This window comes from Janibacter sp. CoH_79_TC_3 (assembly GCF_058197955.1).
This window is the reverse complement of the sequence record NZ_JBXWIV010000021.1, coordinates 1-44,164: the sequence shown is the minus strand read 5'-3', so window position 1 is coordinate 44,164 and position 44,164 is coordinate 1. Positions and strand designations below refer to the sequence as shown.

At 41.7% G+C, this 44,164-nt stretch carries 38 protein-coding genes; 19 read left to right on the top strand and 19 right to left on the bottom strand.

Features of this window, described 5'->3' with window-relative positions:
- Window positions 1–380 precede the first annotated feature (380 nt).
- The gene (locus AC2FA3_RS13220; RefSeq protein WP_490509979.1) at window positions 381–1,262 is read right to left on the bottom strand and encodes an IS982 family transposase; all 882 of its coding nucleotides are present in this window, start codon (window positions 1,260–1,262) and stop codon (window positions 381–383) included.
- A 104-nt stretch (window positions 1,263–1,366) separates the two neighbouring features.
- Window positions 1,367–2,296 (bottom strand): LysR substrate-binding domain-containing protein, encoded by a 930-nt coding sequence (locus AC2FA3_RS13215; RefSeq protein ID WP_490509978.1) that lies wholly within the window; start codon window positions 2,294–2,296, stop codon window positions 1,367–1,369.
- A gap of 477 nt (window positions 2,297–2,773) precedes the next feature.
- Here AC2FA3_RS13215 and AC2FA3_RS13210 point away from each other — a divergent pair, with 477 nt between their 5' ends.
- The 5 genes from AC2FA3_RS13210 to AC2FA3_RS13190 all read left to right on the top strand — a co-directional run bounded on the left by AC2FA3_RS13210 (window position 2,774) and on the right by AC2FA3_RS13190 (window position 9,370).
- Window positions 2,774–4,684 carry an AmpG family muropeptide MFS transporter gene (locus AC2FA3_RS13210; protein ID WP_490509977.1) on the top strand — a complete coding sequence of 637 codons (1,911 nt, stop codon included), beginning with the start codon at window positions 2,774–2,776 and terminating at the stop codon, window positions 4,682–4,684.
- Window positions 4,685–4,750: 66 nt separating this feature from the next.
- Entirely contained in the window at window positions 4,751–5,656 is a 906-nt protein-coding gene (gene prmC, locus AC2FA3_RS13205) for a peptide chain release factor N(5)-glutamine methyltransferase (RefSeq protein WP_490509976.1), read from the top strand.
- 66 nt (window positions 5,657–5,722) lie between these two features.
- The gene (locus AC2FA3_RS13200) at window positions 5,723–6,517 is read left to right on the top strand and encodes a HesA/MoeB/ThiF family protein (protein ID WP_490509975.1); all 795 of its coding nucleotides are present in this window, start codon (window positions 5,723–5,725) and stop codon (window positions 6,515–6,517) included.
- A 68-nt stretch (window positions 6,518–6,585) separates the two neighbouring features.
- Window positions 6,586–7,941, top strand: a complete 1,356-nt coding sequence (locus tag AC2FA3_RS13195; protein WP_490509974.1) for an ABC1 kinase family protein — start codon at window positions 6,586–6,588, stop codon at window positions 7,939–7,941.
- A 106-nt stretch (window positions 7,942–8,047) separates the two neighbouring features.
- Window positions 8,048–9,370, top strand: a complete 1,323-nt coding sequence (locus AC2FA3_RS13190; RefSeq protein ID WP_490509973.1) for a YbfB/YjiJ family MFS transporter — start codon at window positions 8,048–8,050, stop codon at window positions 9,368–9,370.
- Window positions 9,371–9,416: 46 nt separating this feature from the next.
- Here the strand turns inward: AC2FA3_RS13190 and AC2FA3_RS13185 are convergent, their stop codons facing one another.
- The gene (locus tag AC2FA3_RS13185) at window positions 9,417–9,905 is read right to left on the bottom strand and encodes an Lrp/AsnC family transcriptional regulator (protein ID WP_490509972.1); all 489 of its coding nucleotides are present in this window, start codon (window positions 9,903–9,905) and stop codon (window positions 9,417–9,419) included.
- A gap of 228 nt (window positions 9,906–10,133) precedes the next feature.
- Here AC2FA3_RS13185 and leuA point away from each other — a divergent pair, with 228 nt between their 5' ends.
- Window positions 10,134–11,918, top strand: coding sequence for a 2-isopropylmalate synthase (gene leuA / locus AC2FA3_RS13180; RefSeq protein WP_490509971.1), 1,785 nt, complete (start codon window positions 10,134–10,136; stop codon window positions 11,916–11,918).
- Window positions 11,919–12,206: 288 nt separating this feature from the next.
- Window positions 12,207–12,824 (top strand): hypothetical protein, encoded by a 618-nt coding sequence (locus AC2FA3_RS13175; RefSeq protein WP_490509970.1) that lies wholly within the window; start codon window positions 12,207–12,209, stop codon window positions 12,822–12,824.
- A 141-nt stretch (window positions 12,825–12,965) separates the two neighbouring features.
- On the opposite strand, the gene accC is transcribed toward AC2FA3_RS13175, so the two are convergent.
- From accC to AC2FA3_RS13155, 4 genes are all read right to left on the bottom strand, one after another.
- Complete coding sequence (gene accC / locus AC2FA3_RS13170; protein ID WP_490509969.1) at window positions 12,966–14,327, bottom strand: acetyl-CoA carboxylase biotin carboxylase subunit; 1,362 nt, start codon at window positions 14,325–14,327, stop codon at window positions 12,966–12,968.
- A 163-nt stretch (window positions 14,328–14,490) separates the two neighbouring features.
- Window positions 14,491–14,919 (bottom strand): acetyl-CoA carboxylase biotin carboxyl carrier protein, encoded by a 429-nt coding sequence (gene accB, locus AC2FA3_RS13165; protein WP_490509968.1) that lies wholly within the window; start codon window positions 14,917–14,919, stop codon window positions 14,491–14,493.
- 253 nt (window positions 14,920–15,172) lie between these two features.
- Entirely contained in the window at window positions 15,173–16,540 is a 1,368-nt protein-coding gene (locus tag AC2FA3_RS13160) for an MATE family efflux transporter (RefSeq protein WP_490509967.1), read from the bottom strand.
- Between the two features lie 348 nt (window positions 16,541–16,888).
- Window positions 16,889–17,380, bottom strand: coding sequence for an EVE domain-containing protein (locus tag AC2FA3_RS13155; RefSeq protein WP_490509966.1), 492 nt, complete (start codon window positions 17,378–17,380; stop codon window positions 16,889–16,891).
- Window positions 17,381–17,641: 261 nt separating this feature from the next.
- Between AC2FA3_RS13155 and hemW the strand changes: the two genes are divergently transcribed.
- On the top strand, window positions 17,642–19,039 hold the full coding sequence (gene hemW / locus AC2FA3_RS13150) for a radical SAM family heme chaperone HemW (protein ID WP_490509965.1): 1,398 nt from the start codon (window positions 17,642–17,644) through the stop codon (window positions 19,037–19,039).
- 68 nt (window positions 19,040–19,107) lie between these two features.
- Here the strand turns inward: hemW and AC2FA3_RS13145 are convergent, their stop codons facing one another.
- Window positions 19,108–19,248 (bottom strand): entericidin A/B family lipoprotein, encoded by a 141-nt coding sequence (locus AC2FA3_RS13145; RefSeq protein WP_011280495.1) that lies wholly within the window; start codon window positions 19,246–19,248, stop codon window positions 19,108–19,110.
- Between the two features lie 254 nt (window positions 19,249–19,502).
- Between AC2FA3_RS13145 and AC2FA3_RS13140 the strand changes: the two genes are divergently transcribed.
- Complete coding sequence (locus AC2FA3_RS13140; RefSeq protein ID WP_490509964.1) at window positions 19,503–20,075, top strand: tRNA (cytidine(34)-2'-O)-methyltransferase; 573 nt, start codon at window positions 19,503–19,505, stop codon at window positions 20,073–20,075.
- Between the two features lie 94 nt (window positions 20,076–20,169).
- Here the strand turns inward: AC2FA3_RS13140 and AC2FA3_RS13135 are convergent, their stop codons facing one another.
- The 4 genes from AC2FA3_RS13135 to tusD form a co-directional block, all read right to left on the bottom strand.
- Window positions 20,170–20,523 (bottom strand): TusE/DsrC/DsvC family sulfur relay protein, encoded by a 354-nt coding sequence (locus AC2FA3_RS13135; protein ID WP_490509963.1) that lies wholly within the window; start codon window positions 20,521–20,523, stop codon window positions 20,170–20,172.
- Window positions 20,520–20,873 carry a hypothetical protein gene (locus tag AC2FA3_RS13130; protein ID WP_490509962.1) on the bottom strand — a complete coding sequence of 118 codons (354 nt, stop codon included), beginning with the start codon at window positions 20,871–20,873 and terminating at the stop codon, window positions 20,520–20,522. The genes AC2FA3_RS13135 and AC2FA3_RS13130 overlap by 4 nt, the downstream gene beginning before the upstream one ends.
- Window positions 20,874–20,958: 85 nt before the next feature.
- Complete coding sequence (locus AC2FA3_RS13125; protein WP_490509961.1) at window positions 20,959–21,282, bottom strand: hypothetical protein; 324 nt, start codon at window positions 21,280–21,282, stop codon at window positions 20,959–20,961.
- Window positions 21,283–21,379: 97 nt separating this feature from the next.
- On the bottom strand, window positions 21,380–21,823 hold the full coding sequence (gene tusD / locus AC2FA3_RS13120) for a sulfurtransferase complex subunit TusD (RefSeq protein ID WP_490509960.1): 444 nt from the start codon (window positions 21,821–21,823) through the stop codon (window positions 21,380–21,382).
- A gap of 311 nt (window positions 21,824–22,134) precedes the next feature.
- Here tusD and glnE point away from each other — a divergent pair, with 311 nt between their 5' ends.
- Complete coding sequence (glnE, locus tag AC2FA3_RS13115) at window positions 22,135–24,984, top strand: bifunctional [glutamate--ammonia ligase]-adenylyl-L-tyrosine phosphorylase/[glutamate--ammonia-ligase] adenylyltransferase (protein WP_490509958.1); 2,850 nt, start codon at window positions 22,135–22,137, stop codon at window positions 24,982–24,984.
- 282 nt (window positions 24,985–25,266) lie between these two features.
- Window positions 25,267–26,196 carry a branched-chain amino acid transaminase gene (locus AC2FA3_RS13110; protein ID WP_149490023.1) on the top strand — a complete coding sequence of 310 codons (930 nt, stop codon included), beginning with the start codon at window positions 25,267–25,269 and terminating at the stop codon, window positions 26,194–26,196.
- Between the two features lie 114 nt (window positions 26,197–26,310).
- Here AC2FA3_RS13110 and AC2FA3_RS13105 read toward each other — a convergent pair whose 3' ends face one another.
- The 4 genes from AC2FA3_RS13105 to AC2FA3_RS13090 all read right to left on the bottom strand — a co-directional run bounded on the left by AC2FA3_RS13105 (window position 26,311) and on the right by AC2FA3_RS13090 (window position 30,437).
- The gene (locus AC2FA3_RS13105) at window positions 26,311–27,243 is read right to left on the bottom strand and encodes a ChbG/HpnK family deacetylase (protein ID WP_490509957.1); all 933 of its coding nucleotides are present in this window, start codon (window positions 27,241–27,243) and stop codon (window positions 26,311–26,313) included.
- A complete protein-coding gene (locus AC2FA3_RS13100; RefSeq protein WP_490509956.1) occupies window positions 27,240–27,737 on the bottom strand; it encodes a GtrA family protein in 498 nt (165 codons plus the stop codon). Before AC2FA3_RS13100 ends, AC2FA3_RS13105 begins: the two co-directional genes overlap by 4 nt.
- Window positions 27,727–28,821: a glycosyltransferase family 2 protein gene (locus AC2FA3_RS13095; RefSeq protein ID WP_490509955.1), complete on the bottom strand. Its 1,095-nt coding sequence runs from the start codon at window positions 28,819–28,821 to the stop codon at window positions 27,727–27,729. Before AC2FA3_RS13095 ends, AC2FA3_RS13100 begins: the two co-directional genes overlap by 11 nt.
- A gap of 62 nt (window positions 28,822–28,883) precedes the next feature.
- A complete protein-coding gene (locus tag AC2FA3_RS13090; protein ID WP_490509954.1) occupies window positions 28,884–30,437 on the bottom strand; it encodes a glycosyltransferase family 39 protein in 1,554 nt (517 codons plus the stop codon).
- 343 nt (window positions 30,438–30,780) lie between these two features.
- Here AC2FA3_RS13090 and AC2FA3_RS13085 point away from each other — a divergent pair, with 343 nt between their 5' ends.
- From AC2FA3_RS13085 to AC2FA3_RS13075, 3 genes are read left to right on the top strand one after another with little or no spacing between them, the layout of a single operon-like run.
- Entirely contained in the window at window positions 30,781–31,869 is a 1,089-nt protein-coding gene (locus AC2FA3_RS13085) for a glycosyltransferase family 4 protein (protein ID WP_490509953.1), read from the top strand.
- A gap of 30 nt (window positions 31,870–31,899) precedes the next feature.
- The gene (locus tag AC2FA3_RS13080) at window positions 31,900–32,868 is read left to right on the top strand and encodes a glycosyltransferase family 2 protein (RefSeq protein ID WP_490509952.1); all 969 of its coding nucleotides are present in this window, start codon (window positions 31,900–31,902) and stop codon (window positions 32,866–32,868) included.
- Window positions 32,869–32,871: 3 nt separating this feature from the next.
- Window positions 32,872–33,849 carry a capsular polysaccharide synthesis protein gene (locus AC2FA3_RS13075; protein WP_490509951.1) on the top strand — a complete coding sequence of 326 codons (978 nt, stop codon included), beginning with the start codon at window positions 32,872–32,874 and terminating at the stop codon, window positions 33,847–33,849.
- A 13-nt stretch (window positions 33,850–33,862) separates the two neighbouring features.
- Here the strand turns inward: AC2FA3_RS13075 and AC2FA3_RS13070 are convergent, their stop codons facing one another.
- The 3 genes from AC2FA3_RS13070 to aspS form a co-directional block, all read right to left on the bottom strand.
- Window positions 33,863–34,663, bottom strand: a complete 801-nt coding sequence (locus tag AC2FA3_RS13070; protein ID WP_490509950.1) for a hypothetical protein — start codon at window positions 34,661–34,663, stop codon at window positions 33,863–33,865.
- Between the two features lie 173 nt (window positions 34,664–34,836).
- On the bottom strand, window positions 34,837–35,763 hold the full coding sequence (locus AC2FA3_RS13065) for a lysophospholipid acyltransferase family protein (protein ID WP_490509948.1): 927 nt from the start codon (window positions 35,761–35,763) through the stop codon (window positions 34,837–34,839).
- A gap of 67 nt (window positions 35,764–35,830) precedes the next feature.
- The gene (gene aspS / locus AC2FA3_RS13060; protein ID WP_490509947.1) at window positions 35,831–37,672 is read right to left on the bottom strand and encodes an aspartate--tRNA ligase; all 1,842 of its coding nucleotides are present in this window, start codon (window positions 37,670–37,672) and stop codon (window positions 35,831–35,833) included.
- A 295-nt stretch (window positions 37,673–37,967) separates the two neighbouring features.
- Between aspS and sohB the strand changes: the two genes are divergently transcribed.
- From sohB to AC2FA3_RS13035, 5 genes are all read left to right on the top strand, one after another.
- Window positions 37,968–39,074, top strand: a complete 1,107-nt coding sequence (gene sohB, locus AC2FA3_RS13055) for a protease SohB (protein WP_490509946.1) — start codon at window positions 37,968–37,970, stop codon at window positions 39,072–39,074.
- 275 nt (window positions 39,075–39,349) lie between these two features.
- Window positions 39,350–40,618, top strand: a complete 1,269-nt coding sequence (locus AC2FA3_RS13050) for an acyl-CoA dehydrogenase family protein (protein ID WP_490509945.1) — start codon at window positions 39,350–39,352, stop codon at window positions 40,616–40,618.
- A gap of 145 nt (window positions 40,619–40,763) precedes the next feature.
- The gene (locus AC2FA3_RS13045) at window positions 40,764–42,047 is read left to right on the top strand and encodes a phosphotransferase family protein (RefSeq protein WP_490509944.1); all 1,284 of its coding nucleotides are present in this window, start codon (window positions 40,764–40,766) and stop codon (window positions 42,045–42,047) included.
- Between the two features lie 90 nt (window positions 42,048–42,137).
- Window positions 42,138–42,896, top strand: coding sequence for a histidine phosphatase family protein (locus AC2FA3_RS13040; protein WP_490509943.1), 759 nt, complete (start codon window positions 42,138–42,140; stop codon window positions 42,894–42,896).
- 257 nt (window positions 42,897–43,153) lie between these two features.
- Complete coding sequence (locus tag AC2FA3_RS13035) at window positions 43,154–44,023, top strand: SDR family oxidoreductase (protein WP_490509942.1); 870 nt, start codon at window positions 43,154–43,156, stop codon at window positions 44,021–44,023.
- The last annotated feature ends 141 nt before the right edge of the window (window positions 44,024–44,164 follow it).

Genomic DNA, 44,164 nt, shown 5'->3' with positions numbered 1-44,164 from the left:
TTGTATTCTTGGTCGAAAACAATAGATTAGTGAGATGCTCTTCTTTTTTCAATCACTTTTGATGTTGAGAGTGGGGTTTAATTATTAGTTGAGTGGGATTGAATGAGTATTTGCTGCTTGCGTAACAGCTAATATAATGGGGCGGTTAAATCAAATATAAAGGTCTAAGGACACGTCAATAACAAATCTTAATAATGCTATTAGTATTTGAATGGCATAAAAGACGTTGTTCCTGTGCATTAATAGATAAGTCAACATAAATACAAACGGCACCGCTATCTATTGATAACGGTGCCGTTTGTATTTACTAGAAAGACGATTGTTAAACCATGATGCTTGAAGTCGCTGTTCTTTAAAAATTTACTAAGTAAACCCCACTCTCAACTTGAAATAAGCAAATCAAACTGAAGAGGCGGGTTACCAAGTTTTTTGTTGAGTACAAAGCACAGATTGTGTGACAGAATCTTACGAATCAATCGATGAGACAAATGCCATAAATCTCTTGCTCGTACCCTTTGTATACTAAATCGTTCTGATAGCTGACCAATGACTGTTTCAACGATACGGCGGGCTTTCATTAGCCGTCTTACCACAGGTTTGGGTCTATCCTCCTTCATGTTAGCTCTGAGTGGCGTTTGTAAATCTACTCCTTGAGCGCCGTAGTACTGAGTAAGACTCGGGCTGATATACCCTTTATCAGCGCCGAGCAAACCATGGATATTGTCAGTAATATCAGGCGCAACCGCTCTTTCATCAACATTGGCAGGAGCAAAGGTAAAGCCTTTAATCATGCCCGATAAGTTAACAAGCAAATGGCCTTCAAAACCATAGTACTTCTCTTGCTTAGCCGCACAGTAGCTAAAAGCCGCTAAGTCTTGATAGTTTTTATGCCGATAAGCGCGTCCATAATGACAGACGGGTATCGGAAAACCATCCATAAAATGGATGTTGTCACGGCCCTCAAGTTCACTGACGTTATCTTGTATCCGCTGTTTGACTTGCCACAGATTCGCGCAATGCTTTGCGAAGTTAGGATATGAGCCGATGGTTGGAAACCAGGCATGCCAATGCTGGGTAAAGTATTGCCAAATCTGTTTGTCTTGATCAAGGTTTAAAAACTCACCGACCATCTCCATGCAAATGACCTCAGGATCACTCAGCTTTGGTGCGTAACCTGCACTTCGCAAGGGTTTGGTGACGACTATTTTGTAATATTGCTCTACCATTAAATAGATATTGATGATAAATTCGTCTATGGGCATCTCATGACTCCATTGTGTTCTTGGTCGAAAACAATAGATTAGTGAGATGCTCTTCTTTTTTCAATCACTTTCGAAGTTGAGAGTGGGGTTAAGTAAATTAAAAGTTACTGACTAAATTGCTGTTGGCAGAGTTCCATAAAAGCGCGTCCATATTGACGAATTTCTGCATCATCACGTACGGCCATCCAACTGGTAAAACGTCCGAAATGATCAACGGGAATCGCTGTTAGATTTTGATAATGACTTGGCTCAAATGCCATTTCGGCAATAATACCAATGCCCAATCCCAATCCCACGTAAGTGCTAATCACATCGGCATCAAGCGCTGCGAGTACGATATCAGGCTCAAGTCCTGCATCGCTAAAGGTTTTATCAATGGCGCCGCGCCCTGTAAATCCGCCGTGATAAGTCACAATCGGATAACTGGCAAGGGTTGGTAAATCAATCGATTCCAGTCCTGCCAGCTCATGGTCGCTTGGTACAATGACGCGATGCGTCCAGTCATAATAGCGGTAGCAACGTAGATAGTTATTGTGTAGTAATGACTCAGTAGCAATACCAATATCTGCCTGCCCGCGAATGACCATCTGCGCGATGGTTTCAGGGTCTGCCTGTTGCAGGATTAAATTAACCTTGGGGAAACGTTCTTTAAATGCTTTGACCACTTCTGGTAATACATAACGCGCCTGCGTATGCGTGGTGGCAATCGTTAGCGTGCCAATATTGGGGTTATTAAAATCCAGACTGAGATTTTCAATGGTACGAATTTCCGCAAAGATAGACTCGATGTGCGGCATAAGCGCTGTGCCCATGGTCGTCAGCCCCGTTAGACGTTTGCCTTGGCGTACGAACACTTCGGTTTTGAGCTGGTTTTCAAGTGCTGCAATATGTTTTGATAGACTCGATTGGCTGGTATGCAGCACAGTCGCTGCTTGACTTAAATTATAGCCATTAATTACCGTATGCCACACTGTTTCCAACTGCTTGAGTTGGATTTGTAGATGCCGCTGATTGACCACTACGTCGATTGCCATCATTTAACCCTATGGTATAAATATACAAACCCTGTCTGTATATAAAAAATAAAAACGTACAAATACTCAATAAGTGGTTAGTGTAAAACAAAGCTATTATTCTTGTATATAATAAATGGCTATGAATTTATATTAATTTGGAATATAGAATAGTTTGTTTTTCTTAAATTGACAATATAATTTTAAAACAATATGCAATTGAAGAAAGACGTTTTTAATATTTAAGTGAGCTTTTGATACACAGCGTTACTATAATGAAATAAATGGCGTGGCTAGAGACTGTGGTTATTAAGTTAATGCAAAAACATCTAGTCAAGGTTAGCGTTCTCAAGTACCATAATTCAATTTTGTGCTAACGATGGTTTTTGTGCAACGCTGAGCAATTTTTATCGATCCTTTTTGTCTATATTGCATAAGAAATGATTGATAAAAATTGTGCGCAGTTGTGTTATTTATCTCAATTTTTGGTGAGTGATTATGTCTGCTGTCCAACCTGTAACGCCTGAACAACCGATTGCCAAAAAATCATGGGGAGAAGCCGCCAAAGCTTATTTAGACCCACGTGTGATTATCATGCTGTTTTTAGGGTTTTCAGCCGGTATTCCCATTCTGCTTATTTTCTCCAGTCTATCATTATGGCTAAGAGAAGCAGGCATCGACCGTGGTGTTGTCACCATGTTCAGTTGGGCGGCATTGGGATATTCATTTAAGTTTATTTGGGCGCCATTAATCGACGCGCTGCCGGTGCCTTTTTTGACCAAATGGTTGGGTCGTCGCCGTAGTTGGATGGTGGTATCACAGCTGCTCATTGTATTGGCTATCTTTTTGATGGCGACGGTTAACCCTGTTAGCGAAGACGTATTGGTTTATATGGCTGGCGCGGCGGTTTTGCTTGGGTTCTCTTCTGCCACCCAAGATATCGTCATTGATGCGTACCGTATTGAGCTGGCACCGCCATCGATGCAGTCTATTTTGTCCTCTATCTATGTGTCAGGTTACCGCGTTGGTATGATTGTCGCTGGGGCAGGCGCGCTATATTTAGCAGATTATTTTGGCTCGACGGAAACTTCTTATAGCTATGAAGCGTGGCGTAATACCTATTATATTATGGCTGGGGTTATGACTTTAGGTATATTGACCACCTTTGCCAGTTATGAGCCAACCGCTGAGATTCTGCAAAGTAATAAGCAAAAAAGTAATCTCAAAGTTTTCTTAATATACTCAGCGTTACTATTAATACCAGCCTTGTTGTTTGGTGTCGTATATCTTATCAATATCCTTATTAATAAGGTTTTTGATAGTACCATTGCGCTGATACCGCTGATGGCAATGCCAAGTATTAAGTTCTACTTTATAGCGTTGGTTGTGTGTGCACCTCTGCTGCTGTTGTACTTTATGATCAATCAACCTAAGATTATTAATAAAGCGCCTCTGGTAGCGGAAACCCGCGAAGACTACGTTAGGTTGGTTTTACTGTTTGTGTTTGCCGTCGTGGCATTTGTAGCGGCCTATGTCTTGATAGGGCAAGTACTGCCAGAGTTTGAAGGCGTGTTTGTCAGCTTCATTAGTGAGACATTGCATTTACTAGTAAGCTTAGCAGCAGCACTGGCAGCAGGTTATGCATTGGTAAAAGTCGGTTTAGTGAAAAAAGAAATTGCAATGGCGACGTGGATTGAGCCTATCTTAGATTTCTTTAGACGCTATGGAAAAAAGGCGTTTTTACTATTAGCGCTAATTGGTTTGTACCGCATATCAGACATTGTGGCAGGGGTGATATCAAACGTCTTTTATCAAGACATGGGCTTTAGTAAAACCGATATTGCCAATGCGGTAAAACTGGTTGGCGTGATTATGGCCATCGCTGGTGGTTTCTTAGGTGGTCTATTGGCGCAGCGTTTTCGTATCATGCATGCCATGATGATTGGTGCCATTCTCGCTTGTGCGACCAATTTATTATTTGTGGTGCTGACCTATAATCCGGGCAGTTTACCCATCATGTATATGGCGGTGATATTTGATAACTTAGCTGCAGGTCTTGCCAGCGCGGTATTTATTGCTTTCTTATCAGCATTGACTTCAATACGTTTTACCGCGGTACAGTATGCTATCTTCTCTTCATTGATGACCTTAATACCAAAAGTAATGGGTGGTTATTCAGGTTCTATCGTTGATAGTATGGGCTATCCGTTCTTCTTTATTTTTACCTTTGCGATTGGTATTCCAATTCTTGTGCTGATTTACTTTGTCGATAAACATATCATCATTGGCGATAACGACGATATTTATGGCGACAGTGATGGTGAAGGCGGCAAAGGTATTAATGATAAGTTAACCAAAGCCAATCCGAATCTAACGGATACCAAAGAGCCACCACGTGCCTCAGAATAGCTAAGACAATAAAATATAACCAGTTCGACAGCTTTATTCAGTAAACAGTGATTTTATGAGTTATCTATGACAGCATTTACCATTGGTCAAATAAAACAGCAGATTCAGCAATTGACTAATGAGTCTGCGCGCAGCAGTTTGCCCTCATTTTGGCTCACTGATTGGTTGTTGTTTGTCATTGATAAGCCAAGCTCGTTTTTAATCACTGATGAGGGTTATGAGCTGCGCGAAAGGGAGCTTGAGCAATTTCATGTGGGTGTGACCAAGATGCAGCAGGGCACACCGTTGGCGTATTTAACTGGACAACAAGAATTTTGGTCGCTGAACTTTAAAGTCAATGAGCATACGTTAATACCAAGACCTGATACTGAGATATTGATTGAACAAGTATTAGCTTGGATAAACTCTGGACCGAAAAGTGTCGATAACGAAAATAAACCGAAACGTCTATTAGATTTAGGTACTGGCTCAGGTTGTATTGCTATTAGCTTAGCACATGAGTTAAAACAAAATCATGTCAGTAGTTCAGCAGAAAACTGGCAAGTGATTGCCGTTGATTTATCTGCAGAGGCGCTAAAAGTCGCTAAGCACAATGCAATGGTAAACGAGGTTGCTGATATTAAGTTTATTAAAAGTAGTTGGTATGATGCGCTGTCTATTCAGGATGAGCCATTATTCGATATGATTGTTTCTAACCCGCCTTATATCGATGAAGAAGATGAGCATTTATCACGGCTAGTCGCCGAACCGATTAGCGCGTTAAGTGCGCCCAATCAGGGACTTGCAGATATCGAGTATATTGTTAAACATGCGCCGCAATATTTGAATGTAGGTGGGCTTTTAGCAATTGAGCATGGTTTTGATCAAGGTGATGCTGTACGGCAGCTACTTTTGAATAGGGGTTTTGAGTCAGTATATACCGTACAAGATTATGGTGGTAACGATCGTGTGACGCTCGGCCAGTTACTATAAAAATACGCAGTTGCTGTCAAAATAAGTTTCAGTGCTAATCCTTGGTAATGACTATGAGTGGCATTTATGAGTGATATTAGAGAGACGGAAATGTTAGGAGATGCGGAGCTGCTGCGTTATGCGCGCCAGATATTGCTTGATGGTTGGGATATTGATGCTCAATTACGCTTAAAAGCATCGCGAGTGGTTATGATAGGCGCAGGCGGTTTAGGTTGCCCCGCTTCTGAGACACTCGTGCGGGCAGGCTTGGGACAAGTGCACCTAATAGATGATGATATAATTGAAGCCAGTAATTTACAGCGCCAAACGCTATTTTTACCTGAGGATATCGGTAAACCTAAAGCGCTTACAGCGGCGCAGATGCTCAGCAAAATTAATCCTCTTATCAGTGCTCATGGTACAGTGGCAAGGTTGAGCGAAGATAATGCTTATGAGCTACTGGATATGGCATCTGGCAAACCTAATTTACTCCTAGATTGCACTGATAACTTTGCTACCCGAGATATCATCAATCGCGTTAGTGTTCGTTATCAGATTCCGTTGTTATCTGCTTCAGCGATAGCCATGCAAGGACAGTTGGCATTATATGAGCCTCAATTAAATACCGGCTGCTATCATTGTGTGTTTGGCTCAGTGATACCCGATGCGGAGGCTGATGAACGTACTTGTGCCAATTCAGGGGTACTTGCTAGCACAACTTCTATTATGGGTAACTTGCAAGCCAATGCCGCCTTACAATATCTAGGATTAACCAAAAATCCACTGACAAATAAGCTGTTAATATGGGATGGTAGCCAGATGCAGCAACGGCTGATGGGCTATCGTAAAGATGTGCATTGTCCGATTTGCGCCAAACATTAGCAAATTGCTCAACCTTTTTAAATCTCTACATCCTCATAACCTCCTTTTTATTACCATAGTTGTTTTTTATGAAAATTCATCGTCCGCATTTATTAAAGCATACCTTTAATGTCGTTAATCGCATTCGCCAAACCGCGAGTGTGGCTGGTTTGTCTGCACTTAGAGTGGCAAAAGGTGAAAAGCCTGATGCGATGCTGCTAAAAGAAACCTTTGAGCAATTAGGCACAACTTACATTAAAATCGGGCAGTTTATTGCCAGTACACCGTCATTATTCCCGCGCGAATATGTAGAAGCGTTTCAGAGCTGTTTGGATCAAACGACGCCCTTATCCTATGCCTATATTGAACAGGTATTAAAAGAGGAGCTGGCCGTTGATGGGCTAACACTTGAGGATAAGTTTGCTCACATCGATGCAAAGCCGTTAGCATCAGCCTCTATTGCCCAAGTTCATGCGGCGCGTTTGCATAATGGCGATGAGGTGGTGCTAAAGGTACAAAAGCCGGGTGTTGAAACTATTATGCAAACCGATTTGGGTGTTTTACATGGTGTGACCAAGTTGGTTGAGCTACTAATGCCTTCGATGCGCTTTGCCAGTATTGCGCCAATTATCGATGAGATTCGTTTGCGTATGCTTGCCGAAACGGACTTTATCGCTGAGGCGCAAAATATCCGTGATTTTCAGCAATTTTTAGCGATATCAGGAAATACACGCGTCGTTGCGCCAACCGTCTATGAAGAGCTGACCACCAAGCGTGTACTGACCATGAGCCGCTTATATGGCGTCTCTATGGTAGATGAATCAGTCATGCGTCAGTATTGTAATGACCCGGCACAAGTGATGGCCGATACTTTGAATACCTGGTTTGCCAGTTTGATGCTCTGCAATAGCTTCCATGCGGATTTGCACGCGGGCAATTTGATGCTATTAACCGATGGGCGTATTGGATTCTTAGACTTCGGTATCGTTGGTAAATTGAAAGCTGAGAGCTGGCGCGCCTGTATGGGTATGATGCAAGCAATGCAAGACAGTGATTATCAAGCAATGGCGCGCCATATGATTGATATGGAAATGACCCACGGCAGCAACCAAGTTGACGTCGCTGCATTGGGCAATGATTTGCAGCGCATGATGAAAACCATTATGGCTGAGGACAAGGCTTTTACCAGTGGTGTGCCCTTTAATACTAAAGAGCAAGCTGATGAGTTAAATACAATGATGTTGGAGATTGTTGAGGTCGGCAAGCGTCATGGTATTCATTTCCCACGTGACTTTGCCTTATTGACCAAGCAGATGCTCTATTTTGATCGTTTTATGCGTACGCTTGCCCCTGATATGGATATGTTTAGTGATCAACGGGTACAGATGCTTGGGCAATCAGAAACCGCCGAGCAAGCCAGTCGTCCAATCCAAAATATTTCTTAGCAGTAATCGTTATAATTAGAACTCTTTTATTTTATCTTTGCTTGGTTATATATCACTGCTTTTAACACAAAGGATTGTGTGCTTTTTGCCACAAAATGGCTCTGTCATGATGACTGTACTTAAAAGCCGTGCTACTATTATTATCACCAATCAAACGGCGATTGCTTGCATAGGGCTATACTGCTTGGCGGTGGTCATGGGATTTGGGCGGTTTTTATTTACCGCCACCTTACCTGATATCATGACGCAATTATCGTTATCGACCGTCATTGCAGGTTGGCTGGCCTCGGTCAATTACAGTGGTTATTTTATTGGCGCGCTGATTGCGATGTTTGTGCCCCAACGTTTGACATGGCAAATGCTTATAGTATGGACAGCAGTCAGCATCGTTACCACCATGCTATTGGTGGTGCCAAATCTGTCATTGAGTATCTGGTATGTCATTCGGCTATTATCAGGTATCGCAAGCGGCGTGGCGATGATTTTGAGCTCATCACTGGTGATTCAAAGCTTTAGTCATGAGCGCCGCTCGGTACTCTCAGCACTGCATTATGCGGGTATTGGCGTCGGTATCAGCGCTTCCGCCGTACTGACGTGGTGGTTGTTAACGCTCGGCTATCATTTCGATATCATTTGGCTGGTAGCAGGGATTATCAGTCTACCGTTATTATGGCTGCTTTATGCCATCAGACCAGAAAACTCAACCCCATTTAAATCAAAAGCAAATAACTCGCAGACATCCCAATTACAAACCTCTAAGCAACAAGCCGCTGAATTAAAATACGGTAGTCAGCGGCTGTCCGTACAGCAAACTTATCTCAATTTTAAACATTCTTTATATGAAGCGGCCGCTGGTCATACCAAGGCGATTGCATTACTGTCGGCAAGTTATGTGCTGGCGGGGTTTGGCTATATTACTTCGGCGACTTTTTTGCCAGTGATGGCAACGCAGCGGCTTACAACACAGAGCTATGCAGGATTACTGATTTGGCTAGTGGTCGGTATCTTTGCGATGCTATCAAACCCTATTTGGGGTGCGCTTGCTAAACGAATTGGCGAGACCAAAACCTTGATGGGGTTAACGTTATTGCAAGCATTTGGCATGTGTTTACCGATATGGTCTGATGGCGCTATTGGCTTGTACGGTAATGCAGTGATTTTAGGTTTAACCTTTGTTGGTATGGTGTCAATGACACTTAATTTAATTAAAAATATCAATCCTGCTTACTCAAATTTATTGATTGGTCTGGCAACTTTGGCCTATGCAATAGGCCAGTTTATGGGGCCGCTAGTTACTGTAGCGTTGGCAGGGAAACATGACAATTTTAATGCCGGTTTATTGGTCGCGGCTAGCGGCTTATTAATAGGATTGGTTTTAGTCTTCTTTTTTCAGCGTCAAACTCAGCGCCAATCCTTGTTTAATCAATAACTACAATTAAAACAAAGATAAAAGCCACAGCCTTATTAACTTCAAACTAAACCACGCTACGGCTAAACACTTCCCGTAGCTCAAAGCTGGTATGCACTTGGGCAACACCTTCGATGCGGTTGAGCCTATGCAATAAAAACTCCTCATAATGTGCCATATCGCGTACGCGCACTTTGATTAAGTAGTCTTCGGTGCGACCGGTGACAATACTACAGCTAACCACCTCATCAAAGCTTTGGATTTTCTCTTCAAAATGCTCGAAGCGGTCTGCAGTATGGCGATCCATACTAATCGCAATAAATACGGCCAAAGGATAGCCGATTTTTTGTGCATCGGTTTGGGTATGGTAGCCGGTGATAATACCTGCCTCTTCTAAGCGTTTGATACGGCGGGCGCAAGGGGTAGCGGACAAGTTAACCCGCTCAGCAAGCTCGGTAATACTCATACGTGCTTGAGTTTGTAATAAGCGTAATAATTGTTTGTCGGTATCATCAATATCGATAGATAAAGAATTATCCGTATGATTATTTAACATCGAATATCATCTATTTAGTGAAATAACCTAATTATAACTTTAATAATGGTTTTTATCACTAAATTAGCATGTATTTAGGTAAAATAAAGCTGATTTCTAACGCATAAACTTTGTTATTATAATGGCATAAACTTTTATTATCTCGTATGATAAAGAGTGCTTGGTCATTAGTTGCCCAGTTAAAACCTATACTTCAACTCAGCTCTTTATGTTATCTAAGGATTGATTATGCCTAATCAAGCAACACGCAATGCAGACCGCGCGCCTGCAAAAGTCACCCCAAAAAATGCCGCTTTTGATTTCCGTAAATATCGTCCATTTGCGTTTGCCCCTGTACTAAAAGATCGCACTTGGCCGAGCAAAACGATTGAGAAATCACCAATTTGGGCAAGTGTGGACCTGCGTGATGGTAATCAGGCGCTGATTGATCCAATGACGATTGAACAAAAAATGCGCTTTTTTAAAACCTTGGTCGATGTTGGTTTTAAAGAGATTGAAATTGGTTTCCCCTCAGCGGCACAAGTTGAGTTTGATTTTGCGCGTAAACTCATTGAAGAAAATCATGTCCCTGCTGATGTGACATTACAAGTGTTGGTGCAAGCTCGCGAGCATTTGATTGCCCGTACCTTTGAGTCATTGATAGGGGCGAAGCGTGCTATCGTCCACGTCTATAACTCAACGTGCCGTATCCAACGTGAAAAAGTATACGGTAAAAATAAAGCAGAAATTAAAGAAATTGCTATTGCTGGTGCTAATTTATTGGTCGAATACGCGGCCAAATATCCAGAAACAGAATGGGTATTCCAGTATTCACCAGAGAGCTTCAGCCAAACCGAAACCGAATATGCGGTCGAAGTTTGCGACGCAGTTTGTGATGTTTGGCAGCCTGAAAATGGTCAAGAAGTGATTTTAAACTTGCCCGCGACGGTTGAAGCATCAACGCCAAACGTATTTGCTGACCAAGTTGAGTATTTCTGTCGTCATCTTGCCAAACGTGAGCATGTGACTATCAGTTTGCATACCCACAATGACCGTGGCTGTGCCGTGGCTGCTGCTGAGCTTGGCGTGCTTGCTGGCGCAGATCGTATTGAAGGAACCTTGCTTGGTAATGGTGAGCGTACCGGCAATATGGATATTATGGTCATGGCGATGAACTTGTTTAGTCAAGGCGTCGATCCAGAGCTTGATTTTAGTAATATGAGTGAGATTGTACAAGTCGTGAGCGAATGTAATAATTTGCCACTTCATCCTCGTCATCCGTACGTTGGGGAGCTTGTCTTTACCGCCTTTAGTGGCTCGCATCAAGATGCCATCAAAAAATGCCTTGATTATAATGAACAGCATGCCGAGCAGACCGAAAATGTTTGGGATGTCGCGTATTTACCGATTGATCCGGCGCATATCGGTCGCAGCTATCAAGACGTAGTTCGTATCAATAGCCAGTCTGGTAAAGGCGGCGTTGCTTATATCTTGCAACGCAACTATGGCTTTAATTTACCGCGCTGGATGCAGATTGACTTTAGTGGCGTAGTACAAAAACAAGCGGAAAGCGCTGCTCGTGAACTGCAGAATGATGAAATATTACAGACCTTTGAAGATACTTATTTGCAGCAAGGCAGCTTTGAGCTTCTAGATTATAGTGTCAATAACAAAGGCGGCGAGGCGTACTTTAACGGTCAAGTACAGATGAATGGCGATGCTATTACTATTGATGGTACAGGTAACGGTCCTTTGTCGTCGTTTATTGATGGACTTGCGCAGCATACTGGCAAATCTATTCATGTCATTAACTACGCTGAACACGCGATTAATCCGCAGCATAATAGCGGTGATGGCATCGATGATGATACCAATAATGACAACAAAACCAACGCTAATGCTGCCGCTTATATTCAGCTAAATGTCGATGGTGAAGTTTATTCAGGCATTGGTACTTGTAGCAGTACCGTATCGGCCATGCTTAAAGGCGCGTTATCTGCCTTTGCTCAAGCAATAAATACTGTCGCTGCTTGATAAGATTCTTATTATTAGTATTAAGACAGTTCACTTAATGCGTTAATCTATAACGTCATGGCTTTTGCAATTCGCACATCAGTCATGACGTTATTTTTTTATGGAAGAAACTATCCTAGCAGCATGCTGTTTTAAAGGTACTCTTTTTATATTTAAATAATTATAACTGAGTGCTTAGCTACATCTTTACCGACTAATAGCATAATGTTACTTGTGTTTTTGGTGTCTAAGACTTACGCTAATGTATACATCATTCATTATTATAATAGTAGAAAAACAAGGTTAATTATGGAACCTATATCATTTGCTTCATTTACATTGGCATCTATTTTAGCGTCGCTGCCAGCGAATGGTGAAGTCGACAGTAAGCCCACGATTACCACGCATATCAGTCCCGCAATCGCCGGACAGTGGGAGATAGATTTAGATAGCAGCATCACTATGACCAAAGAAGCGAAAGCCAGACAAGCGGCATCAGAGCAGCAAAAAGGAAAAAGTAATGAGCCAAAAGTAAGCGCTGATACAGAGGGTGGCGTATTGACTCAAAATGAAAAACGTATCGTTAATATTCAACCAAGCAGTAGTAAGAAATTAATGGCTTCAACGGCAAAATCCAATCAATGCCGTGAGTTATATAACTTTGCTGCCGATAATGAAATGTGGGCGGTCAGTGGTAAAGAATGGACCTATGGTCGTTACCTAGTCACCCACCGGGAAGAAGGATTACCGATTATCGCCATCAAGACGGTTTATGACAATAATGAGGTAGATTGTTCAGGTAATCAGATAGATCAAACCGATGAGGCTTTAATAGCGTTTTTAAACCATGACGGTAATCAAATGCAATGGTGTGCCGACCCTGATGGTAAAGAATGCTTTATGAATTTCACTAGAGTGTTGCCATAGCATTTTATTGTTATCTATAAATTGTCATCTGTAAAATTCAAAACTCTGATTTATAAAAACTAGACGCAATAAAAAACCGCTATCCATTTGGATAGCGGTTTTTTTATTAACTTTCTTGTAAAACAACAGAGTTTAGAAAGATTATGAATCAGCCTTGTCTTTATTGGCCGTTAATAACTCTCTTTCAAGATAATGAATATTTTGCGCTTCATGGACAAATTTATCATCAGCTAAAATTACATCACGATGCATCGGTATATTGGTTTTAATACCTTCAATCACCAATTCATCAAGTGCATGTAAGGTTTTAGAGATTGCTTGCTGACGCGTTTGACCGTGGCAGATAAGCTTGCCAATCAATGAATCATAGTAGCTTGGGATCTCATAGCCTGGATAAAGATGTGAATCAAAGCGAACGCCAGCGCCACTAGGTGAGTATAGCTGAGTGACGGTACCGGGTGATGGCATAAAGGTCACTGGATCTTCAGCATTGATACGACATTCAATCGCATGACCTTGAACTTCAATCTCACTTTGACGATAAGATAGACCGTAGCCCGCCGCGACTTTAAGCTGCTCAACTACTATATCAATCCCTGTAATCATCTCAGTGATGGTATGCTCAACTTGTACACGGGTATTCATTTCGATAAAAAAGAATTCATTGTTTTCAAATAAAAACTCAAATGTCCCAGCACCGCGATACTTGACCAGTTTACAAGCTTTGACACAAGCATCGAGGATAGGCTGACGTACATCATCAGGGATATCAGGGGCAGGAGCCTCTTCTAATACTTTTTGATGGCGACGCTGTAAAGAGCAATCACGGTCATACAGATGAATCGCATTACCATTGCCGTCACCAAGTACCTGTACTTCTACGTGGCGCGGATTTTGTAGATAACGCTCCATATAGACGGTATCGTCGCCAAACCACAATTCAGCTTCTTGCTTTGCTGCTTGCACTTGACCAATAATTTCCTCAAATCGCTCAACGACGCGCATACCACGACCACCACCGCCTGCCGCTGCTTTAATGATGAGCGGAAAGCCAATATTACGTGCTTGCTCTTCTGCATTGTGCATGGTCACCGCACCCACTGAACCGGGTACCGTTGGTACACCTGCTTTTTTCATAGCATTAATAGCAGAGACTTTATTGCCCATTAAGCGGATATGGTCAGCACTAGGGCCAACGAAGGTCAATCCGGCTTCTTCGATACGCTCAGCAAACTCAGCATTTTCAGCCAAAAAGCCGTAACCGGGATGAATGGCATCAGCGCCAGTAATCTCAGCGGCGGTCAAAATCGTATTGATATCAAGATAGCTTTGGTTAGCATTGGGTTTGCCAATACAGATTGCTTCATCAACAAAGCGTAAGTGCATCAAGTTTGCATCAGCGGTAGAATAGACGCCGACAGTCTCTATGCCAAGCGCCTTACAAGCTCGAACGATACGTAGGGCAATCTCACCTCTATTGGCGATGAGCAGTTTTTTTATCATGGGTTCATCCTTGTTGAAGCGGCAGTCATTGATAAAGTCGCTATTTTAGACATCACAAAAATAAATGACGATACAACTCATTTAGGTAAATTGAGCGCTGATGCCGTATCAATAATAACGAGGTCTCAATCATTACAAAGTAAAGGTTGGCGAATATCTATCTTTACGCTTTGTAGCGTACGATTGGTTGGCCAAACTGCACAACATCAGAGTTGTCTACCAAGATTTCATCCACGATACCACTTTGAGTGGCTTCAAGAGGGTTCATAATTTTCATGGCTTCAATAATACCAAGCGTGTCACCTGCCTGTACTTTTTGTCCGACTTTTACAAATGGTGGATCGTTAGGACTTGGTGCGGAATAAAAAACACCAACCATCGGCGATGTCTCAACGCTACCAGCTTTGACGGCAGCTTTGGCTTCAGCAGCGATTGGTGCAGCACCAACAGCAGGAGCGGCCATCATCGTCGGTGCTGGCGCATCATAATGACGAGTTAAACTAATGTGTTCGTCGTCTGAGCTGATTTCTAAATTAACCAGTTCACTTTCTTCCATGAGTGCGATCAGGGTGCGTATTTTGTCAATATCCATAATTTTAATTTTGCCTTGTACTAAATTCGAGAAAATAATGTAACTAAATAATGTGTTGGTAGTTGCTAATGATACCTATATTCACGCCAATGAGCAATCGATGTACAGTTGTTAACTGAGTTTTTTTACATATTATGACGTAAGCTATCTTAAGCGTAAGAAACGCTCAATGATTAATCATAGTCTATGTGACAAGGTAGCGCTAGTAATGGTTACTAGACGCTACGATTGTTGGATAAAGGTAATGACGGTATTAAGCCCACAGCATCGTTAAGCGTTTTTGCTGATAGCGCAAACGCAAAGTCAGTAAGATAGAGGATAAGAATAATCCGGTGATGAGTGCCATCCAAAAACCTTGCGCGCCAACGTCGGTAAAGCGCACCAGATAAACACCAAGTGGTAATGCCACGACCCAATAGCAAAATAGCGTTACCCACATGGGCACAGTAGTATCTTGCATACCGCGCAATATACCAGCGACATTGACCTGCCAACCATCAAATAACTGATAAGCGAGGGCAAAGATAAGTAAATGCATGGCTTGTGCTGTGACGTCGGGGTTATCGGTAAATGCCGCCGCCAATTGTGGTCTAAATAACCAAATACCAAGCATACAGGTGAGGGCAATCATTACCGTCCATATCAACCCTGTGGCTTGTACCTGACGTAATGCCATGAGGTTTTTTTCACCAAAGCGGTTGGACACCATAATAGTGAGCGCCATCGCAACTGAGATGGGAATCATAAACAGTTGCGAGGTCACCGATAGCGCCACCTGATGTGAAGCGGTTGCAAGCTCGCCTAAAGGGCTAATTACCAACGCTCCCAAGCTAAATAAACTGGCTTCAAAAAAGATAGAAATGCCAATCGGAATGCCAAGTTTTAACAGCTTTTTTATCTGCGCGCGATTGGGACTAGTGAAAGCATAAAAGAAGCGCGTACTGGCAAACTGCTGACGCTTAGTAAAACTGGTATATGTCGCTAATAGCAAGACATTAATCCAAAGGACTATGGCGGTTGCAACCCCGCAACCAGCGCCGCCCATCTCAGGCATGCCAAATAGACCATGGATAAAAATATAGTTAAGCGGGATATCGGCAAGCAGCCCGATGATACTGATAACCGTGACAGGCTCGGGTCGACCAAGCGCCTCACAATAACTGCGCAGTACCGCATAGACCGCAATCGCAGGGAAACCGAACGATATCCCACGTAGATATTGCGAAGCGATGGGTTGAATGTTTTCAGGCACACCCATCACCCCTAGTACATTGGGTGCCAGATTGACAACAATAAAGCCAATGATACCAATGACACCAGCCGCCCATAAAGACTGCTGGGTAATGTGTGGTACTTGGCTGTGTTTGTTTTGACCTATTGCTTCGCCAATGAGCGGCGTCGTGGCAATTAAAATGCCAGTCGCTAATAAAAACAGTGGCAGCCAAATACCAGAACCGACGGCTACTGCTGCCAAATCAAGAGCGGAAACTTGGCCTGCCATAATGGCATCGACAACCCCAAGCGCTGCTTGACAAAATTGGGTAATCAAAATAGGGAGTGCAAGTACGCCTAGGCGTAAGCTATAACTTTTAAAATCTCTAAAGGATAATGGGAAAACCATAATGAGCAACTTTTTATTCTTGGCAGTAATTATTGTAGATGAGCAAATGCTGCCATCAACAAGGTAATAGCGATACAGTAAAATAGAATTGGTGCGACGATAATACTCCGATAAATAATATGAGCAAGTGCATTCTGAGTAACAATAGATGGACAAGAGTATAAAAATAAAATGGGCGACCCTAAAATAAAAAATGACCCGTCAATTCGTGAGCAGAATTGACAGGTCATCATAAGAAAAAATAGTAAATAAGCTAAAGCCTGAGGTCATTGATTTATATGTGTCTGTTAAAACTAAAGCATAGCTTATTTCTTGAATTTAAAGGCGTCGTAAGCCATGCAGTAAGCGTCAAATACTATCATCTGCTGATAACAGGTTAAGATCTTCTGCCATATCCATAATCGTGCTCCAATGTTTGGGTTCAAGCGGAAGGATAGTCAGCTGCTCACAGCCTTTTCTCAGTAATAAGGAATCCTCAAGCGCAGGTAAAAATTTGAGTTGGGCTAATGGCAATATATCCGTAAAAGCTTGCTCGAAAGTCACATCGACCATATACCAGCGTGGCTCATCCTCAGTTGCTTTGGGGTCATAATGCCGATGTTCGGGATGAAATTGAGTGGTATCAGGGTACCCAGCTTTGCTAATAGTCACGATGCCAGCAATGCCAGAAGGCTTAGCGCTTGAATGGTAGAAAAATGCTTGATCGCCGACTTTCATACCGTCACGCATAAAATTGCGAGCGCGGTAATTACGGACGCCATCCCACATTTCGGTACCTGCACGTTGTAAGTCTTCTATATTAAAACAGCGGGGGTTGGATTTGATAAGCCAATAGGCCATGGTCTTTATCCTTGTAAAATTATTAATGTAGTAATAACGGTTTAATAGTGATGAGCTCAAAAGCTGCTAATCATAGATTCTCATCCTATATGTCATTGAGCTTTTTTTAGATTCTAACTATTAGCTTAAACGCCAGTTTATGTCACTGTTTTTATGTTTAATTTATGCTGATTAGGCTTTTCTTTAGCTCGTACAGCCGTTATCCTAGCGCTACTTTCTGCTCATGACTGTGCAGCTACCACTTTATAGATAAGTCCGCTTATGTCAAATATCAAACCGTCTCATTTTTCCAATAATCTTGGTGCTGTTAATCGTGATAATTCAATTCATGACAATACAAGTTCTAACAATATAGATGCGCTCAATGTAAGAGAGATTCCGTTGGCACTATATATTCATATCCCGTGGTGCGTCAAAAAATGCCCTTATTGTGATTTTAATTCGCATGAGCTGCCGGTTGACAGTCAGCTGTCTATGTATGATGAGTATGTGGATGCGCTATTACTCGATGCAGCAGCGCAGCAGCCGTTAACCCAAGGGCGAGAAATCAGCTCAATATTTATCGGTGGCGGTACACCCTCGCTACTGCCCATTGACCAGTACCAGCGCTTATTTAACGGTTTGCGTAAGGTTTTTAGATTCTCAGATGACATTGAAGTCACGATGGAGGCTAACCCAGGCACCCTTGAGCATGCACCATTTGCTGAATATTTAAAGGTAGGCATCAATCGTTTGTCTATTGGGGTACAAAGTTTTGCTGCGGAGCAGCTAAAAACACTGGGGCGTATTCATAACCCAGCCCAAGCGCTCTCTGCTATTAAAGCAGCTCGTAGCGCTGGATTTGCGCGTGTTAATGTAGATTTGATGCATGGATTGCCGCAGCAAATGATGAGTGAAGCGTTGGACGATATCCAAATCGCGCATGACGCAGGTGCTACGCATATCTCATGGTATCAACTAACCATTGAGCCAAATACTGTGTTTTATCGCAGTCAGCCGATTTTGCCCGATGAGGATAGCTTGGCAGATATCGAGCAGGCCGGTCAGGCACTGCTTGAGCGTTTAGGCTATAACAATTACGAAGTGTCGGCATGGGCAGGCGCTTCCGATAAACCTTGTCGTCACAACGTCAATTATTGGCAGTTTGGTGACTATTTGGCGATTGGTGCAGGTGCTCACGGTAAAGTTACCATTGATGACGCCGCGATTAAAGAGTGGAATGCGGAGAAGGTGTCAAATGAGGCGTTGAAAGAGGCATTAAAAGAGACAGTAGGCGAGTCAGGTATTTATCGCTTTAGCAAATCACGTATGCCCAAAGACTATATGGAATACCGAGACCAGGCTCAGCAGAATGCAACAAGTGAGCAAAATCAAATAATAAATATGATGCTAAAAACGCCAATGCCGCCAAAAATGGTAGGCTGGCAGGCAATTGCGAGTGATGAGCTGGTCAGTGAGTTTATGCTTAATGCTTTACGCTTACATGATGGTGTGACGTGGTCATTGTTTGAAGCTCGTACGGGACTGAGCTATGACAGTATTGCCATAGAAGTTAATAAACTCATTAAACAAGGTCTTTTAATAGATGACAATGAACATTTACAGCCAACCGCATTGGGTAGCAGGTATCTTAATCAAATACTAAGAGAGTTTTTATAAAGATGAGGCAAAAAAAGAGGCTTACCAAATGATAAGCCTCTTTAAAATAAGTCTAACAAGATTAGAGCTTAGATTTTGTTTTGTACTTCTTGTGCAGTACCACTTACAGCACTACCAGCGCTTGATACGTCTTGGCCTAGACCTTTAAAAGTATTACAACCAGTTAATACAAACATAGCAGCCAAAGATGCGATAACTAATTTTTTCATAATTTTTTCCTCAAAAAAGACAGGGTGTTATAAGTAATAACAGTAAAACCTAGCATTTTGCTTAAGTTTTACTGAAGGGTTGCAGGATACGATGATAATGTTTTTGAATCATCTCGTTTTCCGTTACAGCCATCATAATCAAAGTTAAAATCAGAGCACAGTATCAAAATGTAATTATTGGCAGTAAACTGTAACTTTTGATTACGCCTGCTATATACGCCCAATATAAAGTCCAAACCATTGACGGAGTTCGTATGACCATTCATATCGTGTTGGTAGCGCCAAAAATGCCTAGTAATACGGGTAATATCATTCGTCTGTGTGCCAATAGTGGGGCGCAGCTACATTTGGTCAGGCCGTTAGGGTTTGAGCTCGATGATAAAAAGCTACGCCGTGCAGGCCTCGATTATCATGAATATGCACATCTGCAAGTACATGATGACTGGGCAATGACCAAGCAAGCGCTGCAAGCTGCGGGTTGCGATACTATTACGGCGCTGACGACCAAGCTGAGTAAACCATTTTATGAGTATGATTTTAGCGTGCAGAAGACTGACCATACAGGTAATCAGTCGACTACTAGCCCATCATCAAATCATGTTGCTCTAGTTTTCGGTTCAGAAACGGCAGGGCTACCAGATGATATCCGTGCAGATATCGGTGCTGATAACTGGCTACGATTGTCAATGCTTGCTGATTCGCGCAGTCTAAATCTGTCTAATAGCGTGGCAATATGCTTGTATGAAGTCTGGCGACAGCAAGGGTTTGACGGCGATGAAGGGCGCAGTATCGGTTATGACACACTGACGGTTTATGATCCGAAATAGAGAAGGTAGTTAAGTTAAAAAGAGGTTAAAGAAAATTAAACCAATAATTTTCTTTAACCTCTTTTTTACTGCTTTTTTTTATAAACCACGTGTTTTATAAACAATTAGGCGGTTTTGGTAAGCCAGCAAGACGATTAACATGACGGGCGACCAAGCCAGTATTAAATAGCTGCTGTAGCTTTTGATTACTGATGTCATGATCGGGTAAGGTTTGCTGTAGCCATTTAATCAGCGGACGGGTAGCAGGCGCGTGATTAAATTTGACATAAAATGCGCGTACCTGCTGCAAGATGTCCAAATGCTCAGCATTGATAGTCACATCAATAGTGTTAGCTAGCTGCTGCGCGATAGCAGGGGTCCAAATCGTATGGTCGCATAAATGCCCGTCTTGATCCAATTCAACGTTGAGCGCTGCTTTGATAGGAGTGGTGGCATTGTCATTATTCATAGAGCAATCGTCACCACTTTATCAAACTTAGCACCATTAGCATGAGTATTTTGAGTCATGGCAACCCATTCACTATCGCTTAAAATAGCGGTTAATTTGCTAGTAAGATTGAGCTTGGCAGTTGTATCATCACTAAGCTGCGCTACATCCTCGCTCAGGGCGTAAATGGCAGCGATATCTTCTCTCTCAATGTTCTCAAGGTCACCCAAGTAAGCATTAAACCAGTCAATAAAAGCGACCGTTGCACCTAATAATATGATGCTGTCACCCGCACGCCACGTTGATGCCATTTGTTCTGTGCTGCGTCTGAGCGTATCCATAGTGCAATGTAATTGGTATAAAGTTGCCATAATTGTATCCGCTTGCTTACTGTATTTTTTGTCATGTTAAAGTAAATATTAAAATGAAGATTGTCACTAGTACTAAAAGCTACTACTAAAAAACCAAAATCTGGTCGAAATCTTGCGAATTTACCACCTCTGGTATCAAGGTCAGTTGCTTCGCCAAATCCGTCGGTAGCATCCCCGTAATCCAACCGCTAAACACATCGTCAGGTAACCAAGCGGCTGGCATATCATATAATTCAAGCGACTGAATCATGCCGTGCAGACGTGAATCAGGCTGCATCAAAAAACCAAATACAGGCGCATCCAAATACAGCTGTACCTCATGGCCAAAAGTAGCTAAAGTCAAAGCCAGCGCGCAGCCTTCATAGCTTGCCATCTCAGTAGGGGTGTGCAAGCGAATGAGTAATTTCATGATGTCTTCCTAATCTTATGTATCGCTAGCCGCTATTGCTAAGCCACTTATCAATAAGCTGGCTGTTTTTAGAGCGAGCTATGATTGAAAATACTAATTAAAACTGTAGCAAACGACAGTCGCCTTGCATCATCATGGCAAGCTCACTCAGTCCAACCAATTTAAAACCAGCTGCTAGATTTTCGCTATCTAATTGATGACGGGTACTATTTTCACTATCTGAAATACCACGGCTGAGGGCCGTACTAACACAAACGGGTAGCGCCAACTGATATTGTTTGGCAAGCTTTTGCCATTCTTGAGTGATATTCATCTGGTCTGCTGATTGCCAGCGTAATCGATTGGCCGTATTGGCAGCATCGGCATAGAAAAAAATATTTAACGGCGCGTGCGGGTTTGCAGGGCGGTCGCTATCATCCGTTTTATCATGGTTATTTATTTCAGTGGCTTGTAAGTAAGTACGAGCATAGCGTAGCGCAATATGCGCCAACGGATGGCTGGGATCAGCTGTAATCAATAATAGCGGAGTCGTGGTCGTCATAATCGCGGTGTCACTTATGATTAATGAGTATGAAGAAAAAAGCGCAGCGCCTTAAGTTTTTTAAGACTCAAGGTTTTTAAAAATCAAGTTTTGAAGCCTTTTAAGCATTGGCTATTGTAGCATTATTCACGAATTTTTCGTGCGTTCGTCAGTTCTTAGTTAGTATAGGGCTGTCAGTAGCATGGTCGATGATTTATGCTACTATAAAAATCCTAAAATAAGATTGTTTATAACCACTTTAATATTATAAAAATAATTTTTCCGATTGATGTGGTTTTTATAGCTTTATGCTGCAAGGAGTTGTCGTCGTTATGCTATCTACCGTGCTTAGTAGTACAGGCTTCCAGCCCACACCAGAGCAGCTACAAGTGCTACAGACTGCAAGCGAGTTTGCTTATCAGGTCTGGCAAAGTCGAACAGGCGCTTGCCAGACATTTTTGCGCAGTTATCCATTACAGAACACTTTAACGCGCCAGCAAATTGATGATTTAATTCAAGATTATACTTTGGATGAGAATTACCAGCTCGCCAATGAAGACAAAGTGATGAGCGGCTTGCGGCATTTGCGTATGCTGCTGATGATGCGCTGGATTTGGCAAGATGCCTTGGCTATTATTGAGCTTGAACAATTGACCGATGAGCTGTCTGAGTTTGCGGATGGCTGTATTTTATTTGCCAGAGACTATACCTACCAGCAGCTGATTGCACAATATGGGCAACCGACCTTTATTAATGCAAAGGGCAATGTGCAAGTTGATGATATGGCGATTATGGCGATGGGCAAGCTTGGCGCCCATGAGCTGAATTTATCCAGTGATATCGATCTTATCTTTGTCCATCAGGCGCGCGGTGAGACAGACGGTGACAAAGCAAAAGGTACGCGCAGCATTGATAATAAGCGTTTTATGACGCGGCTTGGACAAGGCATTATTAGACTGCTTGATAATAATACCGCTGATGGTTTTGTGTTTCGAGTCGATATGCGTTTGCGTCCTTGGGGTGATGGCAGTGATTTGGCGATTCATTTATCAGCACTACAGAAGTACTTTGCTCAGCATGGGCGGGCGTGGGAGCGTTTTGCTTGGCTCAAGGCACGGGTGGTTGGGCACATAGAACAGCCGTTTTACGACGATATTCAAGCGCTGATTAAACCTTTTGTGTTTCGTTATTATGTTGACTATAGTGCTTTTTCGGCCTTGCGAGAGATGAAGTCCCTCATTCAAAATCAAGTCGCTCAACGTGAGGATTTGGACAATATAAAGCTTGGCGCGGGTGGTATTCGAGATATTGAGTTTATTGTCCAAGCCTTTCAATTGATCTATGGTGGGAGGCATCCGCAGCTACAGGTTAAGTCTTGTTTGGCGGCGATGCAGGCGCTGTGTCAGCTTGAGTATTTAGAGCAGACCACTTATCAAGAGCTACAAGCCGCTTATCGTTTTTTACGTCGTCTTGAACACGGTATTCAAGCAATTAATGATCAGCAAACGCAGCGCTTGCCGCATGATAGACAATGGCAACATAATTTGGCATTCACACTTGGCTTTGATAATTGGGCAGGGTTATTAGCGACACTCAATCATCATCGCTATCATGTTAATGTGCCGTTTGAGCGTATGGTCACCGAACGGCAAATACCGGATCAAGACGATGACGAGCTTGAACCGGAACGTTTGAATGAGCAGATTGCACGCTTAAATGAGGTGTTAACTGAAGAAAATCGCGCGCGCTTACAAGGCTTTTGGCAGTCAAAAATGGTCGCTAATTTAAGCGATGAAGCGCGTGAGCGTTTGGATGACGCTTATCCTGTAATCGTCCATGCGTTACTTGCTCATCAAGAACAGCAGCAACTGGCCAATATTGCTTTGCCCCGTTTAATTACCTTGCTAGAAGCTATTTGCCGCCGTTCTATCTACTTAGTCATGATTGCAGAAAATCCCAATGCTACCGTTGAGCTGATTCCAATGTTATCAGCCAGCCCTTGGATTGCAAAAGAATTGGCGCAGTATCCCGTACTTTTAGATACCTTCTTACAGCAGCGCTATCGTCACTTACCGGACAAGCCGGAGCTACGTGATATTTTACGTCAACAGTTATTACGGGTTGAACCTAACGATGAAGAGGAGCTACTAAGCGTACTGCGATTATTTAAAAAGAACCAAGTATTGGCAGTGGCTGCCAGTGATGTGTTGGCAGAACGCCCAATTATGAAAGTGTCAGACTCACTGACTTATATTGCTGCTGTGGTACTCGAGGCGGCGCTTGAGCGTGCCTTTGCCGAAATCGTCAAGCGCTATGGCTATCCGATTGCTCAAGATGGTGATCCGGTCACTGAAGCGGACTGCGGCTTTGCCATTATCGGCTATGGTAAGCTTGGCGGATTGGAGCTGTCATACTCTTCAGATTTAGACTTGGTTTTTTTGCATAAAATAAAAGAGCAGGGCATGACCACGGGTGAAAAATCTGTCAGCGGCATGAAGTTTGCGGCACGGTTGGCGCAAAAGCTGATGACCTATCTCAATACCCAAACCCGTGACGGCCGCGCTTATGAAGTCGATATGCGTCTGCGTCCGTCAGGTAATGCTGGCATGATGGTGGTTTCTTGTCATGCGTTTGAGACTTATCAGCTTGAGAAAGCTTGGTCTTGGGAGCATCAAGCGCTGGTGCGGGCGCGGGCCATCTGCGGTGATAAACGCGTGACCGCCCGTTTTTGTGATATTCGCCGAACTGTTTTGGCATTACCGCGTACGATTGAGCAAGTCCGCATTGAAGTCACCAGCATGCGTATTAAAATGCAAAAACATCTAGGTACCAGTCAATGGCAACAGCAAGCTGGCAAGTTCCATCTTAAGCAAGATGCTGGCGGCATTGTAGACATCGAGTTTCTCGCGCAGTTTGCGGTACTGGCTTATTCGCATGAGCATCCAACCCTGACCAAATGGAGTGACAATGTGCGCATTTTTGAAGAGATGGCGACTTTGGGTATTTGGGAGGCGAAGGTTTGTCAGGATTTGACCGATGCTTATTTACGCATACGCGCAGCGACGCATCAATTGGCATTGTCAGAGCAGTCGTTATTGGTTGATGAGGCACTTTGGACAGAAACACGAGCATTGGTACAAGCGCAGTGGCAACATCTGATGGGCGTAGACCCAGCAGAATAGCGCTGCTGTCATATAATAATGCGACCAAATGATACGACAAGAAGCACAGCGCTTCGATAGCGATTCTACCCAAGGGTATATGAATAAAAGCCATGCAGTGATAAACTAAAATATTGTATTCGCTTCGCTTGCCGGTGATATAATCGCTGGCACATTAAATGTGTATATAAAAAATTGCACCTGAAAATAGACACTCAGTGTCAGCATACTATTTTAATTAAAATATCTACTTAACACTCAACAAAAAAAGTTAGACGTCAGTGCTAGCATAAGGACTATTAAATGAATATGGCAACACAAGAAGGTAAGCTTTGGATGAATGGCACAATGATTGAACAGCCAGATGCCAAGGTTCATGTGCTTACACATAGCCTGCATTATGGAATGGCTGTGTTTGAAGGTGTACGTGCTTATCAGACTGCTGACAACCGTACGGCGATTTTTCGCTTAAAAGACCATACCGATCGTCTATTGGGTTCTGCAAAAATCTTTCAAATGAATGTGCCTTTTGATGCAGCGGCACTTGAGCAAGCACAAAAAGATGTGGTCAAACAAAATAACTTGGCAGAAGCCTATATTCGTCCGCTTATTTGGGTTGGTGCAGAAAAATTGGGTCTGTCATCGCGTGACAATAGTATCAATGCGATGGTTGCTGCTTGGCATTGGGGCGCCTACCTGGGTGAAGACGGTATCAAAAACGGCATTCGTGTAAAAACTTCTTCATTTACCCATCACATGACCAATGTGACCATGTGTAAAGCAAAAGCCTCAAGCAATTATCCAGTCTCTATCATGGCCAACCAAGAAGTGACTCGTAATGGCTATGATGAAGCAATTTTGATGGACCCACAAGGCTACGTCTGCCAAGGTGCTGGCGAGAACTTGTTCTTAGTCAAAGATGGTGTGCTGCATACACCAGATTTGGGCGGCGGTGCGCTTGACGGCATTACCCGTCGTACCATCATTCAATTCGCTGATGATTTAGGGATTAAAGTCGTTGAACGCCGTATCACTCGTGATGAGTTCTACTTGGCAGATGAAATATTTATGACTGGTACCGCGGCTGAAGTCACGCCTATTCGTGAGTATGATGATCGTACTATCGGTAATGGTGGTCGTGGTCCGTTGACTGAAAAACTGCAAACCTTGTACTTTGACGTAGTCCATGGTCGCAATGAGCAGTATATGGATTGGTTAAGCTTTATTGATTAATCTTTAAAACTGCGTTGTATGAAGTAAAAAAGCTAAGACTGTTTTGAGTCTTAGCTTTTTTTATTTCTGTTACTTAGCCATTCTTATTAGAAGCTTGGCTAAATGATCAAAAGCTTAGTAAGCCGAGGCAATATCTGACCAGCTTAGTAATCTCACATTATACTTATGCAATAAATCTTCAAACTCATGGCTTATTAGCCAATCATACTCCATCTCTCTAGCCGCTTTGATTTCGTCTTCCCAATTATTGCTACCATTTTCAGGCACAGCAGGATGACACATAATCAAAGTAGGTGATAGGTGAACAGGTGTTGTTGATAGCGTGGAATTTAACGTAAGTGGCTCTGAAGATAAGCCAGCATTACGCGGTGAACTTTGCAGCCACTGCTCCCACAGCAGCGCTAGCTTTTGATTATCAGCATTAAAACCATAGACCCCACCGAATTTATCATTGGTTTTAATATGGTTATGCTCACAGGATTGACGCCATCCATAGCCGCCCAAGGCGTAGATTATCCAAGATTTTAAATCTTTAATAAGCGGCGTGGTAACGCGTGCGCTCAGTGCACCTTTTGATATCTCGTTACTATAACGATTGGTCAACTCTTTAATTAAACAGTGACGAATAATCGGGAACTGGTGGATATGTTGATGTCCGTCAATAAACAAGGGTGCATGATTAAAGCGATCTTCAAATCTATCCAACTGTTGTTTAATAATGTCAGTTACCTGCATAGGATTAAAACGACGCAAGTAACTGGCGACGATGATTGATTTTAATGAACCACGTAGTGCAGAGGGGAATATCCCAGTTAAATCTAAATGTAAGCCGACATCTACATTGAAATTTTTAAGTTGATTGATATGGTTGGCTGTAATCGTACCGCCAACCATATAGCTACTGGCACCAATACGACCAAGCTCGGCAAGATGGATAACCGCATCATTAACCGCAGTAGATAGCCCTAAATCATCAACATTGATAATAATAGGGCGTGAATAATCGGTTGGCGATGATGCTTGTTTTTGATAGTTAGGATGGCTCATGATTTAAACGCCCAAAACTTGCCCAACGCAAAGGTCATCACCGTAATAATGCCAGTAACTAATAACCATATCATCATATAATACTGCTCGCTAAACCAATGTAGACCTAAAACAAATAAGCTCTGATTGGCAATAAAACCTGCTGTGGAACTGCTAAACCATTTGATTAGTGCAGATAGCTGCTTACTTTTATAATTTTTACTATCGCTTTTAGTGTTGCCGTTTTTAATAGTATTGCTTTTGAAAGTAGGGCTATTCTGACTGGTCTCATGTGAGGTATTTGACTGCTTAAAGGTGAGATAAAAATGCCCAGAAAAACTCACTATAAAAGCGATTAAAAAAGCACCTACGTTTGCCCATGCTGGAGTGATTGTAGTGATGTTGACAATACTCACCAGTACCAAAAAGTGCACCAAAGCTGCACTGGCACCGACCGCCAAAAACCAAAGTGCCTGCATGGAGTTTGACTTTGTTTCTGCTGCTTTATTCATCATGTTTATCTATCGTAGTATCGATAGTAGCTTGTGAGTAATCATCAGTATATTGATGGTGAGTATTGGACGATTTGCTATTGATGACCTCATCAATTAAATATAGTGGGCGTTGTTTGACCTCTTCATATAGCCTACCCACATATTCACCAATCACACCAATACACACCAATTGAATACCAGTGGAAAACATAATCCCTGCTGCGACAGTTGCCCAACCTGCGACATCACTACCAAATATCAACGTATCTATTACAATATATAAGCCGTATAAAAAAGCCAATGCAGAGACGACAAAACCCATACGTGATATTAGTCTTAATGGTCGTTGAGAAAATGAGGTAATACCTACGAGTGCCAATTCAAATAAGCTGCCATAATTAAATTTACTTTCACCAGTATCACGATTGGCAGCGGTAAAGGGCAGGTAGACCGTATTAAAACCAACCCAAGCATACAAACCTTTCATAAAGCGTTGGCGCTCTGGGAGTGAGCGTAAGGCATTTAATACCTTGCGGTTCATCACTCGAAAATCGCCAGCATTGGGAAGAATCTCGTAGCGTTGACTGTCTTGGATAAAATGATAGAAACTGCTCTTTAAAGTTTTTGCCAACCTGCTCTCATGCGGACGATTGGCCTGAATGCCTGCAACCATATCAATATCTGATTGCTCAATCATCGCTAGCATTTGCGCAAGTATTGGTAAAGGGTGCTGTCCATCAGCATCAATCATAGCAACCATATCACCTCTCGCTGCCGCTAGCCCTGCACTGAGTGCAGGCTCTTTACCAAAATTACGTGATAAACGTATGATTTCTAACTCTGTATTTGATGGGCGAGTAGTCATCAAATCTGTCACAACATCAACGGAATTATCGCGGCTACCATCATCAACAATAATAATCTCACAAGTTGCTATCGTCGTTTCACTGTTTTGTGCTGTCGATGAGCTATCTGTTACAGGAGCGCGTAGTGTCTGTGTAAACGCAAAGACCTCTGGTAAAAAGCCCTTTAAGGCATCAGCATCATTATACGCGGGTATGATAATAGATAAATAAGGACGAGATTGCGACGGATGATGTGACATAAAAAACTCAATTAGTTTATTCAATATAAATGATCGTTAAGTAGGCATTTATAGACAATACATTATTTAGAATGCTGGAAGCAGCGGCTCGGAACATAGGCGACCCAGTTTATTAATAACGGCTTCTTTACCTTGTCATCACGCCAGTCAATTTGCCATTGCCCTTGTTGTTTGACCAAAGCGTTTTTATTAACACTATTGTTAGTTAGTTCAGTGGCTGTAATGACACTGACATCACCAAGCAAAGGCAGTGCAATATTTTCTTCACCTTTTTGCCACATCACTAATGTACCATGCTCTTGAAGACGCTGGGTATTCATCCAAGGCGAGTGGCTTGCAGGTCCTGATATCATTTGTGATGGAAAGCCGATATTCATAGCAACTAACGATCCAAGCCAAGGCTCGCCCGACACACTATCGAGATTACAGCTACTCAATGACTGCCAAGTAGTTTGTGCTTGAATTGCCAATGCCTGCTCCGGCCACTGCATACGAGAAGGCTTATGACGAATCTTGTCACCGAAACCCACATATACTATCATTAGTACAGTCGCAACAGATAACCAGATAATAATCGCTTTACGTAGCTTAGTTGCGGTCAATAATTCATTAGTAGGTGCTATAAATGAAGCGGCGAGCAACCCCGATAACGCCCACATTGGCATACCCCACATATCACGCAAGCCAATTCCAAATACTAAGCTTAAAACAATCAATACCGCTATTGGTGATAACCACATATACCATAGCAACAATGCATCATGCGGTACGCTCTTTTTATACTCATGAATGCTGACCAAGCGTTTGCGATTTAAAGCCAGTATGATCAATAGTGGAATATGTGCGACAAGCTGAGCAGTGATAAATCCTATCCAGCTAAAATGCCGCTTGATGTTATATGCACCAGCATCAACTTCTTGTGAGCGTCCACTTGCATAACTAAGCGGTAACCAATCATGAGTTATCAGCCAATACAAATGCGGTGCAAAAACTGCTAGCATCACAAAAACCGCTATCCACGGTTTTGGCTGTCTTAAGAGAGGCCACTGTTTCGGTAACACTAAATATAGTGCCATTGGCATCAGTAAAAATATTACAGTGTACTTGGTCAGCATACCAAGTCCACCAAGCACACCCAGTAATATCCAATCTCTGAGACGGTTTTGGGTCAAAGATTGATAGAACGCTAAATATAATCCAGCCCAAATGGGAAACTGGGCGACATTGTGATTAAACTCAAGGCTAGGATAGGTGTAATAAAGAACCGCTAAAGTTAATGCGCTACCGATTAGAGTAGTGGTAGGTGACCAAATTTTTTTGCCTAACTGGTAAATTAGGACTAAGGTTAGTAAGACGTATAATTGGCTGAGTAAATAAGGGCCAATATGACCAAACAATTTATAAAAACTGTATAATATCCATGACGATAGTGGGGGATGTTTATAATAACCCCATTGCCATTCGTGCCCCCAATTAACTCCTTCACTTACGTCTAAAGGTACACTGCTCGAGATAAATACAGGTAAGATACTCCAAGCTATAAAATATAAGCATATAAATACAAAAAATGGTCGCCATTTGTATAAAATATTTTGCGGTTCAGTATGAGCTGTCATGAATAAACTCGTAAATATATAGTCTTATAGGAATACTTATATTTTGGTTATTACTAACCAAGAGATTGCTAGAGGGATGTATTGTAATCATTTATTATTGTGATTGCTAATCAATAAGATTCCAACTTAATAGTTATATTTCTTTAAGCAAAGGAATAAAGTCTGCATATATATCAAAACTATGAGCAATTAGTTGAACGTTGGAGACATCTAGCCAATCTTAAATAGTGGTTTTATAAAGTCTTAATTTAGGGCAAATTTTGCTATGCAAGGGTTAAAGAGGCAGGGTTAGTATCTATCTAGAAAATAGTTTTTAATTAAAATAAAATTAATGGTGAAGTAATTGAAAGTATTGCATTTTGTGACAGGGGGCTTCTCGGGAGCCACCAGAGTAGCTATAGATTTAATAGACGCTCATAATAAATTAGCGGGAATTGATAGTCTGCTAGTATTACGACAGAAAAAGACCACAGTTCCAGAAAAGTTAATGGAGCTAGACAAAAAAAATATCGATTATCGCGTTATTACTGGTGTGGCTCATATCGTTACAATATATGAGCTAAAGAAGCTATGTGAAAAGTGGCAACCTGATATTTTAGTTGCGCATGGGCTTCCTGAGCATTTACTGGGAAGAAGGGCAGGGCTATTGGCAGAAGTACATTGCTTGGTACAAGTGGAGCACAATTCTAAAGAGCGCTATACACCTTGGAAGCTATACCAAACGCGTAAACTAAGTAAATCAACTGCTAGAATTGTGGCTGTCTCTGAAGGCGTAGCCCAAGTCTTATCTGATCAGGGGCTTAAAGCGCCTATTCAAGCCATCCCAAATGGCATTGATACTACTAGATTTGGTGGTAAAGGACTTTTGCCAGTAAAAGAACGGCCACAAGATATTATAATGGTGGGTAGGTATGCTAAAAGTAAAGATCACGTTACTTTGATTGAAGCCTTAAATAGGCTAAAACATAAAGGTATCCTGCCGAATTTAACTTTAGTAGGCAGTGGGCGTAAAAGTTATAAGAAAGAAGTACACGAACTAGTAAAGCGTTATGACTTACAGAGCCAAGTTAATTTTATTGAATACAGTAGCGAAGTGGATAAATTATTATCGCAGCATAAGGTGTTTGTGATGTCCAGTAGGTTCGAAGGATTGAATCTTGCAGTATTAGAAGCAATGGCAAGTGCTTGTGTGGTGATTGGTAGTCGAGCTGTGGGTGTAGAGGAATTAATTGAAGATAAAAACGATGGTTTTCTGTTTCCAGTCGGTAATGCTAATGCACTAGCAGATATTATTGAGTTTGTTTTATCCAATCCTGCCTTTTATCAATCATTAGCAGTTGCAGCTAGAGAAAAAGTTTTAGATCAGTATGATAAAAAACAAGTCACTCAAGCGTATTATCAATTATTCCAAGACTTATTAACAAGCTGTTAGTGATTAGACAATTCCCAGTGTGAGTATTATATGAATAAAGACGACATGACGATTGGTATTTTAATACCTATCTACAATGTAGCAGATTATGTGGAAGAATGTATAGAATCTATTCTTGCTCAAATCGATAATAGAGCATCTATTTTAATCATGAACGATGCTGCGACAGATAATAGTGCAGAGATTATTAAGCGTTTTGAAAATCACCCTCAAGTGCAAATCTTTGATGCACCTTATAATAGAGGTTTATCAGCCACACGCAATGCGCTTTTTGATATAGCCCAAACAGAATATATTTGGTTCATTGATTCTGATGATGTGATGTATGAAGATGCTTATACGTCTGTCATGACTCAACTAGAGAAGTTGAGTTCAGATGTATTGTGTGCAGATTATGTTTCATTGCGTGGAACAAAAGAAGTCAGAAAAAAAGCTTTTATAGGTGAAGCTAATAAAAATACAGTTAATATCCATAGCGAATTTTTAGACAATGTTATAAGAAATAATAGCAATCATGTTTGGAGTAAAGTATTTAGAAGAGCAGTTATACAAGGTATAAGGTTTAAAGAAGGATTAAATTTTGAAGATATCTTGTATATGACTGATATCTCATTGAAGAGTTTCCAATATAGCTATTTAAAACAACCTGTAATAAAGTATAGAGAGCGTGAAGGTTCTATTTTAAAAAGTCTCGATAAAAAATACGTAGATGATTATTTATTCGCATTTAGTCATCGTGTTGAAAACTATCAAAAAGCAGGAAAAAATAATCGCTATCATTATTTACTTTATAAAACCTATAAGCGTTATTTGGGTCTACTAAGTAACTTAGCTAAAAATAATCAAACAGATCTCCTAGAGTATACTTACAATAAGTACAATAATTATTTCTCATCTTTATACTCTGATGTAATCAAAGATTTGCCTATACATAAAAAAATAATTTTAAGAACTAAGAGATATGAAATCAAGGATATTTTAAAAGATAAAGGAATATAAACTATGGAAAGCCTATTTAATATTATTAGTAATAAGCCATTTAAAATATTCTATAACGGTTTAGTGCCTAGAAGTATAAGAAAAGAGTGGGGTTTTCAGTATTCAGAACTTCCATTGCAAATTCAAGTCGCGAAATATTGGAAGCAGATTATACAAGCGTATATAAATGGTGAGATAAAAAAGTACAACATTCAACCAAAGAAAGACTTAAAAAATAAAAAAATTATTTGGCAGTACTGGGCACAAGGAATAGAGAATGCAAACGACACTGCTAAGCTTTGTTTTGTATCTGTAGATAAGTACAAGGGTGATTATGAGGTTATACGTATTACAGATGATAATATAGACGAATATCTAGATCTACCAGAGTTTATTAAAGAAAAAAGAAACAACCCTGAATTTCGCCCAGTTTTTTTTTCCGACTTATTGAGAGTTTCTTTAATTAATGCTTATGGCGGTATTTGGTTAGATGCATCAATATTGTTAACGGCTGAGATACCTAATGAATATGCAGAATATAATTTTTTTATGTTTTCAAGAGACCCTGAGTCTAATAATCAAAACTGGGGTAAAGGTGATCAGCATTTCTACTTTAACTGGCGTGATGAATTTAAAGTTAAACACTTAAATAGTATCATTTATGGACATAAAAAAAGCGAATTATCTTCAGTGATTTTAGATTTATTGTTATATTTTTGGAAGACTGAAGAAAAAGTTCCACACTATTTTTTCTTTCAGATTCTGACAAATGAGCTAAAGTCTACTGATGCTACACTGTTCAACTTTCCCATAGATGATGATACATTACCACATTTACTACAGCAAAAAATGAATAAAAAGTTTAAAAAAGAAGAGTATCAATACATAACTGACCAAGCCTCCTTACATAAACTAAGCCTACATGAAAAGCTTAAAGAAAAAGATATATTCGGCAATTTAACCTATTATGGCTTCTTTAAAAAAGAAGCATTTAATAAATGATTTTTTTAAAAGCTTACACCCAATACTCTTGCAACCAAGGACTAGGCTTGACATGACGATACCATTTACCACCGCCGCCTTTGATAGCATCTGGCGGATTAATCTCACCATGGAAAATAACGATTTTTGCGCCATCAGGCAGCGTCGGTGCACATAGGAAATTCAAAGGAGTAGGCGCCATACACTGGTATTTGAAACTGACACACCAGTCTTTATCCCAATACTCCAAATGGTGATATTCGCGCAGATAGTTAGACAGATAAGCTTGCTCATGGCGGACTTTCTGACGAATACTATCAAAGTTACGTTCAAAGTTTGCCAGCAAATCAGGATAAGTGCCCATTCCGATATTAAAGCGATAAACCGAGCTATTGCCAATCATGCGCCATGGCTTTTTCCAGTCACGAATAATGACGACACTGTCTTCGTGCTCAGCTTCATAGGTAAAAAAAGCATCGATATTATCGACGATAACGATGTCGATGTCTAAGAATAAGGCAACACCTTTTAGGTCATATAATTCTGGCTTAAAAGTCGTTAGCTTTTTCCAACCACGCTCTGGTCCTGCTGGCAAATTCATTTCAGGTATGGGATGACAAGCAACGGCAGGGTCAATGCCCTTACCATCATCGGTGAGACAGACCATTTGAAAATCTAAGGTCAGATGTCGACTAACCATATTATAAAGACGGTTAACGTATTCAGGACCATATTTATTGCCCCATTTCATACAAATAATATAATGCTGTACAGATTCTTTGCCACCTGTTTGGGCTGAGTCTGTTAATAAGTTTTTCTTTACGTCAGTTGCCATCATGCACTCATATTTATATAAATGAAGAACGAATTTTAAAAAAATTAAGACTGAAAAAGGTAGAGATAATATGTATGTTGACTGATGTTAACACGGCTATTATTCACATTATTTCTTAGCTGTTAGATATTGGTATTAATTTTACTTACTATCGGCTATTAATTATTCATAACCTAAGGTTTTTTATACTTAGAATTTTGATTATGAATAAATGCTGCTAATACCTCTTTATCAGCGATATAAGGATTGTCTAGAACAGGAATATGCTTAAAACGGCGATAACCCCACATATAATGACTACATTTATCTTCAATCATATGTTGCATGGCAAGATTGAGCGCATACGCCGCAGTTTCAGTATTGCGGTCATATAGGGCAGGGTCGTCTAACTTATAGCAATAAATATCAAAGCCGCGCCCGTCGTCACGACGAATGCAGGATAAACCAACCAATGCACATTTGGTTTTGCTCGCAAGCTTGGATGCCAATGTACTGGTTAAAGTCTCAATACCAAAAAAGGGTACTATCACGCCACCTGATGGGTCGGGCACATGATCGGGTAGCACAATACTAAAGCCACCTTGTTTGAGGGTCTTAAATACGGCTTTTACGCCGCTACCATCGGTCGGAACCAGTGTCGCATTAAGACGCGAGCGACCTTGCAGAACAAAGTCGTTGGTAAGACCGCCTTTAACTGGCTTATACATAATCGTTGGCGAACCAAACTGATTGAGCCAAGCGTTCATCATCTCCCACGTACCAAGATGTGGCACAATCGCCAGCATACCGTTAGGGCTTGCAAGCCCTTCTAATAAAAACTCTTTATTATAAACGTTGCTAATTTGAGCAATACTCCATTCGGGTGGCATCGCCCAACTTTTGATAGACTCAATACTGGTTAAACATTGATGATAAATAATGTCTTTGGTTAACGCTTGTTTTTGTCGAGCAGATAACGAGGGCGCAATTAGTGCTATATTCATACGCACAGTACGCATAATGCTAGTGTTTGGCATCTTTAATATTACCCAGGCAACAAAACGTGCCAGCATCTGCAAAACAAACAGTGGCACGAATTTGAAGATATGATATGGATTCATGACCATTCACACGGTGATAGATCACATAACGGGCAATATAAACAATATCTGTACATTATTAAACCGTTTATTGAGCAGGTTTATTGGTGTCAGCCTGTACTTTTTCGCGCACACGGATACCAAGCTCACGTAGCTGTTTGCTATCGACTTCAGCAGGTGCTTGAGTTAGTGGGCACTCAGCAGTTTTGGTTTTTGGGAAGGCAATGACATCACGAATAGAGTCCGCGCCGACCATAAGCATAATCAGACGATCCAAACCAAAGGCCAAGCCACCATGCGGAGGCGCACCAAATTTTAGGGCGTCAAGTAAGAAGCCAAACTTGTCTTGAGCCTCTTGCTCGCCGATACCTAAGGCATCAAGTACCGCTTGCTGCATATCAAAGGTATTGATACGTAAGCTACCACCGCCAACTTCTGTACCATTCAGTACCATATCATAAGCGATAGATAGCGCTTTTTCTGGATTGTCTTTTAATTCCTGCACCGATCCTTTAGGCTTAGTGAACGGATGATGCATTGACGTCCAGCGACCATCGTCAGTTTCTTCAAACATTGGGAAATCAGTCACCCAAAGTGGCGCCCATTCACAAGTGGTCATTTCTAGGTCTAGACCAATCTTTTGACGTAGTGCACCGATTGCATCATTAACGATGCTAGCTTTATCGGCGCCAAAGAAGATAATGTCATTACTTTCTGCACCAGTACGCTCAATCAGGCTTACCAGTACATCATCAGTCATGTTTTTGATGATTGGTGACTGTAGGCCAGACTCTTTATCTACGCCATTGTTGATGTTGCTGGCGTCGTTGACTTTGATATAAGCCAAACCACGAGCACCATAAATACTCACAAACTTGGTATAAGCATCGATTTGTTTACGGCTTAATGAAGCGCCGCCAGGGATGCGTAGAGCAGCAACGCGACCTTTAGGATCGTTCGCAGGACCAGCAAATACTTTAAAATCAACGTCTTTCATTAAATCGGCAACGTCGACCAGTTTTAAGGGAATACGTAAGTCAGGCTTGTCTGACGCATAGTCACGCATCGCTTCAGCATAAGTCATACGTGGGAAGTCTTCAAACTCAACATCCATCATGGTCTTAAATAGATGTTTGATAAGACCTTCGTTGATATTCATGATTTCTTCTTCGTTTAAGAAAGAAGTCTCAATATCGACTTGGGTAAATTCAGGCTGACGGTCAGCACGTAAATCTTCGTCACGGAAACACTTAGCGATTTGATAATAACGATCAAATCCTGACACCATCAATAACTGTTTAAACAGCTGTGGTGACTGCGGCAAAGCAAAGAAGTTACCCGGACGTGTACGTGAAGGTACCAGATAATCACGCGCACCTTCTGGCGTCGCACGAGTCAAAATAGGCGTTTCAACGTCTAAGAAACCATGATCATCTAAATAACGACGAATCGTTGAAGTGGCTTTAGCACGGAAAACCATACGTTCTTGCATCTGCGGACGGCGCATATCAAGGTAGCGATACTTTAGACGCAGGTCTTCTGATACCGTGGTTTTCTCATCATTTAATGGGAAAGGCGGTGTTTCAGATTTCGCCAATACTTCAATTTCTTTGCCCAGCAGCTCAATCTGACCACTGGTCATATTATTGTTTTCAGTACCTTCATAACGGCGACGTACGCGACCAGTGATTTTTAGCACATATTCAGGACGTACCGCATCTGCAATCGCAAACGCTTCTGGCGTATCAGGGTCAACGACGACCTGCAAGATACCCGCGCGGTCACGCATGTCTAAGAAAATCACGCCACCGTGATCGCGACGACGATGTACCCAGCCTACGATACTAATGGTCTGATCGATGAAGCTTTCAGTTACGGCTCCGCAATATTCGTCTCGGTATTCGCTATGCGTCATAGTGCTTTGCGTCATAATATAATTATCCAGTTGTCAGCCCAATTCGAAATACAATAATGCAGCCGCTATCGTGTGATACAAGCGCCGTGCCATTTAAGCCTTTAACTAAAAAAGCACGAATAACGCGATATAAGACAAATGGTCATCACGTTGGCTGCAGAAAATTTGGTGTAAACACATATTATGCCTAATCTGCCCTTGTTATACAACCTGTGGCGTCCAATCAGTGATGTTCAATCGAAGTGCAGGAATGTATTCGTAGTGGGCGTATTTATTCAATAATATTTGCATTAGGTTAAATATTGTCATTTTGCTTGAAAATACTAGCCAGCGTGCGCATATCAGGCTAACTTATCAAACCTTATTAAAATTAAAACCACTTCAATTATGCATTACCATTATTTATTTTAACTATCAAGGAATCCTGCTCATGCTTTTTCATCCTTCTAAAAATCCTGTTGAGCTAAGAGTTATTCATCTCAATAAAAGTCAAGAGCAACGTCGTGAAGACCTGATGGAGGCGACCCAAGGTAAAGCGGCGCTTAAACAACTGAAAAAAACCATGGCGAAAAAAGCCAAGCAAGCCTTAAAAGTAAAAACTAAAAGCAAAAATAAAAAGAAAAATAGCGATGATAAGCAACAAGTCTTTGTTCTTGATTTTGATGGCGATATCAAAGCCACAGCAGTGAAGCATTTACGTGAAGAAATCAGCACGCTCATCAGCACCGCTAATAAAGGCGATGAAGTCGTGGTACGCTTAGAATCAGGCGGCGGTTTGGTTCATAGCTATGGGTTGGCAGCGGCACAATTAGCCCGTTTAAAAGACGCTGGTTTAAAACTCACCGTTTGTGTCGATAAAGTCGCGGCCAGTGGCGGTTATATGATGGCTTGTGTCGCCGACAATATCGTCGTCGCACCATTTGCTGTGATTGGCTCAATCGGTGTGGTATCGCAATTACCAAACTTCTATAAATGGCTCAAAAATCACGACGTCGATTATGAGATGTTTACCGCTGGTGATTACAAACGTACAGTGACCGTATTTGGTGAAAATGACGCTGAAGACCGCGCCAAATATCAAGAAGAACTTGAGCAGACGCACGAGTTGTTTAAGCATTTCGTCAATACTTATCGTCCAACATTAGATGTCGCTAAAGTGGCGACTGGCGAGCATTGGTATGGTGAAGATGCCCTAAAACTTAATTTAATCGATAGCCTGCAAACCTCTGACAGCTATATTTTAGAGCGTATGGAAAATAATGAAGTGTATGCGCTGCATTCCCGTCAAAAGCCAACGTTAGCAGAAAAATTGGGTTTGTCACAAGCCGCAGAAGCAACAATCAGCATGGCGGTTGATAAGCTACCAGATGCATTGGCACGTTTTGATTTAAACAGTCGTTTGAATATTCTAAAATAATCTTAAATATCATTAGGTTATTTGATAATTAGCGTTCTAGCATTTCAACAGCGAATCGTGCATTGTTTGTATTTTGTAAAAGGCGTGTCCTAGCGGGTCGCGCCTTTTTTGCTGTTTAATCATAAATGCTGTGTTATAAATAGTGCAGATAAAAGAGAGTATACGCACGTACACTATAAAATCTCATTAATATTCTTATGAAATCTCGATATATAGAATCTCGATGTGAATTTTATAAAAGTTATTAACTATAAGCAAAGAAAAGGATGTCAACTATGTCTACCGACACATTAATGTTTACCGCCACCGAACATGGTCAATCCATGCATGCTAAAGTCAAAGAATTTATTGAAACCCAAATCGAGCCAATAGAAGCGCAGTTTTGGGCGGATTGTCATGCGCAAAACCCAGACGGCGATTGGACCAAATGGCACTGGCCAGAAAAGTACGAGAGCCTGCGTAAACAAGCGCGCGAGGCGGGTTTATGGAATCTTTTTTTACCAGATGACAAGCTTGGCGCTGGGCTTTCTGTTACCGATTATGCACCGATTGCCGAGCTGACCGGTCGCAGTTTGTTAGCGCCTTATGTCTTTAACTGTAATGCCCCTGATAGCGGTAACATGGAATTATTATGGCGCTATGGTTCTGATGAGCAGCAAGATAAGTGGCTCACGCCAATATTAGAAGGTAAAACGCGTTCGGTGTTTTGTATGACTGAGCCTGATGTTGCATCAAGTGATGCGACCAACATGCAAGCAACAGCTGTGGTCGATGGTGACGAGATTATCATTAATGGTAGTAAGTGGTGGTCATCTGGTCTTGGCGACCCTGCGGTCGATGTTTTGATTGTCATGGCCTATACCCCTGATGATACTAAAGACCGTCATCATCAGCATTCGATGGTGTTGGTACCAGCCAAAACGGCAGGCGTCAATATTGAGCGTATGTTAAAAGTATTTGGTGATTACGATGCGCCGCACGGTCATGGCGAAGTCAGCTTTAATAACGTACGTGTACCAGTTGATAACTTTATCGGTGGACCGGGTATGGGCTTTGAGATTGCCCAAGGTCGATTAGGACCAGGTCGTATCCATCATTGCATGCGCTGTATTGGGGCTGCCGAAAAGTCTCTTGAGCTTGCGGTCAAACGTGGTATGCAGCGTACCGCGTTTGGTAAGCCATTATTACAATTAGGCGGTAACTTTGAGCGTATCGCTGACGCACGTATTAAGATTGACCAAGCGCGCCTACTGACATTATACGCGGCGCAAAAAATGGATGCTCAAGGTACCAAAGCAGCATTGACTGAAATTTCTGCCATTAAAGTCGTTGCACCGACTGTATTACAAGAAGTGGTCGATATGGCGATTCAAATCCATGGTGGTATGGGTGTTTGTCAAGATACGATGTTGCCTGCTTTCTTTGCGCAAGCACGAGCGCTACGTTTAGCCGATGGTCCTGATGAAGTTCATAAAACCATGATTGCGAAATTAGAATTAAAGCGTCAGGGCTTTAGTCGTCCGTCTAAACCTGCTAAATCCTAATATAGCTTAGACATGAGTCTGTCATTTAGTAAAAAACGGGCTCAACGACCACTGTCACTAAAGATTCACTATCGATTATTTGATAGTGAATCTTTAAACCTTAATCTCATACAAAAATAAATGACCACACGATAAGGAACATCTTATGGCAACTGATAATCAGGCCAAGAATATTGACACTGACAATCAAACACTTAATAAAGTCTTAGATAAAGGCGGCGAAGTGCGCGAGGGCGAAGAGCTTGACGCTAAAGCGGTCAGCGCTTGGCTACGTGAGCAAGGCCTTAATGTAGAAGGCGAGCCAACCGTTACTCAATTCTCAGGTGGCGCTTCAAACTGGACTTATCGCTTGCAATATAATGGTGAGGGCACAGACCAAGATTTGATTCTGCGTCGTCCGCCAAAAGGCACTAAAGCCAAATCAGCGCATGATATGGTGCGCGAATATACCGTGCAAAAAGCCTTAAAAGATGCTTATCCGTATGTACCAAAGATGGTCGCGCTGTGTACTGATGAAGATATAATTGGTGCCGATTTTTATGTCATGGAGCGTATGGCAGGCATCATTCCGCGTGCCAATTTGCCAAAAGGTGTTGATTTAGATCCAGAGCAAACGCGCGCCTTATGTACCAATGTTATTGACGCTTTGATTGAATTGCATCAAGTAGATTATAAAGAGCATCCTGATTTAGTAAATCTTGGGCGCGGAGAAGGTTATTGCGAGCGCCAAGTCACTGGTTGGGATAAGCGTTATGTCAAAGCCAAAACCCCAAATGTTCCTAGCTTTGCATTGATACGTCAGTGGCTTGGTAAGCACGCTCCTGCTGATAGTAAGACTTGCTTGATTCACAATGATTGGCGCTTTGATAATGTGATTTTGGCGGCTGATGATCCGACCAAGGTCATCGGTGTGCTCGATTGGGAAATGGCAACCTTGGGTGATCCTTTGATGGATTTGGGCAGCGCTTTAGCTTACTGGATTGAAGAAGACGATAACATCATCATGCAGCAATCTCGCCGTCAGCCAACACACTTGAAAGGCATGATGACCCGTGACGAAGTGGTTGCCTATTATCTTGAAAAGACCGGCCTTAAGATAGACAACTGGACTTTTTATGAAGTTTTTGGCTTGTTTCGCCTAGCGGGTATCGTGCAGCAGATTTACTATCGCTACTATAATAAACAAACCACCAACCCTGCCTTTAAGAATTTTTGGCTTATTGTTCATGTATTGCATGCTAAGTGTCTGAAACTTATCGCTCAGTATGAAGGCGAGGTTTTATTTACCGACTACGTACAGCCACATTTGCAAGATATAGGTATCGATGCGGCGATGGTTGAGCAACTGCCAAGTCCTATTCAAACGGTTATCAAAGGCATTTTACCAAAAAGCTATTTTGGACAAAGTACTTCTAAAACTGAAGAATAAACGCTTCAAACGCATATCAAATGCAGAAATTTATAGCAGTTTATTAAATCTAAAAAATTTAAAAAAGTACGATTAATAAGGCAATGTTTTATGACAACCATACTTTTAGCACGTCATGGTCAAGCGTCATTTGGGCAAGAAGATTACGATCAGCTCTCAGAGCTTGGTGGTATGCAGGCACAAATGCTGGGTCAGCATTATGCAACGACCCAACGACGAATCGATGCGATTTTTAGCGGTAGTTTGGTTAGGCAGCAAGATTCTGCACGTCATTTTTGGCAAAGTTATCAGTCATCTTTTGGTGCAGATAATGAAAAGCCAAGCGTGTCTGCTATCAATTTAAATGAGCCTGATAGCTATGTGCTGCCGCAATTTGATGAATTTAATCATAAAGATGTACTGATAAAATCGAATCCTGCTTTTGCTAATCGCGTAGCAATCGCCGCTGAGATTGCTAAAGCAGAAGTGCCAGTCACACGTCTAGCGGAGCTGTTTGACGACGCGATGCAGCGCTGGCATGCGGGTGAAAATGACAATGATTATATCGAGAGCTGGCTGCAATTTAATGAACGTGCCAAGCAAGCGCTTGAGCAGGTCCGTCTGCAAGTTGCTAATTTACAGTTGGGTGCTGATGATACAGTGCTGGTCTTTACCTCAGGCGGTATCATCGCTGCTATCACCGCGCAGTTATTACAACAAGGTAGCTCGATGGCGTATCAAATCAATAAAAGCTTAGTCAACACCGGCGTGACGTCACTTACGCTTAAAAATGAACGTAGTCGCTTATTGTCTCTAAATGAGTACAGTCATTTATTCGCTGATGGTAAACGCTTTGTGACATGGCGCTAAAAAAGAGATGAGTAAAATATTAAAGCCATGATTAAGAAGTCAATTAAAAACATAATAAAGCGGTTACTGTAACTAGGTAGCCGCTTTTTATGGATTTAAAATCATTGATTAGCATCGTTAAAATGCTTTAACTTTATGGTACTGTAAATTGATTGCGTGTTTGGTTTACGCTATAACTGCTTAGCTCAGTCTATAGGTTTACGCTATGATAGATAATCGACGTCATTTATATTGATACCAACAGGATAGGATGGTCCATGAAAAATAAATTAATAAACTTAGTCACCAGTAGCGCTAAACAGCATAAAAATCAGCTATTTAGTGCTATTCAGCCAGGGCGTTATTTGAAAGGATTGAATAAGCAGCAAGTTGGACGCGGTAAAACAATTTTAATCACCGGCGCGAGCTCAGGATTGGGCGAGGGCATGGCACGATTATTTGCTAAACTTGGCTATAACCTTGCTATTTGTGCCCGCCGTGCAGATCGTTTAGAAAATCTAAAGTCAGAGTTGATGGCTCAATATCCTGATATTCGTATTGAATATAAAGTCTTAGATGTCAGCGATTACGAGGCGATATTCGACGTCTTTGATGCGTTCGCAGCGGATTTTGAGCATATCGATCGCGTGGTGGTCAATGCTGGTATTGGCGATAGTCGACGTATTGGTAAAGGGCGTTTTGATACCAATCGTAAAACGGTTGAAATTAATTTTATCTCAGCGCTGGCCCAATGTGAAGCAGCGATGAATATCTTCCGTGTACAAAATAGTGGTCATCTGGTGGTGATATCTAGTATGTCAGCGATGCGCGGCTTACCTAAGCATTTGACCGCTTACGGTGCAAGTAAGGCAGGTTTGGCGCATCTCGCAGAAGGTATCCGTGCGGATATGTTATTGACCAAGCTGCCGATTAAAGTTTCTACCATTTATCCCGGTTATGTGCGCACGGAAATCAATGAAAATGCCAAACCTTTACCGTTTGAAGTAGATGCAGAGACGGGTACCAAAGCAATCGTCGCCGCGATTGAGGCGGAGGTCGACGAAGCTTGTGTACCAAGTTTGCCATGGTCGATTGTCGGTAAGGCTATGAAACATTTGCCATTACAAGTGGTCAATAGAGTCAGCTGATAGCAGTTTTTTTGCTAATGATGTCAGAAGTAGTAAAATCAAAGCAATAAAAAGCCCGCTACATTGAACTGACCCCCATAAGTTGGACACAACTTTTGGGGGTTATTTTATGAAATACGACATAGACTTTAAGATAAGAGT

Bases quoted from the DNA above. Each gene is read 5' to 3' on its own strand.
- AC2FA3_RS13220 (WP_490509979.1), bottom strand. From the start codon at position 1,262: ATGCCCATAGACGAATTTATCATCAATATCTATTTAATGGTAGAGCAA.
- AC2FA3_RS13215 (WP_490509978.1), bottom strand. From the start codon at position 2,296: ATGGCAATCGACGTAGTGGTCAATCAGCGGCATCTACAAATCCAACTC.
- AC2FA3_RS13210 (WP_490509977.1), top strand. From the start codon at position 2,774: ATGTCTGCTGTCCAACCTGTAACGCCTGAACAACCGATTGCCAAAAAA.
- prmC (WP_490509976.1), top strand. From the start codon at position 4,751: ATGACAGCATTTACCATTGGTCAAATAAAACAGCAGATTCAGCAATTG.
- AC2FA3_RS13200 (WP_490509975.1), top strand. From the start codon at position 5,723: ATGAGTGATATTAGAGAGACGGAAATGTTAGGAGATGCGGAGCTGCTG.
- AC2FA3_RS13195 (WP_490509974.1), top strand. From the start codon at position 6,586: ATGAAAATTCATCGTCCGCATTTATTAAAGCATACCTTTAATGTCGTT.
- AC2FA3_RS13190 (WP_490509973.1), top strand. From the start codon at position 8,048: ATGATGACTGTACTTAAAAGCCGTGCTACTATTATTATCACCAATCAA.
- AC2FA3_RS13185 (WP_490509972.1), bottom strand. From the start codon at position 9,905: ATGTTAAATAATCATACGGATAATTCTTTATCTATCGATATTGATGAT.
- leuA (WP_490509971.1), top strand. From the start codon at position 10,134: ATGCCTAATCAAGCAACACGCAATGCAGACCGCGCGCCTGCAAAAGTC.
- AC2FA3_RS13175 (WP_490509970.1), top strand. From the start codon at position 12,207: ATGGAACCTATATCATTTGCTTCATTTACATTGGCATCTATTTTAGCG.
- accC (WP_490509969.1), bottom strand. From the start codon at position 14,327: ATGATAAAAAAACTGCTCATCGCCAATAGAGGTGAGATTGCCCTACGT.
- accB (WP_490509968.1), bottom strand. From the start codon at position 14,919: ATGGATATTGACAAAATACGCACCCTGATCGCACTCATGGAAGAAAGT.
- AC2FA3_RS13160 (WP_490509967.1), bottom strand. From the start codon at position 16,540: ATGGTTTTCCCATTATCCTTTAGAGATTTTAAAAGTTATAGCTTACGC.
- AC2FA3_RS13155 (WP_490509966.1), bottom strand. From the start codon at position 17,380: ATGGCCTATTGGCTTATCAAATCCAACCCCCGCTGTTTTAATATAGAA.
- hemW (WP_490509965.1), top strand. From the start codon at position 17,642: ATGTCAAATATCAAACCGTCTCATTTTTCCAATAATCTTGGTGCTGTT.
- AC2FA3_RS13145 (WP_011280495.1), bottom strand. From the start codon at position 19,248: ATGAAAAAATTAGTTATCGCATCTTTGGCTGCTATGTTTGTATTAACT.
- AC2FA3_RS13140 (WP_490509964.1), top strand. From the start codon at position 19,503: ATGACCATTCATATCGTGTTGGTAGCGCCAAAAATGCCTAGTAATACG.
- AC2FA3_RS13135 (WP_490509963.1), bottom strand. From the start codon at position 20,523: ATGAATAATGACAATGCCACCACTCCTATCAAAGCAGCGCTCAACGTT.
- AC2FA3_RS13130 (WP_490509962.1), bottom strand. From the start codon at position 20,873: ATGGCAACTTTATACCAATTACATTGCACTATGGATACGCTCAGACGC.
- AC2FA3_RS13125 (WP_490509961.1), bottom strand. From the start codon at position 21,282: ATGAAATTACTCATTCGCTTGCACACCCCTACTGAGATGGCAAGCTAT.
- tusD (WP_490509960.1), bottom strand. From the start codon at position 21,823: ATGACGACCACGACTCCGCTATTATTGATTACAGCTGATCCCAGCCAT.
- glnE (WP_490509958.1), top strand. From the start codon at position 22,135: ATGCTATCTACCGTGCTTAGTAGTACAGGCTTCCAGCCCACACCAGAG.
- AC2FA3_RS13110 (WP_149490023.1), top strand. From the start codon at position 25,267: ATGAATATGGCAACACAAGAAGGTAAGCTTTGGATGAATGGCACAATG.
- AC2FA3_RS13105 (WP_490509957.1), bottom strand. From the start codon at position 27,243: ATGAGCCATCCTAACTATCAAAAACAAGCATCATCGCCAACCGATTAT.
- AC2FA3_RS13100 (WP_490509956.1), bottom strand. From the start codon at position 27,737: ATGATGAATAAAGCAGCAGAAACAAAGTCAAACTCCATGCAGGCACTT.
- AC2FA3_RS13095 (WP_490509955.1), bottom strand. From the start codon at position 28,821: ATGTCACATCATCCGTCGCAATCTCGTCCTTATTTATCTATTATCATA.
- AC2FA3_RS13090 (WP_490509954.1), bottom strand. From the start codon at position 30,437: ATGACAGCTCATACTGAACCGCAAAATATTTTATACAAATGGCGACCA.
- AC2FA3_RS13080 (WP_490509952.1), top strand. From the start codon at position 31,900: ATGAATAAAGACGACATGACGATTGGTATTTTAATACCTATCTACAAT.
- AC2FA3_RS13075 (WP_490509951.1), top strand. From the start codon at position 32,872: ATGGAAAGCCTATTTAATATTATTAGTAATAAGCCATTTAAAATATTC.
- AC2FA3_RS13070 (WP_490509950.1), bottom strand. From the start codon at position 34,663: ATGGCAACTGACGTAAAGAAAAACTTATTAACAGACTCAGCCCAAACA.
- AC2FA3_RS13065 (WP_490509948.1), bottom strand. From the start codon at position 35,763: ATGAATCCATATCATATCTTCAAATTCGTGCCACTGTTTGTTTTGCAG.
- aspS (WP_490509947.1), bottom strand. From the start codon at position 37,672: ATGACGCAAAGCACTATGACGCATAGCGAATACCGAGACGAATATTGC.
- AC2FA3_RS13050 (WP_490509945.1), top strand. From the start codon at position 39,350: ATGTCTACCGACACATTAATGTTTACCGCCACCGAACATGGTCAATCC.
- AC2FA3_RS13045 (WP_490509944.1), top strand. From the start codon at position 40,764: ATGGCAACTGATAATCAGGCCAAGAATATTGACACTGACAATCAAACA.
- AC2FA3_RS13040 (WP_490509943.1), top strand. From the start codon at position 42,138: ATGACAACCATACTTTTAGCACGTCATGGTCAAGCGTCATTTGGGCAA.
- AC2FA3_RS13035 (WP_490509942.1), top strand. From the start codon at position 43,154: ATGAAAAATAAATTAATAAACTTAGTCACCAGTAGCGCTAAACAGCAT.